We start from the raw sequence: 57,671 nt of genomic DNA, 5'->3' as shown, positions 1-57,671 counted from the left end.
AACTTCCTCGTGAAAACTTCCGTCCAGGCGACCGCGTACGTGGCCTTCTTTACAAAGTCGCGCCTGAAGCACGTGGTTTCCAATTGTTCATCACTCGTTCTAAGCCAGAAATGTTGGCAGAACTGTTCCGTGTTGAAGTGCCTGAAATCGCAGAAGATATTATCGAGTTGAAAGGCGCAGCACGTGATCCTGGTTCTCGCGCTAAGATCGCTGTCAAAACAAATGACAAACGTATCGACCCTGTAGGTGCGTGTGTTGGTATGCGTGGTGCACGTGTACAAGCTGTTTCTGGCGAACTTGGTGGTGAGCGTATCGATATCGTTCTTTGGGATGATAACCCAGCTCAATTCGTTATCAACGCAATGGCGCCAGCTGATGTTGCTTCTATCATCGTTGATGAGGATGCACACTCAATGGACATCGCAGTTGAAGCTGACAACCTAGCGCAAGCTATTGGTCGTAACGGTCAAAACGTGCGTCTAGCATCTCAACTAACAGGTTGGGAACTGAATGTTATGACAGTTGCTGATCTTCAGAAGAAACACGCTGAAGAATCACAAGCATCTATTGAAAACTTCATGAAGTACCTAGATATTGAAGAAGACTTCGCTCAACTTCTTGTTGAAGAAGGTTTCTCAACGCTAGAAGAAATCGCATACGTGCCAGTTAACGAGCTACTAGAAATCGATGGTTTGAATGAAGAACTAATCGAAGAGCTTCGTGGACGTGCAAAAGATGCACTAACGACGATCGCACTAGCACAAGAAGAGTCTTTTGAAGGTCTAGAACCAGCTGAGGACCTACTTGCACTTGAAGGTCTTGAGCGTGAGATGGCATTTAAATTGGCAGCGAAAGGTGTAGCGACACTGGAAGATCTTGCTGACCAAGGTATTGACGACTTAGAAGGTATCGAAGGCCTGACCGAAGAACGTGCAGGTGAGCTAATTATGGCCGCACGTAACATCTGTTGGTTCGGCGAAGAAGCATAATTTTCGGCAAGGAGGAAGCGGCATGACACAATTAACAGTTAAAGCACTGAGTGATGAGATTGGTACGCCAGTCGACCGCTTGATTGAACAACTTGCTGACGCTGGCATTAAAAAGGCGAGCTCTGACAATGTTACTGATGAAGAGAAGCAGAAGCTTCTCTCTCATTTAAAGAAAGAACACGGTGATAAATCAGGTGATTCAGAGCCGACTCGCCTTACGCTTCAGCGTAAAACTCGTAGTACACTTAGTGTGAACGCGGGTGGTGGTAAGAGTAAGAATGTTCAGGTTGAGGTGCGCAAAAAACGTACATACGTGAAGCGCAGCACAATTGAAGATGAAGCGAAACGTGAAGCTGAAGAAGCAGCACAACGTGAAGCAGAAGAAGCAGCAAAACGTGCAGCAGAAGAAGCTGCAAAACGTGAAGCTGAAGAAGCTGCAAAACGTGAAGCTGAAGAAGCTGCAAAACGTGAAGCGGAAGAAAAAGCGAAACGTGAAGCTGAAGAAAAAGCGAAGCGAGACGTAGATACGAATGCACAACGTAATGCTGAAGAAAAAGCAAAGCGTGATGCTGAAGAGAAAATTAAGCAAGAAGCAGCGCGAAAAGAGGCCGACGAGCTTAAACGTCGTCAGGAAGAAGAAGCTAAGCGTAAGGCTGAAGAGGAAAGTCAGCGCAAGCTTGAAGAAGCTCGCGAATTGGCTGAAAAGAATAAAGAGCGTTGGTCTGCTGCAGAAGAGAAAAAGGGTGATATGGAAGATACAGATTACCATGTAACGACTTCACAATACGCACGTGAAGCCGAAGATGAAGCAGATCGCAAAGTAGAAGGCGGTCGTCGTAAGAAGAAAAAAGCAGCTTCGGGTAAAGACGACCAAGCTCGCGGTGGCCGTAACAACCAACGTGGCGGTAGAGGTCGTAAGGGCAAACTTGCTAAGCCGACTTCAATGCAGCACGGGTTTGATAAGTCAGCAACGGTTGCTAAGCAAGACGTTGTAATTGGCGAAACGATCGTTCTATCAGAACTCGCTAACAAGATGTCGGTTAAAGCGACAGAAGTTATCAAAGTAATGATGAAGATGGGCGCTATGGCGACTATCAACCAAGTGATCGACCAAGAAACAGCACAACTTGTTGCTGAAGAAATGGGCCATAAAGTAGTTCTTCGTAAAGAGAACGAACTGGAAGAAGCGGTACTATCTGACCGTGACACTAACGCGGAAGCAGTTCCACGTGCTCCAGTTGTTACTATCATGGGTCACGTTGACCACGGTAAAACGTCAACACTTGACTACATCCGTCGCACACACGTTGCTTCTGGCGAAGCGGGTGGTATTACTCAGCACATTGGTGCGTACCACGTTGAAACAGACAACGGCATGATCACGTTCCTTGATACTCCTGGACACGCAGCGTTTACTGCAATGCGTGCTCGTGGTGCTCAAGCAACAGATATCGTTGTTCTTGTAGTTGCAGCAGACGATGGCGTAATGCCACAAACAGTAGAAGCGATTCAGCACGCGAAAGCGGCAGGCGTTCCTCTAATTGTTGCTGTGAACAAGATCGATAAAGAAGACGCGAACCCAGATAACGTTAAGAACGAGCTTGCTCAATACGACGTTATTCCTGAAGAGTGGGGCGGTGAGAACATGTTCGTTCACATCTCTGCTAAACAGGGTACAAACATCGATGGTCTTCTAGAAGCAATCCTTCTTCAGTCTGAAGTTCTTGAACTTACAGCTGTAGCTGAGGGCATGGCATCTGGTGTTGTTGTTGAATCTCGCCTAGATAAAGGTCGTGGTCCAGTTGCAACAGTACTTGTTCAATCAGGTACACTAAACAAAGGCGACATCGTTCTTTGTGGTCAAGAATACGGCCGTGTTCGTGCAATGCGTGATGAGCTAGGTAAAGAAATTACTTCGGCTGGCCCATCTATCCCTGTAGAGATCCTAGGTCTTTCAGGTGTACCATCTTCAGGTGATGAAGCAACAGTAGTTCGTGACGAGCGTAAAGCGCGTGAAGTAGCTAACTACCGTGCTGGTAAGTTCCGTGAAGTGAAACTTGCTCGTCAGCAGAAATCTAAACTAGAGAACATGTTCTCTAACATGACTGCTGGTGAAGTTGCTGAACTTAACGTTGTACTTAAAGCAGACGTTCAAGGTTCTGTAGAAGCAATCGCTGACTCACTAGTTAAGCTATCTACTGACGAAGTTAAAGTGAACATCGTTGGTTCTGGTGTAGGTGGTATTACGGAAACTGACGTAGTACTAGCGGAAGCTTCAAACGCAATCATCCTTGGCTTTAACGTTCGTGCAGATGCTTCTGCTCGCCGTGCTGTTGAAGCCGCAGCTGTTGACTTACGTTACTACTCAATCATTTACCAATTGATTGATGAAGTGAAACAAGCAATGGGCGGTATGCTTGCTCCAGAATTCAAGCAAGAGATCATTGGTCTTGCTGAAGTTCGTGACGTGTTTAAGTCACCGAAACTGGGCGCTATCGCTGGTTGTATGGTTACAGAAGGTGTGATCAAGCGTAACAACCCAATCCGTGTACTACGTGATAACGTTGTTATTTACGAAGGTGAACTAGAGTCACTACGTCGTTTCAAAGACGACGTTCAAGAAGTTAAGAATGGCTACGAATGTGGTATCGGCGTTAAGAACTACAATGATGTTCGCGTTGGTGACCAAATCGAAGTCTTCGAAATCGTTGAAATTAAACGTACTCTAGACTAATTGACTAAAATTACTAATATTGTCTTTGAAAGATAAGTAGTAATTGGTTGTTGAATACACCATGGGGGGCTGGCTTTGACCAACCCCCCATTCTTTCTATATAAGAGTAAAGATATGTCAAAAGAATTTAGCCGCACGCAGCGCGTTGCACAGCAGCTGCAAAAAGAACTAGCGATGATCCTTCAACGTGAAGTTCGTGACTCTCGCCTTGGCATGGTGACGATCTCAGACGTAGAAGTCTCTCGTGACCTAGCTTACGCAAAAGTATTTGTGACCTTCCTGTGTGTGGGTGAGCAAACACCTGAATCATGTCTAGCAGCGCTACGTGAGCACGAAGTGCACATTCGCATGATGTTAGGTAAGCGTATTCGTCTACGTTTAACGCCAGAAATCCGCTTCCACTATGACAATACGCTTGTTGAAGGTATGCGTATGTCTAACCTAGTGTCTGAAGTCGTTAGTTCAGACAAACAAAAGCAAAAAGATTCTGGTCGTGAGGACGAAGAATAATGGCTCGTCGTCGTAAAGGTCGTCCAATTAATGGCGTTATACTGTTGGACAAACCAACAGGTATCTCTTCCAATGATGCACTGCAAAAAGTAAAGCGAATCTACTTTGCCGAGAAAGCAGGCCACACTGGAGCCTTGGACCCATTAGCGACAGGCATGCTGCCAATTTGCTTGGGTGAAGCGACAAAATTTTCTCAGTTTCTTCTTGATTCTGATAAACGCTACCGCGTGATCGCAAAGCTGGGTGAACGTACTAATACGTCTGACTCGGATGGTGAAGTTGTAGAGACGCGTCCAGTCGATGTTACGTTAGACAAACTAAAAGCGTGCATCGATCAGTTCCGTGGCGAATCTGATCAAGTACCTTCCATGTTTTCAGCGTTGAAATATCAAGGGAAACCCTTGTATGAATACGCTCGTAAAGGCATCGAAGTTCCGCGCGAATCTCGTAAGATCACGGTATATGAGATTGTTCTTCACCGTTTTGAAGGCGATGAAGTAGAGATGGAAGTGCACTGCTCTAAAGGTACCTATATTCGTACTATCGTTGATGATCTGGGCGAAATGTTAGGTTGTGGTGCGCACGTAACTATGCTTCGTCGTACTGGTGTTGCTAAATACCCTTACGAGAATATGGTAACACTTGAGCAACTAAATGAGTTGCTAGAGCAAGCTCACCGCGAGGAACGAGCGCCTCGAGAACTACTGGACCCGCTACTTTTGCCAATGGATACAGCGGTAGAAGACTTACCAGAAGTCAACTTGGTGCCTGAACTGGCGGATATGGTCCAACATGGGCAGCCCGTTCAAGTATTTGGTGCTCCGACAGAGGGCTCACTTCGCCTTACTATGGGTGAAGAACGCTTATTTATTGGCGTTGGCGAAATGAACGAAGATGGCAAAATCGCTCCTAAGCGATTGGTCGTGTTCCGAGATGACGTTGCATCCAAGTAAATGATTGAAAATACCGACCTGAGTGTCGGTATTTTTATATTGCACGAGATAGGAAATTTCCCTATAATCCGCGCTTCGCGTAGCGGCTGAATCAGAGATTGGCTGCTACAACTTTAAACCTACTCTTATTAGGAGAGAATTATGTCTCTGAATGCAGAAACTAAAGCAGCAATCGTTGCAGAATACGCACAAGGCGAAGGCGACACTGGTTCACCAGAAGTTCAAGTAGCTCTACTTACAGCTTCTATCAACCACCTACAAGGTCACTTCAAAGCGCACAAAGGCGATCACCACAGCCGTCGTGGTCTTCTACGCATGGTTTCTCGTCGTCGTAAGCTTCTAGATTACCTAAAAGGTAAAAACCTAGCTCGCTACCAAGACCTAATCAAACGTCTAGGCCTACGTCGCTAATCAGCGACTGCATAGCAGTTTGTCTAAAAAGGGGCTTTATGCCCCTTTTTTGTTGCCTAAATTTAGCCAAATTAGACTTATGCCGTTATAATACTGGCGGCTAAACCTTGTAAGAGGTTTTCTCAAAAGCTCATAGCATTACAGTCAACCACGTCGACCAAAAGGTCGCGACTATTCAAAAGGAACTTCCGAGTTTCTTTTTACTAGTCGCGATTCGTAATGCCTTGAGTGTCAATTAACACATCTAAGATTTCTTTAAGCACTAAAGGAAGATTAGAAACAAGGAATAACAATGTTCGAAAAACCAGTTGTTAAAACGTTCCAGTACGGTAACCACACAGTTACTTTAGAAACTGGCGTTATTGCACGTCAAGCTACAGCAGCAGTTATGGTCACAATGGATGATACGTCTGTATTCGTATCTGTTGTAGGTAAAAAAGAAGCCGTTGCAGGTCAAGACTTCTTCCCACTAACGGTTAACTACCAAGAGCGTACTTACGCTGCGGGTAAAATCCCAGGCGGCTTCTTCAAACGTGAAGGTCGTCCTTCTGAAGGCGAAACGCTAACAGCTCGTCTAATCGACCGTCCAATCCGTCCGCTATTTCCAGACGCGTTTAAAAACGAAGTTCAGGTTATCGCGACAGTAATGTCTGTAAACCCAGATGTTCAGCCAGATATCGTTACAATGATCGGTACTTCTGCTGCTCTTGCTATCTCTGGCATTCCATTCAACGGCCCTATCGGTGCGGCGCGTGTTGGTCATATCGATGGTCAGCTTGTACTTAACCCTAGCCAAACTGAACTAGAAACTTCTAAGCTTGACCTTGTTGTTGCAGGTACAGAGTCAGCAGTACTGATGGTTGAGTCAGAAGCGGACAACCTAACTGAAGAAGAAATGCTAGCGGCGGTTGTTTATGGTCATGACCAACAACAAGTTGCTATTCAAGCTATCAACGAATTCAAAGCAGAAGTTGCAACTCCTGCTTGGGATTGGGTTGCTCCTGAAGAGAACACAGCGCTTAAAAATAAGATTGCTGATCTAGCAGAAGCTAAACTTGTTGAAGCTTACCAAATTACTGAGAAAATGGCTCGTTACGACCGCATCCATGAGATCGCTGCGGAAGTAAATGAAGTTCTTCTTGCTGAAGATCCTGAAGCAGACACAAAAGAAATCCACACTATCTTCCATGATCTAGAGAAGACAGTAGTACGTAGCCGTATTATTGCTGGTAACCCTCGTATCGATGGCCGTGAAAAAGACATGGTTCGTGCACTAGATGTACGTACTGGTGTTCTTCCTCGTACTCACGGTAGCGCGCTATTCACTCGTGGTGAAACTCAGGCGATCGTTACTGCAACGCTAGGTACTCAGCGTGATGCTCAAATCATCGATGAGCTAACTGGTGAGCGTAAAGATCACTTCCTACTGCACTACAACTTCCCTCCATACTGTGTAGGTGAAACTGGTTTTGTAGGTTCTCCTAAGCGTCGTGAAATCGGCCACGGTAAACTGGCGAAGCGTGGTATTGCTGCAGTAATGCCTTCTGTTGATGAGTTCCCATACACAGTACGTGTTGTATCGGAAATCACTGAATCTAACGGTTCATCTTCAATGGCTTCAGTATGTGGTACTTCTCTTGCGCTTATGGACGCAGGTGTACCAATCAAAGCATCTGTTGCTGGTATTGCAATGGGTCTTGTTAAAGAAGGTGACGATTTCGTTGTACTTTCTGACATCCTTGGCGATGAAGACCACCTAGGTGACATGGACTTTAAAGTAGCAGGTACTAACACTGGTATCACTGCACTTCAAATGGACATCAAGATCGAAGGCATCACTAAAGAAATCATGCAAATTGCGCTTAACCAAGCTCAAGGCGCACGTAAGCACATCCTATCTGTAATGGATGAAGCAATCTCTGGTGCTCGTGAAGACATCTCTGAATTTGCTCCGCGTATTCACACGATGAAGATCAGCGCAGAGAAGATCAAAGACGTTATCGGTAAAGGTGGTGCAGTTATCCGTGCTTTAACTGAAGAGACTGGTACAACTATCGAAATCGAAGACGACGGTACTATCAAGATTGCGGCAACTGAAGGCACTGCTGCGAAAGAAGCTATCCGCCGTATCGAAGAGATCACTGCTGAAGTTGAAGTGGGCCGTATCTACACAGGTAAAGTTGCACGTCTAGCGGACTTCGGTGCATTCGTAACGGTTCTTCCAGGCAAAGATGGTCTTGTACACATCTCTCAAATCGCCGAAAAACGTGTTGAGAAAGTGTCTGACTACCTAGCTGAAGGTCAAGAAGTTCAAGTTAAAGTTCTTGAAATCGACCGCCAAGGCCGTGTACGTCTAAGCATGAAAGAAGCGGTAGAAAAGCCAGCTGAAGAAGCTGCTGCTGAAGCACCGGCTGCTAAAGACGAGTAAGACAAAATGAGACTTTCAGCCTTTTATTAGATTAAGGGCCTGAAAGCATGTTATAAAAGGGGAGCATTTTCGCTCCCCTTTTTTGGTTTGTTTCGATGTATTAACCTCAAACGAGGTTATCGCCTATATTGCATTAAGAGAAACAAATCTTGAGCGGTCCAAACAGGAGTATCAATTAGTGAAATGGTTTCAAACCGCAATTTTATGTGTTGCTATCGCGCTGACCGGTTGTGCAAATACTTCTCAACAATCAGCACAAAAGTGGTTATATCCACCGATGGCGGTGCCACTTCAGCCTAGTGTTCAACAAGAAGTACAAATCGCGCGTCTATCGCAGTTGCTACAACGTCCCGACCTTAGTGATGAAGTGCGCGCTAAAATGCATTATGAGCGCGGTAGCTACTACGACAGCGTTGGTTTGCGTGATCTTGCCCGTTTGGACTTTAACCAGTCTTTGCAGTTGAATCCTGCTCAGCCGGACATCTTCAATCTTTTGGGAGTATACTTTACCCAAGTAGGAGAGTTTGATGCGGCATATGAAGCGTTTGACTCGACCATAGAGTTGGCTCCTGATAATACCTATGCTGAGCGCAACCGTGCGATTGCACTGTATTATGGTGGCCGAATCGATCTCGCTTTAGAAGATATGACCAAGCATTATCAAGAAATGCCAACGGATCCTTTTCGTTCATTATGGCTGTACATCATCGAAGCTGAGCAAAATCCAGAGCAAGCAAAAGCCAATCTTCAACAGCGTTATTTACGAGATCGTAGTGAAGAGTGGGGATGGGTTCTTGTTGCCATCATGCTACGAGACGTCTCGGACGAAGACGCGCTTAAAGCAATTATGGATGGAACGAGAGAGAACTATCGCCTAGCTGAACGATTGACGGAAACGTATTTCTACCTTGGAAAGCGTAATCAGCTTGAAGGTGATATCGCAAGTGCCATCTCACTTTATAAGCTCGCGATTTCGTTCAACGTTTACGATTATGTTGAGCATCGCTATTCTTTCTTGGAGCTGGCGCAAATTTACGATCAATTACAGCAAGATAGATTGGCCAAGTTAAAGGCTGCCAAGAAGCTGGAAATTGAATGATTTAGAGCCGCTCGATGAGAGCGGCTTTTTTTATGATTGAACTTGATGAGTGACTCATTTAAAATAGTTAGTCTTGCTAACTAAGTGGTGGTGGCTTTTATGGCATTAGAAGAAAGCTTGATTGATTTAGAGCGTTTTTGCGCCAAAGCTTGGCGTGTCTATGCCAAAGAAGATCCATTATCACATCTAAGCTTTAATGAGTTCGATTATTTACGTGTGATTCAGGTTTACCCTGAGGGTGTGCGAATAACCGATCTTGCAGAAGAGCTGCAAGTGACTAAGCCTTCCGCATCGACAATGGTTGTGCGTTTGGAAAAAAAGGGTTTGGTGAAACGCATCGCATGTAATGAGGATGCTCGTGCTAAGCGTGTGTTGCTTACGGAAGAAGTCGCAGAAAAAATGTCTTTGGAGCAGGTAGTGTACAAAGATATCTCTGACCAAATGATGCAACAATTAAATCAGCAAGAAGCTGAACAGTTACAAGCTTTATTGAATAAAGCATTGAGTAATAAGTCATTTTAAACTGAAGCAAAGGCCTCAGCTGTATGGTTTAGTTTTTGTTGTTTCATCTTTCTTTTATTTAATTTAACCATTTAGTTAGCCTTGCTAATTAAATGGTTAGCTTTGCTAACTACTGGTGACAGTCATGCAAAACTCAATTTATAGACAGTTTTGGAAATATACGATTCCAACCGTCGCAGCAATGCTCGTAAACGGTTTGTATCAAATAGTTGATGGCATTTTTATTGGCCGTTATGTTGGCGCTGACGGATTAGCTGGGATCAATGTTGCGTGGCCTATTATCGGTTCGATCCTCGGTATAGGAATGATGATTGGGGTGGGGACTGGCGCGCTGACTTCGATCAAGCAAGGAGAGAACGATCATGAAGGCGCTAAGCGAATCCTAACGACCGGATTGACGTTGTTAGCGGCATTGATGCCGATCGTTGCTACAATATTGTTCTTGTTTTCGGATGAATTTATTCGCTGGCAAGGTGCGGAAGGGCGAGTGTTTGAACTTGCGCTGCAATATTTGCATATTCTGATTGTCGCGTGCGTATTCACGTTGGGTTCTATCGCAGTTCCGTTTTTATTACGCAATGACGACAGCCCGAACTTAGCAACGATTTTGATGGTCATCGGTGCCGTTATTAACATTGTATTAGACTACGTATTTATTGCTTGGTTGGAGTGGGAGTTAACCGGAGCCGCTATTGCCACTGCACTTGCACAATTAGTGGTCACTGTGCTCGGTATTGGTTACTTCTTTACTTCAAAAGCAACATTACGCCTTCGTATCCGCGACTTCAAAGTTCAGGTTGATGCTGCACCAAAGATTATCATGATAGGTACATCAAGTTTCTTTATGTACGCCTACGGCTCTGTGATGGTGGCACTGCACAACGCGTTATTTGCTCAATACGGAAGTGCAATGTTGATCGGAGCGTACGCCATTTTGGGGTACATCGTGACGGTTTACTATCTGATAGCAGAAGGAATTGCGAATGGTATGCAGCCTTTAGTGAGCTTCAACCACGGTGCACGTAATCAGGAGAACATCAGAAAGTTATTAAAGGTCGCGATGGGGACATCTGTGCTTGGTGGGGTGGCGTTCGTTGTTTTGATGAACCTTTTCCCGTACGAACTGGTTGCGGTGTTTAATAATGCTGACCAACAGTTGATTGATAGCACCGTGATCGGGATTCGTTTACACATGTTTGCGTTGTTCTTAGATGGTTTTTTAGTTGTGGCGGCCGCGTACTATCAATCAGTAAACAAAGGCAGCAAAGCTATGTTTGTAACACTAGGCAACATGCTGGTCCAGTTGCCATTCTTATTCATTATGCCGAAACTTTTCGGCGTGACAGGTATTTGGTTAGCTTTCCCATTGTCTAACATTGCATTGAGTTTGGTCGTGATCAGTATGTTGTGGCGAGATGTGAAAAAGCTGCTTAATGAGAGTTCTGTCGAACCAAGGGTGCAAGCCTGCTAACAAAAGCTAACAGATAAAAGCGAGGCTAGGCCTCGCTTTTATCTTTAAGGATTAAATGGTTTTTACTTCTAAGCCCGCTAGTTGATGCCAATAGCCATTGCATTGGCGGCTTTCGAGCTTTTCAGGATTATCGCCGTATTCGTTTGAGCGAAAACGCTCTAACTCTGAAAAAGTATCGATACCAAGAGGGCTTAATCGGATCACATCAACCAGTCCTTTCATACTTGGTAAGTCATTGATGAGGTTGTAGCAATACCCTGATTGTGTCTGAATGCCGTTAAGGTTAAAGACTTCTTGTCCTTCTTGGCTGCTGACCTGGATACCCGTAGGGTATTTGATACAGCAGGTTTCGCAATCGTCTTTCGCTCGGTTTTCAGCTCGGGCTGTGAAACAGCGAGCGGAATACGCTAAAGGCAAATAACCGTGGCTAAATACCTCAACTTCAAACTTGTTACGAATACCAAGCTCGTCACACTGAACCAAAGTATCGTTTAACCATTCGCGAGAGAGCTCGACAGGCATGCACCAACGCATCATACCTTGCTTCAAAAATAAGTTGAGCGTGTGTGCGTTATAAGTATTGATTGCAGGGCCAACGACGAAAGGCACTTTATGCTCTGATGCCAATTGAACAGCAGATACGTCATTTGCTTCAATCGCGAAGTCACCGTTGTCGATGTACTTCCTCATTATGTTTACTTCACTCGGAGCTTCCAGTAGTGCCATTGTTGATAGCACCACTTGCTTGCCAGATGCGGACAGCTCTTTTGCGATTTCAAGCCAATGCGAAGGCTTCATTTCTCGACGTTTTGAACATACGGTTTCCCCAAGATAGATGATGTCCGCGGAGCTTGATTTCGCTTGTTCATAAAACGCTTCGATGTCTTGTTTTGGCCAGAAGTACAACAGCGGGCCAAGCGCGTATTTCATTGAATTATCCATCTTAACCTCTACTGCCATTTGCGGTGATAAGCACCAAGTGTGGTCTGCGTACCTTCAGACACGTTTGCCAATGCGGCATCCCAAGCCGCTTCGACTTGGTAAGCTTCTGGGTTTGCTTGGTAACGGTCAATCGCGGCTCGCCATGTTCGAGTGACTTGTTCTACGTAAGCAGGGCTACGTTGGCGACCTTCAATTTTTACAGACGCCACATTTGCAGCAAATAGTTCTGGTAGCATAGAGAGGGTGTTCAAACTGGTTGGTTCTTCCAGTGCGTGGTAGCGTTTTTTCTCGCCTTCGATTTCAGCTTCGAAACGACCTTTACACAAGGTAGGGTAGCCCGCATTTTCACCGGCGCTGTAGCGATCGATCAAAATGTCGTTAAGGCGGGATTCCAGACCATTTTCTGTTTCTTGCCAGCGAACGTACTTAGCTGGAGAGCATGCTCCCACAGTGTTTGGAGACTCGCCTGTCATATATGACGATAGGTAGCAGCGACCTTCAGACATGATGCAAAGGCTACCAAAAGCAAAGACTTCTAACTCGACATCGCTAGTGATGTTGCGTGAAAGCTGTTTGACCTGATGAATCGATAAAACGCGAGGTAATACTACCCGTTTTACGTTGAAGTTTTGTTTGTAAAAATCAATGGCTGCGACGTTGGTCGCTGATGCTTGCACTGAAAGGTGTAGTTCTAGATCGGGATATTTGCGAGCCGCGTACTCCAGCACTGCAATGTCTGCAACAATCAGCGCGTCTACACCCAGTGCCGCTGCATTGTCTACTGCGTTCGTCCAGCGCTCGAAGCCATTGGGATGAGCGAAGGTATTCAACGCGACATGAATTTTTTTATTGCGGTCATGAACGTATTGCACCGCTTTTTCTAACTTTTTGCCGTTAAAGTTGAGGCCAGCAAAGTGACGGGCGTTGGTATCATCTTTGAAACCAATGTAGACGGCATCGGCACCGCAATCAATCGCAGTTTTTAACGCAGGCAGGTTACCCGCGGGACACAAGAGTTCCATATGCTCACAATCATTGAGAATAAAAAGGTGTCCGCATTTTATGAAGAATTATGAATAGCGAAATTGACCTAAGTTAGGTTTAGCTCAATAAAGTCGATATTTACCCCTTGCGAGTAAGGGTATCGGGTCGGGGTTAGTTCTTGTGACGACGATTCTGTACAAACAGCTCTTCAATTTCATGTTTTGGCTGCGGGCGATAAAAATGGAATCCTTGAATCGCATTACATTGAAGGTTAGAGAGCAGGGTCGCTTGCTGGTGGGTTTCCACCCCCTCGGCAACGACAGTTAAGTCGAGCGACTTACCCAGATTAATGATGTTTTCAATCACAGTGACTTGTTTCGGTAGTGTGTCGATATCATTAATAAAAGCGCGGTCGATTTTTAGCTCGTCAATAGGAAAACGCGCTAAGTAGGAAAGAGAAGAGTAGCCGGTACCAAAGTCATCGATAGAGAGAGCGAAGCCAAGCTTTTTAATCGCATTCAACATTTGCAGTGTATGTTCGCTATCACTCATCACGGCACTTTCGGTTAGCTCGAAGGTAATGCAGCTTGGATCAAGCTCGGTAGTGCGAAGCAGCTTTTCCATAAAGTCGATCAGCTGTGGGTTGCCAAATTGCTCGGGAGAGAGGTTGATGGCGACACGGCCCGGCAGTATGCCTTGTTGCTTCCAACGTTTTACCGTATTGAAAACATCACGCATCACGACACGTCCAAGGTGTTCTATTAACCCAGCGCGCTCGGCGACAGGAATGAATGAGCCAGGACTAATGTACCCTTCGACTGGATGCTTCCAACGAACGAGCGCTTCTGCGCCGTTGATACTGAAGTCTCGCGCGTTAACCTTAGGTTGATACCACACTTCCAAACCGTTCTGCTGCAATGCTTTTTGCAGTTCAATTTCAAGCCACAAACGCATACGCGCTTCTTTGTTCATTTGATCGTTAAATTTGATCAGACGATTTCTACCACGATCTTTGGCTTCATACATCGCAGTATCGGCATTTTGTAGTAGGATTCGCGCATCTTGTCCGTCTTCAGGGTATCGAACGCTACCAATTGAACACGCAAGGCGTTTACTGAAGTGGTGCAAGTCGAAAGGTTGGTTGATCAACGAGATAATGCGATCGGACAAAATTTCAGCCATGCGGGTGTTTTCTGGCTCCGGCAGAATGACGCCAAACTCATCGCCACCCAAATGACCAATAATCGCTTGGTTTGGCAGTAACCGTTTAAGACGGGCCGATACCTCTTGAATCACTTTATCGCCAATATGGTGACCAAGTGAGTCATTAATGTTTTTGAAGTTATCGATATCCAAATAGAACACCAGAAGCGGTGTTTGCTTTTTGATCAGCTGTTCCAAACGTTTGGTGAAGCCAAAGCGGTTGTAGAGTTTGGTGAGCGAGTCAATGTGTATGTCTTCATTCGATGCAGAAGACAGGTTTTTGGGCGCATCATCAGCATCTTGGATTAGGATAATTTGAGATTCGCTACCTAATATCGCCGTGGAATCCGCGTGTAGCTGAACTTTCCGTTCAAAGCCGCATCTTGCACTGGTTAAGCAGACAAAAGGTTTGTCAGAAATTAATGTACTCAATCGATGACTAAATACCTTTTTACTGTTTTCATCGATGAATAAACGACTTAGCTCTTCGCCCAACAATTCATGAGGAGAGTTAAGTCCGAGAAGGCGCGCTGATGCGGGGTTCGCAGAGATGACAATATCATCTTCGATAAGCAGTAAGCCGTCTGGTAGCAGTTGTGTTAACTTCGCAAACTTACTTTCGGACTCTTCTAAGGAGCGAACGAGTATCTGCTTTTCTGAAGTATCGACAGCGTGAAAAACAACAAAGCGAATGTCGTTACCTTCAAAAACTGGCGAAAGACTAAAGTGAAGACTGGTTTCAAGGTCGGTTTCATCGAGCGTGATTTCGGCTTCGACATGTGTCCCTTTGAACGCGCGCTGATAGTATGGTGCAAGCTTCTTATAAAACTGTTCACCCAGCACTTGGCAATCGTTTAAGCCGACGATTTCCTCATGACTTAAACCTGCGATATCGCAGTAACGGTCACTTACCATTCGATAATTGTGTTTTTTATCAAGAATGGCAAAGAAGAAAGGGCTATTTGAGGTTAGCGTGGCAAACCAATGTTTTAATTGCTGGGAAGGCATTAGGGTATTACCGATCTCCAATGAGCCAGATTATTCGTCCGTGTATAAAAAGCGACACCCTGATAAGCCTGCGGCGATCTACCACCAAGCCAAAGTGTTACTTGCCATTAAAGGGCTCGCGGTTTTAGCTGTGCAGTCGACAATCACATGGATACGCTCAGATAACTATAACTTTGAAAATACGGTTGTAAAAGTGTTTATCCACCTGTTCGCATCAATAATACACGTAAGTTCAAAAAAAGAAGCGTTAGTGAGCAATAAACCACCAATCTAAAATAAGCACTTTATTGATACATAACAGTAATCTCATCGCCACGATTGCTTAATATAAGCAACCTAATGACAAAGTAACGGATAATGAACGTGTTAAACAAGATTCGCAGTCAACTAGTAAAGAACGCAGCTAATATTTTGCGTTCTCCAGTCCAGTTATTACCACAGCCAATTCAGCAAAAAGCGTTGCTAGAAGGGCTAAAAATGGTGTTTAAAGAAGCCTTGGAAGATGGTGACTTTGAGTTCCTTGAAGACAAGTGGTTAAAAGTTGCGATTAAAGACTTGAACTTAGCATGGTACATCAGCTATCAAGACGAAAAATTGGTGGTAGCTGAAAAACCAGTTCAGGAAGATGTGAGTTTTAGTGGTAATCTAAACGACCTAGTACTGATTGCTGGTCGTAAAGAAGACCCTGACACACTGTTCTTCCAACGTCGCCTTTCAATTGAAGGTGATACTGAGCTTGGCTTAGAAGTGAAAAACTTAATGGACAGTGTCGACTTAGAGCAGTTACCGAAAGCAATGCAAGTCGCTTTGAATCAATTGGCTGATTTTGTTCAGAAAGGAGTTCAAGCGCCTGCACAACCAACCGGAGTAGCGAATGCTTATTCGAACTGAAGCCCCAGCGGACATTCTTACCATTGACCGCTTATTGAAACACGCCTTCCCGACGGAAGCTGAAGCTGAGCTTGTGATGCGTTTGCGCGAAAACAGCAAATTCACGCTTTCCTTAGTCGCGTGTACAGATGAGGGAGAGGTGATAGGCCATGCTTTATTTAGCCCTGTGACCTTAAATGGTGAAGATTTGTCATGGCAAGGGCTAGCGCCATTAGCTGTTCATGAAGATTACCGTCGCCAAGGCATCGCTGCAGAGTTGATCAAAGAAGGTTTTGATTCACTGCGTGATTTTGGTTACCCAGTGTGTGTGGTGTTGGGCGATCCTGATTATTACGCGCGCCAGGGTTTTCAATCATGCGACGAGATGGGCTTTGAATGTGCTTGGGATGTCCCTAAAGGTGCATTTCGAGTCGCAGAGTTGGTCGAAGGTCAATGTGCTGGACGCTCCGGACGCATAGACTATGCGCCAGAGTTCTCTGAACTGTAAATGAAAGAAGCCCACGACTAAGTGGGCTTCTTTCTTATTCACTGAAAACTGAGATAGGGAGGTTAGGATGACTGGTTACTTTTCTTTTTGCCCCAGACCTCTATTTTCGCTTTTTTACTTACCCCTAGCAGGCTAAGTTTTGTGCTTCCCCAGCTACTGTAAGTCATTTCAATCCGTTTTAGCTTGGCTTCTTTTGTACCTGGAAGGCTCCAGGCACGAGTCGACAATCCGCTTGTTAGTACGCCCATAGAGGAAAGCTTTTTCTCACTACCATCTGTCATGACGACTTTTAAACCATTCATGTCTACCGTTCCTTGCACACATTTTAGTTTTATTTTACTGAAGCTTCGGTTTCGGAATAGGCTATTTGGTGTCACGGTATCTGTTTCTGTATGAAAGTTAACGGTTTTCGTTGCAATCAGCTCCCACTCATCGCTGTTATTAGCAAAAACACTCACGCTGGTGGCGGCTACCAGTGTGCAAAGTAGTAGCGTATTTAAGAATTTCATAATGTACCTCATATGTCATACCCAATGTGTGGCCGTTGGCAAAACGCTATGTTCAGGAATATCCAAATCATCTCATTGTGTTCAGGTGTTCCTTGAAGTCCTTTAGGTATAATCGCGATAATTTGATAGGATTGCCCTCGTTCAAATAGGTGACGGAAAATGTCAATTAACGAGAAACAGTATTTACGTGAAATGGGGATCAGCACATGGGAGCTGGTACACCCTGAAAGACTGGAAGGCTATCAATCGCCATTATTGGATTTGCAAAGTTCATGTAAACTCCTATTGGTATCGCCAATATGTCCAGAAAACGAGACGGCATTGATGTTTGAGCGCGTATTAAAAAGCATTAAGCTCACGCTTGATGATGCGCTACACCTAGAGCCTGAGCGCTTATCCATGCTGGGTGAACATCAGCTAGAGTGGGTGTGGTTTGCAGGCTGTGAGGCTGATCAAAGCATCAAGGCAAAGCACCTGACCTCGCCACTATTACAAGATATTGATGGTAATAACGAACAGCGCCGCGCATTGTGGCAACAAATCTGTTCGTACTCTTAACGGAGCTAATGCGTGACAATTGAAATTACGCCGATGCGTGCAGAGCACCTCGACCAAGTTTGGCAAATCGAGCAGCAAGCACATTCTCACCCTTGGGCCGAATCTTTGGTTCGTGACTTATCCAGTCGCGGTGCTTGCCACCATGTGATGCTGGAAGGCTCTCAAGTGGTTGGTTACTTCTATGGACAGAATATTGTTGGAGAAGTGACACTATTAAATATTGCAGTAGCGCCTTCTCAACAGGGCAGAGGGCTAGGGCAAAAATTGCTGGACGCGTTTATTGAACACTGTGAACAAGCCAAAGCAGAGAGTGCTTGGTTAGAAGTGCGTGAAAGTAATCACCCAGCTATCCATATTTATGAGCAAGCAGGTTTTAATGAAGTGGACCGTCGTTACAACTATTACCCAGCTAAATCGGGAAATGGTAAGGAAGACGCCATTATCATGAGTTACTTATTTTTGAGTTAGTTTTAGGCCGTTACTAATTACCTCATCAACACTTATGCTTTAAATGCGTATCCGGATTCGAGGCTTTTGAATATGTAATAATAATTTTTTGAATTTTTACATCTCTTTGTGTGGAGCTGGCTTTCCCTTGTTAGTTGCAGGTAAAGGCTGGTGAGCCGAGTAAATTCAGTTCATGTCTTTCCAGTTTGCTAGCACAGCGATAATAAGCGAGAATACCGCACAATATCGAATAGTAGATATGCTTGCCTATTTTGTGAGCATGAAAGTAATTTAGAAGATTAACTAATGTCAAATCCCCTTTTTTTAGGCGAAGTGTCTAAGCGCAGAACGTTCGCTATTATTTCTCACCCGGATGCGGGTAAAACCACCATTACTGAAAAAGTACTGTTATTCGGAAACGCGATCCAAAAAGCAGGTACGGTTAAAGGTCGTGGTAACGCACAGCACGCAAAATCAGACTGGATGGAAATGGAAAAGGAACGTGGTATCTCGGTTACTACTTCTGTAATGCAGTTCCCTTACAACGATTGTCTGGTAAACCTACTTGATACGCCTGGACACGAAGACTTCTCGGAAGATACTTACCGTACTCTAACGGCAGTTGACTCATGTCTGATGGTTATCGATGCAGCGAAAGGTGTTGAGGACCGTACTCGTAAACTAATGGAAGTTACACGTCTACGTGACACGCCAATCGTAACCTTCATGAACAAACTTGACCGTGACGTTCGTGATCCAATGGAAGTATTGGATGAAGTAGAAAACGAATTGGGCATGATGTGTGCGCCAATCACATGGCCAATCGGCTGTGGTAAAGAGTTTAAAGGTGTTTACCACATTCACCGTGATGAAACGATTTTATACGAATCAGGTCACGGTCATGAGATTCAAGAAGTTCGAATCATCAAAGGTCTCGATAACCCAGAGCTTGATGAAAAAGTTGGTGCAGGCCTTGCGGAAAGTGTTCGAGAAGAGCTTGAGCTTGTCATGGGTGCTTGCCCTGAGTTTGATTTGGAAATGTTCTTAACAGGTGACCTGACGCCAGTTTACTTCGGTACTGCATTAGGTAACTTTGGTGTGGATCATATGCTAGACGGTCTAACTGAATGGGCTCCAGCGCCGAAAACTCGTCAAGCGGTTGAACGTGAAGTTGAAGCGACTGAAGAGAAGTTCTCTGGTTTCGTATTTAAGATCCAAGCGAATATGGACCCAAAACACCGCGACCGTATCGCATTCATGCGTATTGTATCGGGTACTTACACGCAAGGTATGAAGATGAACCACGTTCGTCTTGGCAAGCAAGTGAGTATCTCTGATGCAGTAACCTTTATGGCTGGTGACCGTGCACGTGCAGAACACGCTTACGCCGGAGACATCATTGGTCTACACAACCACGGCACTATTCAGATTGGTGATACCTTTACGCAAGGTGAATCACTGAAGTTCTCTGGTATTCCGAACTTCGCTCCGGAACTATTCCGTCGTATTCGCCTGAAAGATCCACTAAAGCAGAAGCAGCTTCTCAAAGGTTTGGTTCAGCTATCAGAAGAAGGTGCGGTACAGGTATTCCGTCCTCTACAGAACAACGATCTGATCGTTGGTGCCGTTGGTGTACTTCAGTTTGATGTTGTTGTGGCTCGTTTGAAGTCTGAGTATAACGTTGAAGCGATTTATGAAGGCATTAACGTTGCAACTGCGCGTTGGGTTGAGTGTGGTGATGCGAAGAAACTGGATGAGTTCCAACGCAAGAATCAAGCGAACTTAGCATTGGATGGTGGTGATAACCTAACGTATATCGCTCCAACAATGGTTAACTTAAACTTAGCGAAAGAGCGTTTCCCTGACGTTGATTTCCGTGCGACGCGCGAGCACTAATTTGCGCGGTTAGGGTAAGCCTTAACGCAAACTAGATTTTAAAACGCCCTTGGCTATAAACTTAGCCAAGGGCGTTTTTATATAAGGATAAGATATGAACTGGTTTAAACGTGGGCTAAAGCGTTACGACAATTGGTGTAAAGAAATGGGGTTAACCCCCGACCAGAAACGCAGTTGCGTCCCATATCGAAAAGACCCTGCCCACCAAACTGAAGAGAAGAGTGAAGCCCAACGATCTCCTGATTTTCTGCCCGCAGATACAGATAAAAAGCGTCAAGATGAAGCTCTTTGATACGCACTGCCACTTTGATTTTGATGTGTTTCAAGATGACTTTGCGCATCAACTTGAGCTTGCTCAAACGCAAGGCGTCGCAAGAATTTTGATTCCTTCCGTCGGTCCGCAAAACTGGGCTCGTATTCAAACTTTGGCAGAGCAACATGCCAATTTGTATTATGCGCTCGGCTTTCATCCGTATTTTCTTGAAGATAACGTTGAGCAGCACCTTACAGAGCTAGAAGGCTATCTAAATCAAAAAGGGCAGCAGTGCGTGGCAATAGGAGAGTGTGGTTTAGATTTTGCCATTGATGTTGATCCACAGTTGCAAGAAAAGATACTTGAAGTTCAATTTGAGCTGGCTAGACGCTTCGAACTCCCAGTTATTTTACATAGCCGAAAAGCGCACAATCGCCTCATTCAAATGGTGAAAGCGGCGAATCTCCCTAGAGGTGGTGTGCTACACGCTTTTTCTGGGAGTTATCAGCAAGCCATGGAGTGGGTCAAATTAGGTTTTTTTATCGGTGTAGGAGGAACGATTACCTACCCAAGAGCCAAGAAAACACGCGACGCAATTCAAAAATTACCACTCGAAAACCTAGTAATCGAAACAGACGCACCAGATATGCCTATACTTGGATATCAAGGGGAGTCAAATCACCCAGCCAAACTCATTCACGTCTTTAATGAGCTCGTAGAGTTGCATAACGGCCGAAAGCAATCGATTGCCTCTCAACTGTGGAAAAATAGCAATTTTGCTTTCTCGATATGTGAATAAAATCTAAAGATGTGGTTTGAAATCGAAAACGTTTTCCTGCTTATTGTGAATTAACTCACAAAGCTGGTTGAATCAATCATGAATCTTATAGGAAAGTGTGAGGCTGGCATTACTTTAATTGATTCTGCATGAGTATAATTGCCCCCGCTTTATAGCTCCATTTTGTAACACGCCAATAAATAACTTATAAGGAAGTCATAAACTATGAGCCTGTTTATGAGCCTAATCGGTATGGTAGTGCTTCTTGCGATTGCAGTGGCATTTTCTAACAACCGAAAAGCTATCAACTTTAGAACTGTGGGTGGCGCATTCGCTATCCAATTCGCATTAGGTGCATTTGTTCTGTATGTACCTTGGGGCCGTGATCTACTAAACGGTTTCTCTTCAGGTGTTTCTAACGTTATCAACTACGGTAACGATGGTTCATCATTCCTGTTCGGTGGTCTTGTTTCTGACAAGATGTTCGAAGTATTCGGCGGCGGCGGTTTCATCTTCGCATTCCGTGTTCTTCCTACACTGATCTTCTTCTCTGCACTGATTTCAGTTCTTTACTACATTGGCGTTATGCAATGGGTTATCAAGATTCTTGGTGGCGCACTACAAAAAGCGCTAGGCACTTCGCGTGCGGAATCAATGTCAGCAGCAGCTAACATTTTCGTAGGTCAAACTGAGGCACCTCTAGTTGTTCGTCCATTCGTTCCAAAAATGACTCAATCAGAGCTATTCGCGGTAATGTGTGGTGGTCTAGCTTCTGTTGCTGGTGGTGTACTAGCTGGTTACGCATCTATGGGTGTTCCACTAGAGTACCTAGTTGCGGCATCATTCATGGCAGCACCAGGTGGTCTACTGTTCGCTAAAATCCTTCACCCAGAGACTGACCAGCCTCACGAAAGTATCGAAGAAGCGATGGACGGCGGTGACGACAAACCAGTTAACGTAATCGACGCAGCTGCGGGCGGTGCGGCTTCTGGTCTACAACTTGCGCTTAACGTAGGTGCAATGCTAATCGCATTCGTTGGTCTAATCGCGCTAATCAACGGTATGCTAGGTGGCATCGGTGGTTGGTTCGGCATGCCAGAACTAACGCTAGAGCTAATCCTAGGTTACGCGTTCTCTCCACTAGCATTCCTAATCGGTGTTCCATGGGCAGAAGCTGTAACAGCTGGTTCATTCATCGGTCAGAAAATCGTAGTGAACGAATTCGTTGCTTACTTGAACTTCACACCATATCTAGGTGAAAACGCTCAAGTAATCGCGGCAACTGGTGAAGTAATGTCTGAGAAGACAACAGCTATCATCTCATTCGCACTATGTGGTTTCGCGAACCTTTCTTCTATCGCGATTCTACTTGGTGGTCTAGGTAGCCTTGCACCAAACCGTCGTAGTGACATCGCTCGCATGGGTGTTAAAGCAGTTCTTGCAGGTACGTTGTCTAACCTTATGGCAGCGACAATTGCAGGCTTCTGCTTAAGCCTTGCAGCACTATAATTAGAATCGGTTCTTAATATATAGACGCCGTTTTACATCATGCCCTGTAGCAAGAGATTGCTGCGGGGCATTTTTCGTTTTTCGGGCTCCAAAATTTCATCGGGTGTTTGCCTTAGTCGAGGTATTACGCAGTCAATGGAATAGGGGCTAGGAAATTTTGAGATACAAACCGTTTGCGCTCTATTTGGTGCTACAGTTTTGCGGTGAAACTCTATAATGTATTAATCACAGGATAGTGGTTAAGCTTGATTCTTAATCACGTAATGAATATTACATAATCGATGGGCAAATGAATTGCCCTGCAATATCAGATCTAATAGGCGTTTTGCTTTGTGATGTGATATTAAAGACACCGCAATCATAGATTGTTGTGCCATAGGCCAAACTGGTACTGTGCGGTGACAAGGATAGCAATTGGCATATGATAAATTTTCGCTGTATATGCCGAGTCTTCAGGGAACCAAGTCCGTTCATTAATAGACTGTTTAGCCATTTACTCACATTGTCTCGACTTGTTGATTATAGTTAAAGACGTGATGTAAGGCTGAGTAGTGAATTTTTTGAATATTGATCGGAGATAGAAATGAGCGATTTAAAAGCAGCAGCGCTACGTGCACTTAAACTTATGGACCTAACTACGTTGAATGACGATGACACTGATGCAAAAGTGATCTCACTATGTCATGACGCGAAAACAGCAGTAGGCAACACAGCTGCAATTTGTATTTACCCTCGCTTTATTCCTATTGCTAAGAAGACACTTCGTGAGCAAGGTACGCCAGAGGTTCGTATTGCAACAGTAACGAACTTCCCACATGGTAACGACGACATTGAAATCGCAGTTGCTGAAACAAAAGCGGCGGTTGCTTACGGTGCAGACGAAGTTGACGTAGTTTTTCCTTACCGCGCGCTAATGGCGGGTGATGAGAAAGTAGGCTTCGAACTAGTTAAGCAATGTAAAGAAGCTTGTGGTGACATTCTTCTTAAAGTGATCATCGAAACAGGTGAACTAAAAGAAGAAGCACTAATCAAGAAAGCATCTCAAATCTGTATTGAAGCAGGTGCTGACTTCATTAAAACTTCAACTGGTAAAGTGCCAGTAAACGCAACACCAGAATACGCTCGCATGATGCTTGAAGTTATTCGCGACATGGGTGTTGCAGAAACTGTTGGTTTCAAACCAGCAGGTGGTGTGCGCACTGCTGAAGACGCAGCAGCATACCTAGCAATGGCTGACGAAATCCTAGGTGACAACTGGGTTGATGCTCGTCACTACCGTTTTGGTGCGTCTAGCCTGCTAACCAACCTACTAAATACATTAGAAGTATCGGACGACGTCGCTGATCCAACAGCGTACTAATTCCAATAATACGTCTGAACGGTAGCACCTAAACGGGTGCTACCAAACCTCTTCTATCCTACTACAACCATGGCTCAAAAGAGCTTGGGAGGCACTAATGTATTTACCACAAGAAATCATTCGTAAAAAACGTGACGGTGAAGTACTTACCGCAGACGAAATCAACTTCTTTATTCAAGGCGTAGCGAACAACACGGTATCTGAAGGTCAGATTGCGGCGTTTGCTATGACGATTTTCTTTAATGAAATGACCATGGATGAGCGCATCGCCTTAACGTGTGCAATGCGTGATTCGGGCATGGTTATCGACTGGAGCCACATGAACTTCGGTGGTCCAATTGTCGACAAACACTCAACCGGTGGTGTGGGTGACGTAACTTCTTTAATGCTTGGCCCAATGGTGGCAGCGTGTGGCGGTTTCGTACCTATGATCTCTGGCCGCGGTCTTGGTCATACAGGCGGTACGCTGGATAAACTTGAATCTATCCCTGGTTACAACATTACGCCGAGCAACGATGTTTTTGGTCAAGTAACCAAAGACGCTGGTGTGGCGATCATCGGTCAAACTGGTGACCTTGCTCCTGCGGATAAGCGTGTTTACGCTACTCGTGATATTACCGCAACGGTAGACAATATCTCCCTGATTACGGCGTCGATCCTTTCTAAGAAACTGGCGGCGGGTCTGGAATCGCTAGTGATGGACGTAAAAGTGGGTTCAGGTGCATTTATGCCAACTTACGAAGCGTCTGAAGAGCTAGCAAAATCAATCGTTGCGGTAGCAAACGGTGCTGGCACTAAGACTACGGCAATTCTTACGGACATGAACCAAGTATTGGCGTCTTCAGCGGGTAACGCAGTAGAAGTTCGTGAAGCGGTTCGTTTCTTAACAGGTGAATACCGTAACCCTCGTCTACTTGAAGTGACCATGGCTTCATGTGCTGAAATGTTAGTACTTGGCAAGCTTGCTGAGAACACAGAAGACGCACGCGCAAAACTGATGGAAGTGCTGGATAACGGCAAAGCGGCTGAGTGCTTCGGCAAGATGGTTGCCGGCTTAGGCGGCCCTGCGGACTTCGTAGAAAACTACGACAACTACTTAGAAAAAGCAGAAATCATCAAGCCAGTTTACGCAACAGAAACGGGCATTGTCTCTGCAATGGATACACGTGCTATCGGCATGGCTGTGGTTGCTATGGGTGGTGGTCGTCGTGTTGCTACTGATGAAATCGACTACGCAGTTGGTTTCGACGAGTTCATCCGCCTAGGTGAGGTCGCAGACAGTGATAAACCTCTTGCGGTCATCCACGCTCGCACTGAAGAGCAATGGGAAGAAGCGGCAAAAGCACTGCGCAGTGCAATCAAAGTAGGTGGTGAATACACACCAACTCCAGAGGTTTACCGCCAAATTCGTGCAGAAGATATCTAATAGAACAAGTAATTACACAAGGCCTACTCAACCATAATAAAAAGCCGAGTGGGCCTAAGGAACGAGCAATGAAAAGAGCATTTATTTTAGTACTAGACTCATTCGGTATCGGTGCAACTGCCGACGCTAAAGAATTTGGTGATGTAGGTTCAGACACACTAGGTCACATCGCTGACCAATGTGAAAAAGGCTTAGCAGATAACGACAATCGCCAAGGTGCACTTCGCCTTCCAAATCTATCGAAACTTGGTTTGGCAATGGCGCATAAAGAATCGACAGGTCGCTTCGCACCTGGACTAGACACAGACGCTGAAATCATTGGTGCATACGGTCATGCAGCAGAGCTTTCTTCAGGTAAAGACACGCCGTCTGGTCACTGGGAAATCGCAGGTGTTCCTGTTCTGTTTGACTGGGGTTACTTCACTGACAAAGCAAACAGCTTCCCGAAAGAATTGACTGACCGCATTCTTGAGCGTGCGGGGCTTGACGGTTTCCTAGGTAACTGTCACGCGTCTGGTACTCAAGTTCTTGACGATCTTGGTGAAGAGCACATGAAGACTGGCAAACCAATCTTCTACACGTCTGCTGACTCTGTATTCCAAATCGCATGTCACGAAGAGACTTTCGGTCTAGACCGTCTACTAGAGCTTTGCCAAATCGCACGTGAAGAGCTAGAAGATTACAACATTGGTCGTGTTATCGCGCGCCCATTCGTTGGTGCTGGTAAAGGTCAATTTGAGCGTACAGGTAATCGTCGTGATCTTTCTGTAGAGCCACCATCAGCAACGGTTCTTCAGAAGCTCGTTGATGAGAAGCAAGGCAACGTGGTTTCTATTGGTAAGATTGCTGATATCTACGCAAACTGCGGCATCACTAAGAAAGTGAAAGCGACAGGTATCCCTGCATTGTTCGAAGCAACGCTAGAGCAAATCAAAGAAGCGGGCGACAACACGATCGTATTCACTAACTTTGTAGACTTCGACTCAGCTTACGGTCACCGTCGTGACGTAGCGGGTTACGCAGCGGCACTTGAGTACTTCGATGATCGTATCAACGAAGTGCTAGAGATTATGGAAGAAGACGATGTGCTTATCCTAACGGCAGACCACGGCTGTGACCCAACATGGCCAGGTACTGACCATACTCGTGAGCACATCCCAGTATTGGTTTATGGTCAAAAAGTACCAGCTGGTTCTCTTGGCCGCCGCGAAACATTCGCAGATATCGGTCAAACATTGGCAAGTTACTTCGGTACTTCTCCAATGGATTACGGTAAGAACTTCCTATAATTAGTTAGGTTTTTGAAAACTAGGAGCTTGATAGCTCCTAGTTTTATGTTTGCAGTATGTAAATGCTGCTTGTCGGAAATGAGAATACTCTGGCTTATATCGCCTTAAGCGCGGAGCGCTAGAGAAAGGTTAAGGAAAAGAAAATGGCAACTCCACATATCAATGCTGAAATGGGTGCATTTGCAGACGTCGTACTGATGCCTGGTGATCCACTACGTGCAAAATACATCGCAGAGACTTTCCTTGAAGATGTCGTTCAAGTGTGTGACGTTCGTAATATGTTTGGTTACACAGGTACATACAAAGGCCGTAAGATATCGGTAATGGGCCACGGTATGGGTATCCCATCATGCTCGATTTACGCGACTGAACTAATCAAAGACTTCGGCGTGAAGAAAATCATCCGTGTTGGCAGCTGTGGCGCAGTGAATGAAGACATCAAAGTGCGTGATGTTGTGATCGGCATGGGTGCATGTACTGACTCTAAAGTGAACCGTATCCGCTTTAAAGGTCATGACTTCGCGGCAATCGCAGACTACAACATGGTTCGTGCGGCAGAAGACGCTGCAAAAGCTCGCGGTATTGACGTTAAAGTTGGTAACCTATTCTCAGCAGAGCTTTTCTACACGCCAGATCCAGAAATGTTCGATGTAATGGACAAGTACGGCATTGTTGGTGTTGAAATGGAAGCGGCTGGTATTTACGGTGTTGCGGCAGAATACGGTGCAAAAGCTCTGACAATCTGTACGGTTTCTGATCATATCAAGACTGGCGAACAGACTACATCTGACGAGCGTCAAACGACATTCAACGACATGATGCTAATCGCACTAGATTCAGTATTGCTTGGTGACGAAGAGTAAGCGACGAAGAGTCATTCTATTTTTCGCTCTCAAGAGCTAAAAAAACAGCCCACACATTGCGGGCTGTTTTTATATGAGTTGTTAGCGCTACCTAGTTACTTGGTTAGCAGCAGGTTTGGCGCTTTTTTACGACGTATCGGTTGTCGACGTAAAATCAAGATGAACAACATACCACAGACAAAGCTCATTAAGACCATCATGTACATATAACGATCGCTCTTGCGATAGTGGTGGTCAGAAATAGCCGTCACCCGGCCCGTCTCAAAGGTCACGCGAACAAAACCGATAAGCGCACCATCTGCAAAAACTGGTTCAACCAACTGCTGGCGACCAATGGAAGCTGTTGCCAAAGGCGTATCCAGGCCAAGAACTTCGCGTACCGATAATGCCTCTTCACTAGACGCTAAACGTACACCCTGTGCATCGTAGATTGTTGCATCAAACACTAAACGGTCTTGTGCTAGCTGGTTTGTTAGCTGAAGTAATCGTTCTTGATCTTTAGTTAAAATCATCTCACTGGCAGAAAGAGACGCCTGTGAAATCAAAACTTTGGTGAGCGTTTCAAGCTGTTGTGCTTGAATTTTCTCATTACCCTTACTGATCACAACACTGTTTTTTATTGTGATAAACAACATCACACACAGTAGGATTAGTGCCAGAATTCTTAGGGCATTCCTTACTGAGAACAAAGATTCACTCATGCTCTTTACTCATCCATTTAAAATAAAACAAAGACTTGCCTTTTTAGTTTGTTGAGGTAACGTTTTAGCAAAGTCATAAGGGATTATATACATGGACGCGTCAAAAAGCTTGCCTATCAGAAAACATACGACACTTTTAAAACGATTACCCGAGACTCGATTTGCCTCCCAATTAGATAAAGCAAAAGCAAACTGGATCGTATTTGCTGAGTACCTTTCGCCAAGTCACTTCGAAGACATTGATTTCTTCACCGGCTTTTACAACCCAATACTAGAAACGTGGAAAGTTGGCCAATATGAAGTAGCCCTGATGGCCGGAGAGTTGACTCCTCAACATGAAACGATCTTACAAAGTCTCAACCTAGATTACGCCTCGCTTAATGAAGTGCCCGATCTATCAACCCAAGGGTTGATTGTATTTGATATGGATTCAACGGCGATCCAGATAGAGTGTATTGATGAAATCGCGAAACTGGCAGGAGTAGGGGATGAGGTCGCTGAAGTCACTGAACGTGCCATGCAAGGTGAGCTGGATTTTGAGCAAAGTTTACGTCAGCGAGTTGGTAAGCTCAAAGGTGCCGATGAATCAATTCTTGAACAAGTTCGTGCCCAGTTACCATTCATGCCGGACTTTGAAGCGCTAATTGCGACGTTGAAAGCCTTGGGCTGGAAAACAGCGATTGCCTCCGGTGGTTTTACTTACTTCTCTGATTACATCAAAGATAAAGTCGACTTAGACTTTGCTCGCTCCAATCAATTAGAAATTATTGACGGCAAACTCACGGGTAAAGTACTTGGCGATGTGGTAACGGCGCAGATGAAGTCTGACATTCTAGTGGAACTGGCGGATGAATATGAAATTGAGCAGCACAACACGGTTGCTGTCGGTGATGGCGCTAATGATCTTGTGATGATGTCGGTGGCAGGATTAGGGATTGCGTATCACGCAAAACCAAAAGTGGAAGCTCAAGCGCAATCAGCGATTCGCTTTGCAGGGTTGGGCGGTGTGCTCTGTATTTTATCTGGCGCATTGGTGAAGCAGCAAAAGGTCAGCTGGAAAGCTAAACCTTAACCATCCATTCGAAAACACCGCCAGAAAGGCGGTGTTTTTTTTCAATTTGGTATGACTTTGAATTTACTCGGTTAACTCCAATCTAATTACAACCTCTTCAGTAATGTCTTCAAATTCACTGTAACCAACGAGCGCTGTTAACTCTTTTTCTAACTTGCTCGCTTGATGTACGCCAAATTGGGTTAAGTCACTTAAATCTTGTTGCAGTAATGATGTCATCGGATCGAAAATTGGCGCAGTAGAAAGGCGAATCACGTAAAAGTCACCCATCATTCGCGCTTTCTTTATAAATTGAATCCGCTCTTTTACGCTGTTGAACTCTTGATGAAGCTTTGACTCAATGCCTGTAATTTTATTGCCTACTTTTGCGGCGCTTATGTAGATATCCTGATGTCTGGCTTGAGCACCTTCTACACGTTTTATTGGCTCTGCGATTAATGTGCTTGTCCGGCCTTTAAAGATAGGTTCAAGTGACAACAGTTGGTCATGCCCAAGACGGGCAAAAAGCTCAATGTGTTTAGGTAGCGGCAAGTTCACCCCGATAACGGGGGTTTTGATTGAAGATGACGTACTCTTACTGATAAAAATGGGCGTGCTCAGCGTACGCGAGAGCAACATGCAGTGCAGCCTTTCAAGTAGAGCATTACTTGGTAGCGTCTCTTTTTGCGGGATTAGCTTGTCTTGATTGTGCTCGATAATGCTGTTGAAAAAAGCGATTACCTTCATGGTTTGGCTGCTTTCATCAATAACTAGCTGCACGCTACAACCGTCTGGGCTTACACGAATTACTCGGTATGGCACCGACATTAACGGCAATTTTTTATCGTAGAGTTGTAATTCTCGAAAGTTGATTCTTACCTCTTGCCCAGAACGTAACATCGTAGGCTCACTTAGCCTAATTCCGAGTCCTCGTTTGGAAAGGTCAACAGTACAGCCGCCTGTTTTAGTTTGTCCTGAGTACAACTCTAAAGGTGTTTTAAAACGATAACGAGGCTCTTTTCGACGAGACTTTGCATCAAAATAAATGCCCTTTGGATTGCCGATAACTCTTCTCGGATGGCGAAACGCGTTTAATGTATTAGCGGGTAAGCGCGGCTTTTCAGTTAGCAGGTAATCCTGCCCTGACTTTTCGTCAGCAATTTCTTGCAAAATACCAATATGAGTCAGTGATTGAGACGTTTCTGCCAACTCTGGAGAGAATGCTGCTAGGTCTTCCTGTTCTTGCTCTGATAGTTCAAAGATTGAAATTCTAAAGGCGCGCCAACTCTCTCGTTTGCCACCTAAATGCCAAAATAGCTGGCGCTGTTCGCGAGTTGCTTCTGGGCGAAACATCGAATAGAAATAGGTTCGATTCTCGTGCTCGTGAGTAAATGAATAAAGGACATTGGTTGTTCCTTTAACACCAGGCTTAATGAGTGACGCGATGCGTTGCTCGTTGAATAAGGAACCAAACATTTGCTGGTTTCTCTCATCGTGCCAGTATTGCCAAAGCTTTTGATTGTTTGGCGTTAACATTGCTAATTTTAGGTCACTACCATCAAAGAATAGAGGCAAGCTGCTGGTGTGCTTTAGTGCGATGTGCTCATAACCGCGAGTTCGAGCTCGAATAATCTTGTCTTGATTGTCGTGACGAGCCCTTTTAACAGCACTGTTGAGCGCTTCATCTATCACTCTGTTGACGACATTGGTATCAGTTAAGCGTATGGTTCTGAGGTATCGAACTGAGTCATTTTCGTAACAGTCATCAACCGCGAGTATGCGGTATGCAAGCGGTTTCTCTATACCTGCAACGTTAGATTTGCTGGCAAATTCAGTAAACGTGACCTGAATAATTTCCCCAAGGTTATATTTAAATGCGCTAGGGACTTTAAACTTTGCGCCAGAGCTAGATAAATCAATGCTTAATCCATGAAGAAGCTGTCCTTTAGAACGGCAAATTTCAACTTGAGATTGGACTTTCAAGCGTTTTTCTTGGCGCTTTAAATCGTAGCCTAGGTGAACGGGTTCTGCTAAGAACGGGCTTTTAGGATCCGTTAACGATTGCGTTTTTTGCTGAGTAAGGCGCTTGCTCATTACGCGAAAGTTATTTCGCGTGTTGACCAATGCTTCCCACATTCCTTCCGTGTAGCAGCCAAACTTTTTGATGTTTTTATGGTAAGCGTTGAAAGCAACATCATCCAACCAATGTGGAATGCCATCCAAAATATACTCGCGACATTCGCCTTGAACGCGACCTCGCAAATCAATGCTTTTTTTGCATGGAGCCATTAAGCGGTTAAGTTCCATTTTAACCAAAATTTTGGCCGAAGGCGGCTCTTCCTCGGTCAGTTGGCCAAGGACAAAGTCAAAGTCATTCGTACCGTAAACGGGAATGAGTCGTTCTGCGAGCGAGAGAATTTCAGATTGCTGCATTATTTCTGTTAGAGTATGTCGTTACTTTAAATTGTATCGGCTAAGCGAAGTAATACTTAAGTATATCAATAGTTCATTTCAGTTCAGGTCTGACTTGGCTGTGCTTAGTCACATTTGTAGAAAAAATTGAGGCATCATGGCGAAAGCAAAACGAGCGTATGTTTGTAATGATTGTGGCGCGGACTTTCCCCGTTGGCAGGGGCAGTGTAACGCATGTGGTGCATGGAATACGATAACAGAAGTACGTATCGCTGCATCGCCAACCGTTGCTCGCAATGAACGCTTAAGCGGCTACGCTGGTTCCGCAACAGAAGCAACGGTTCAAACGCTATCCGAAATTGATCTGCAAGAAGTACCTCGCTTCACCAGTGGGTTTAAAGAGCTTGACCGCGTCTTGGGTGGTGGTGTTGTGCCAGGTGCCGCAATTTTGATTGGTGGTAACCCTGGTGCAGGTAAATCAACCCTTCTGTTGCAAACCATGTGTAGTTTATCTGCGCAAATGCCAACGCTTTACGTAACCGGTGAAGAGTCGTTACAGCAGGTGGCAATGCGTGCTTCCCGATTGGGCTTGCCGAAAGATCATTTAAAAATGCTATCGGAAACGAACGTCGACAAAATTTGCCAAATCGCCGAAAAAGAGCAGCCTCGTATAATGGTAATAGACTCGATTCAGGTGATGCACGTTTCTGATGTTCAATCGTCGCCTGGCAGTGTTGCTCAGGTACGTGAATCTGCGACGGCTCTGACACGATACGCAAAACAGAATAATGTTGCGGTATTTATTGTTGGTCACGTAACAAAAGATGGTACCCTTGCGGGCCCCAAAGTTCTTGAACACATTATCGACTGTTCGGTACTACTCGATGGTGGAACGGATAGCCGATTCCGCACTTTGCGTAGTCATAAAAACCGTTTTGGCGCTGTGAATGAGCTTGGTGTCTTTGCAATGACAGGCCAAGGATTGAAAGAAGTGAGTAACCCATCAGCGATCTTCCTTTCTCGTGGTGAAGAAGAAACATCAGGCTCTTCCGTCATGGTGGTTTGGGAAGGCACGCGCCCTCTGCTAGTAGAGATTCAAGCGCTGGTGGATTACTCGCAGTTAGCCAACCCTCGTCGTGTTGCGGTCGGCTTGGAGCAGAACCGCCTATCACTTTTGCTCGCGGTGTTGCATAAGCATGGTGGCTTACAAATGGCAGACCAAGATGTCTTTGTTAATGTGGTTGGCGGTGTTAAGGTGACGGAGACGAGCGCTGATCTTGCTTTAGTTATGGCGCTTTTATCGAGTTTTCGTGACCGTCCACTCCCTAAAGATGTGGTGATTTTTGGTGAGGTAGGGCTTGCGGGCGAAATCCGTCCAGTGCCAAGTGGGCAAGAGCGTTTGAATGAAGCGTTCAAACATGGTTTCAAGAAAGCCATCGTGCCAGCAGCCAACATGCCGAAAGGTGGCATCCCTGGCATGCAAATTCACGGCGTTAAGAAATTGTCGGAAGCTATAGAGGCTTTTGACGAGCTGTAATGCTCATAAGAATGGTATTTGTGCAATCACAAACTGTTCTATCCGTCCTCAATAAAATGCGAATAAAGTACATAAATTGCTGTGTTTGACTATGCTTTGGGGACGGAAATTTCACGTTAAAATTTTTTTTCTTCCATCCGCACGCAAGGGTATCAGTATTGACAGAATGTGATATACTCTGCGCGCACTTTATACCTTATTAACAGAGTAAGACAATGACTGATTTATCAAAATACAGAAACATTGGTATTTTTGCTCACGTAGACGCGGGTAAAACTACCTCTACAGAGCGTATCCTAAAGCTAACTGGTAAGATCCATAAGATCGGTGACACTCACGACGGTTCAACTACTACTGACTTCATGGAGCAGGAAGCTGAGCGTGGTATCACAATCCAGTCTGCAGCAACAACTTGTTTCTGGAACGATCACCGTCTAAACATCATCGATACTCCTGGACACGTTGACTTCACTATCGAAGTTTACCGTTCTCTAAAAGTACTTGACGGTGGTATCGGTGTATTCTGTGGTTCTGGTGGTGTTGAGCCTCAGTCAGAAACTAACTGGCGTTACGCTGACGAATCACACGTATCACGTCTGATCTTCGTTAACAAACTAGACCGTATGGGCGCAGATTTCTACAAAGTTGTAGATCAAGTACAGAACGTACTAGGTGCTACACCTCTAGTTATGACTCTACCTATCGGTATCGAAGAAGATTTCGTAGGTGTTGTAGACGTACTAAGCCAACAAGCTTACGTATGGGATGAGTCTGGCCAACCAGAGAACTACGAAGTTCAAGATATTCCAGCAGACATGGTAGAGAAAGCTGCTGAATACCGTGAAATGCTAATCGAAACTGCTCTAGAGCAAGACGAAGATCTAATGATGGCTTACCTAGAAGAAGGCGAAGAGCCATCTCTAGAAGACATCAAACGTTGTATCCGTAAAGGTACTCGTGATCTAGCATTCTTCCCAACTTACTGTGGTTCAGCGTACAAGAACAAAGGTATCCAACTTATTCTTGACGCGGTAATTGATTACCTACCATCTCCAACAGAAGTTGATCCACAGCCTCTAACTGATTCAGAGACTGGTGAGCCAACTGGTGAAGTTGCGACTGTATCTGCAGACGAGCCACTACGTGCTCTTGCATTTAAGATTATGGATGACCGCTTCGGTGCTCTAACCTTTATCCGCATCTACTCTGGTAAGATGAAGAAAGGTGACACAATCCTTAACTCTGCAACTGGTAAAACAGAGCGTATCGGCCGTATGGTTGAGATGCACGCGGACGAGCGTAACGAAATCGATTCAGCACAAGCTGGTGACATCATCGCTGTAGTTGGTATGAAGAACGTTCAAACTGGTCACACTCTATGTGATCCTAAGCACGAATGTACTCTTGAGCCAATGATCTTCCCAGATCCAGTAATCTCTATCGCAGTTAAGCCTAAAGATAAAGGCGGTTCTGAGAAGATGGGTATCGCGATCGGTAAAATGGTTGCAGAAGATCCATCATTCCAAGTTGAGACTGATGAAGATTCAGGCGAAACTATCCTGAAAGGTATGGGTGAACTTCACCTAGACATCAAGGTAGATATCCTTAAGCGTACTTACGGCGTTGAGCTAGAAGTTGGTGCTCCACAGGTTGCTTACCGTGAAACTATCACTCAAGCAATCGAAGATAGCTACACGCACAAGAAACAGTCTGGTGGTTCTGGTCAGTTCGGTAAGATCGATTACCGCATCAAACCAGGTGAGCCAAACTCTGGCTTCACGTTCAAATCAACAGTTGTTGGTGGTAACGTACCTAAAGAATTCTGGCCTGCAGTTGAGAAAGGCTTTGCGTCAATGATGGAGCACGGTGTTCTAGCTGGCTTCCCTACTCTAGACGTTGAAGTTGAACTATTCGACGGTGGTTTCCACGCAGTTGACTCTTCAGCTATCGCTTACGAAATCGCAGCGAAAGGTGCATTCCGTCAGTCTATGCCTAAAGCTGGCGCGCAACTTCTTGAGCCAATCATGAAAGTTGACGTGTTCACTCCAGAAGATCACGTTGGTGACGTAATCGGTGACCTTAACCGTCGTCGTGGTATGATCAAAGACCAACAAGCAGCGTCTACTGGCGTACGTATCAAGGGTGATGTACCTCTATCAGAAATGTTTGGTTACATCGGTACTCTACGTACTATGACTTCTGGTCGTGGTCAGTTCTCTATGGAGTTCTCACACTACGCACCATGTCCAACAAACGTTGCAGAGCAAGTAATTGCTGACGTTAAAGAGCGTAACGCTAAGAAGTAATTCTTAAGTTAACTCTATAACTTGAAAGCCCCGCTTAGTGCGGGGCTTTTTGTATTTAGCAGTCTTATACGCAGAGCGTGTTTGTTTTATTCCTATTTAGCGTTTGTTTTGATGATTGTTATGATGCCGTTCTAGTGCTGTTGCCTTTTAGGTCAATGGTCTTAAAGTCTGGTACCACTGACTTTTCAAATATTTCTATTTCTTCCTTCAACCATTGCGCAAACAATTGAGCTTTAGGTCTTTTTAAGTAGCCTTTTGGCGCACACAAGTAATACGCAAAGTTGGGCTTGATAGCGATATCTCCAATTCGGACCAATTTGCCAGAACGAAAATATTGATGAGCTAAACTGTGTTTTACTAATGCCACGCCTTGAAGTGATAGTGCAGCCTCAAGCACGAGATGTGATCCACTGTATTTTAAGGTAGGCTTTGCTGCGCAGTGACCCAAGGTTGCTAACCACATATTCCAATCAAGATCAGGCCAAACATCTTCAATCAGCTCAGCTTTGCTTAAATCCTCGATGTTATAGATCCCGTGCTCTTTCTGGTACACCGGATGACAAGCTGGATAAAAAGCTTCGTCCATTAGCCATTGTGATTCTAAATTGGGGTACTTTCCTAAACCGTAACGAACACATAAATCTATCTGGCTATCTTGAAAAGACACCAAATCATTGGTTGGTTCTAATAGCAAGGCGATATCAGGGTGACGCTGACGAAAAGCCGTAATTTTCGGGACTAACCAATGATGAGCGAAAGAGGGGAGTGTTGAGATCGAAAGGTGGTTCGGGTTTGGATCTTGATTGACTAATCTTACCCCTTGCTGCAAATGAGCAAACCCTCTTTCTGCCTGACTAAACAGTAGCTCTCCCTCAGGTGTGAGCACGATTTTTCTGTGCTGACGAACAAATAGGTCCGTGCCTAAGAACTCTTCTAAATGACGAATTTGCTGACTAATGGCCGCTGGCGTAACAAACAGTTCTTTTGCTGCCGTTTTAAAGCTTCCTTCCTTTGCTGCAACGAAAAAGTAATACAAGCCCTGTAAGGGAGGCATTCGATCTTTCACATTAGTTTTCCTTAACTCTATGGCAGATTCTATCGTTTGAGGATATCAGCGTAGTCGCTGATTATTAAGTGGTCAACATTGTATAGGGATCTTTGAAATGGAAAACATGACACACACTTGTGAGCGTACTATACCTACTGCCCATCAGAGCGGGTTACAGTTAATTTATTCTAAACTGGCGGCTTGGAGAAGGAACTATAAGACACGTCGTCACTTGAGAGAGTTACCAAAGCACCTTTGGGACGATATTGGGTTAGGTGAAAGGGAGATTAGTTGTGAAGTGAGTAAGCCATTCTGGAGAGAGTAGTTTATGAGTTTGATTCAAGCTCAAAGTTAAGTTGCACTCCCCAATGGTGTTGAGGAGTGCAAGCAAAATTACAAGTCTTCTTCCCACACGACCAATTCATCTTTTGGCCAATTGTGGCCTATCTCATGATACTTTTGTTCGAGCACATGACGTTTAATTTTAAGCGTTGGCGTCAGTACGCCATTTTCTATACTCCAAGGTTCTTTAATCATTAACACACCTTTGATTTGCTCATGAGAGGCGAGTTCTTGATTCATCCTGGCAATAACTTTACGTGTGGTACGTGCGTATCGCTCTCGATCAAAGTTAGGGAAGTCATGTGGCACAACCAAAAGAATCGGAGCGGGTAGCCCTAAACCGATGAGACACATCATCTCTACGCGACTGTACTCGAAAAGCTTTTTCTCGATAGGAACCGGAGAGACAAATTTACCTTTGGCGGTTTTGAAGTTATCTTTTTTACGGCCTTGAATCGTTAGATAACCATCTGAGTCGATAGCGCCGATATCGCCTGTGTGTAGCCAGCCCTCTGAATCAAAAGACTCTTGGGTGGCAATGTCATTTTTGTAGTAGCCAGAAAATAGCCCTTTGCCACGCACCATGATTTCATCATCAGCTGCGATTTTTAACTCAATGCCTGGTCCTGCATTACCGACACTACCGATTTTGTCAGCTCTAAATGGGTAGTTGAGCGTGCTGTAGGCAAATGATTCCGTCATCCCCCAAGCCTCTGTGATATCAAGGCCCACTGAGTGGTACCATTCCAACAGCGCTGGCGAGACAGGTGCAGAGCCACAGCCTAATACTCGAGCCTGATCTAAACCTAGACCATCTGCTAGCTTTTTCTTGATCAAAGAATTGACGAATGGGATTTTCAACAGAATATTGAGCTTCTTCTGTGGAAGTTTGTCTTGAATACGTTGCTGGAATAGCGTCCATAATCGTGGGACGGAGATAAACAGAGTTGGTCGGTGCATCTTCACATCTTCGATAAAAGTGTCCAGTGACTCTGGAAATGCTGTTGGCACGCCACCCATAATCGATGAACCGAAGATATAAACACGCTCTGTAATATGAGCGAGCGGTAAATAAGAGAACAATCGGTCGTTTTCTTGGATACCAATATGATTGATCAGTTGCTGAACAGACCAACTGAATGCGCCGTAAGTTAGCATCGCGCCTTTCGGTAACCCTGATGTGCCTGAGGTATACACCAACGACATTAGCTTGTCATCGTAATGCTGCGGACGCTCTTTACTTGGCACTGCATCAGCAATGAGCGCTTGGTATTCGTGCTTACACTTTGGTGCCGTGTCATAAGGTAGAGCGATGCTAATGAGTTCAGGCATAGCATCAATGACTTGCTGAGTTGCTTTGGGATCATCGAGTTTTCCGCCAATGATCGCTTTACTTTCACTATGAGTCACACAGTATTCGATGGTGTCTGCACCGGCGGTAGGAAAGATTGGCACACTGACATAGTCACCAAGCATCATAGCAAGATCGCAAATAAACCATTCTGCACAGTTTTTAGATACTAATGCGACTTTGTCGCCAGGCTTTACACCAAGTGAGCGTAGTGCGCTGACAAGTTTTAAGGCTTGATCTGCAACATCAGAGAATGTGTACTCAACAAATTGTCGGTTAATAATTTGTTTTAGGTAGACCTCATTTGGACGCTCTTGAGCCCATTTGAGGATCATTTCATTTGGTGGTGGGAGAGCGCAACCAGCAGCGCTATTTAGATTCGGCTGATTCATTTTAAGTGACTCCATGTCTTCTCATTGTATTTATAATTGTTAACGCATTGTTAACTTTAGCATGTTAAATCGCGACACGGGAATGCATTTTGATGAAATATGTGGGGAAGATAGCGTTAGTTATGGTTGAAGTCGGAGCGACTCGATCTAAAAAAGCAATGTGATTGATGCTACGCAAAAGAGAACAGGCTTTCAGCTGTTATGTCATATCGACTTCATACTAAGAGCACAGGTAAGCAATTTATTTTATTAATAATATTGCGAAAACATAGAATCTATCCTAATTATTTATTAACTAGTGGCTTAGTGTTGAAGATAAGTATAAATGTCTCCTAATTTCTTCAAAGCGCCAAACTTAAAGGTATGTCGTGGTTTTGAAGTAGCTATACTAATCTTACTTTGGAAAGTTAGGAGCTTCACCTCAAGCTATTGCCTGAGATTACTTGGGTACGATCATCAGCAAAAGGAAAGATGTGATGTTACGGAAGACTTTACTGGGTACCTATCTTTGTAGTTTATTCATTGCGGGGAATGCATATGGTGCTGAAGGAGATGATATTCCTCAGCGCGCCCAAACGGTTGGTGATGTTATTGAGCGCCCAGGCGTTCTCACACCTAAAGGTAAATGGTCATTTGATTCGTCTTTAAGCTATACACAAAACTCTTCAAACAAAGTATCTGTTGTTGGGTATACAGTCTTACCAACTCTGATTGTTGGGCGAATTGAAGTGAGTGATTCGGATAGGACTACAGTAACCGTTGGATTAACTGCTCGGTACGGTTTAACAAACGCCACAGAGTTAGAAGTTAGAGTGCCGTATGTGTATCGTAATGACCAAGTTTCTACGCGCCCCATACAAGATGGTTCAAACAGTGAAGTAGTAAACACAACGGTGGATGGCGGAGGGCTTGGTGATGTAGAGTTCGCATTGAGGCACCAGTTTAACTTTGAGTCTGCGCCATACTGGGTAGGTGGCCTTAGAGTAAAGTCGGATACAGGACGATCGCCTTATGATGTTTCTATTGAAGATGGAAGCAACTCATTTAGTGATGTCCCTACAGGTTCGGGTTTTTGGAGTTTTGAGCCTAATTTATCTCTTATTCACCCTGTTGATCCTGCGGTCTTGTTCGCTAGTCTAAGTTATATTTATAACTTAGAGGATACTGTTACAGTTGGCGACACAAAAGCTGATGTTGAACTTGGAGACACTATTTCTCTTTCAGGAGGAATGGGGTTTGCGGTGAATCCTGATCTTTCATTCTCTTTAGGACTTAGCCATAAAACTATTTTAAAAAGCAAAGTAAATGGCAGATCGGCAGATGATGCTAAGTTGCTTCAATTAGATGCATTAACTTTTGGTATAAACTATGCCTTTAGTGAACGCTCATCTATCAATGTTAGTGCTCAAGCTGGTCTTACAGAAGATACTCCCGACTTTCAATTAACAGTACGAGTACCTTTTAATTTGTAAAATGGATATTAGGCCCTTGAGTCTTGGGCCTAATTTATCGTTAGCGCCTAGTGTTCGCATTATAAATTGATTGGATTATATTGGATAAAGTAGGTATATATTCTTAAAATGATGGTGGCCGATTGATATATCGAACTTTCTTTTGGTATGTAATCATAGATATCAGTCGTTTCTAATATCAAAGAAGCTTAACGTGACAATTTTTCAGATAAAAATGGAAATGCTCATTGAAGGTGGTTCAATAAGGCGTCTTCTAATTGTTGGTTTGCTTTGATTTCCCGTATTACCCCATTTACTTGAGCATCAATGTCTACGAGCGTGCTAAGTCCAATAATACTGTTATCTTTCGTGTTTTGAATAATATTGATAATACTTGAATTTATAAAGTCTGAACTTATTATATTAGGATTTTGAGACGAAGGCATTTTGGGTGAATCTATAGAATCATCTCCAATAATATTGCCTTCACCAAATTGTATGATGTTAACAATACCCTGGTTGAAAACATCTCCACTTTGATTTTCACTATTTGCGCTAATGTTTTTTAAATTACCATTTTCAATTACTAAGTTGGCAATATTTGTGTTCAAAATATCATCGCCATTTATAGTCGTAGTAATGCTTAATCCAATATTAATAATATACTCGTCCGTAATTTGGAAACCACCTCGATATTCTTCTAAAGATAAATTTGAAAGAGGAGTAAGTTCTTGCAGGCCAACATCTTTAGCATTCACATTAAAATGAGGTATTAGCATACAAAGCACTAACAAAAATTTATTGTAGTTCATAATGTAGGCCTTTCAGGTTGTTAAGTTCTTAAAGTTATTTAAAACAATGTTATATTAATTTTCACCGGAAACTGGGAGAGTAATGCTAAATACCCCTAAGGAATCTCTAGACACTCCTGTTTTTAATGGTGATCTTTGATATACGGTGAAATTATCATTGGTTATAAAGCTAGACCGTCCCATTTCCGCTTCGTTACGGACCAGTAACACAATTCCTTGGTAATATTTTTCAAACTCATCCAGTTTCATTATCATGGTTCCTCTAGAAGGGTCTCCTAGAATAACTGAGTGATTGTTTATACCTCTGATGACAACAAAATGCATATACCCGTCGAAATTAACGAGAGTAATCCCAGGGACGCCGACTTCTTTAATTTTCTCCAGTCCTACTTGAAAGCCGTCAGAACGTAACCCTATGGAATCCAAGTAAAACTTCATATCCAACAAAGAAAAACCTTTCTCTTTGATTTTTTCTTTATCACCTTTTTCAAACATGCTTTTGAAGATATCTTGTTCAGATGACTCTGTTGCATAATGAAAAGTGAGAAGAGAAGCCAGGGCGGCAGAGCCACAGCTGAAGTCATACTGTTGGCGAAAAACATCACCGAACACTATTTCTTTGTAGCTTTTAACAGGAACAGAGTAATGTGCTCGGTAAGGTAGCAGTTCTAATGAAATGGCTGATGCTGAATAAACGAGCATCAGCCAAATTAAGTTATTTAATACTTTCATATTGTTTACTTGAGTGTCAGGTTAACGACGGTAGAGTTCTGGATTAAAACGTTGTTTCCGCTGTTCTGAATTACGTTGGATATACCCGAACTGTCTGCGAACGCTCCACTTGATAGTATATTGTTACCACTCACGGTGTTTGACGCGACATTATCTGACGAAATACCATTGATATCTGATTCTGCATAAACCAAGTCGAGTTCAACATTTTGTCCACCTCTTGATTCATTCATGATATCCAAGCTAACTTCTCCGCCAGATAATGCAATGTCATCAGCGAGTGCAGTGCAGGCAACTATCATACTCAAAGTACAGATTGCCAAACGCATCGCTTTCTCCTACTAGTCGGTTACTCACCCCCAGTAAACACACTTGCATTAGTTGTAACAGATTGTTGTACAAGTGAATTTGAACCAGCATTTTGACCAACGGTAGTAATACCAGCTGCACCACCAAGACCACCAAGGGTGTTCATGTTTTCAACTCGAACTCGAGTATCATCCGCGTTAGTTGCATAAATAACTGATGCACCTGTAACACCACCCATTAGGCTTGAGCTCGCAACAACCATATCTGTATCCATATGGACTTGATTGAAGCTATCAACATTTGTTGAGCTCGAGTCACTTTGATAGTTACTATTGTCGTTAAAGCTGTTCGAGTTTGTTGTGCTTGAATCAGCGTAGCTACGGTTATCACTCTGGTTACGGTTGTCGCTTTGATTACGATTATCGCTGTTATCGTTAAAGCTACTGTTGATACTAGAGTCACTGTTGTCGTTGTTGCTACGTCTTACAGTAGTACTAGAGTCGCTGTTGTCGTTGTGGCTTCTATTTGTGTTAGTACTTGAGTCACTACTATCACTATTTAGGCTCACATCAAGATCAGCACTGGTACTGTTGTCGTTAGCGTTAGACGTACTATTGTCGTTGTGGCTTTGAGCTGTGTTAGTGCTCGAGTTTGAGTTGTCGCTGTTGTTATTAAAGCTGTCATCAACACCAAGAGTTGCACTGTTGTCAGTGTCGCTGTTGTCGTTGAAGCTATGACCAATACCTAGTGACGCACTATTATCGCTGTTGTCGTTGAAGCTATCACCAACACCGAGAGATGCGCTATTGTCACTGTTATCATTGAAGCTGCCAGATAAACCGATATCGGTATTAGCGCTGTCAGTCCATTGCATGTTGTCGTCTCCATCATCGATCTCATTCGCGATTAGAGAGCCACTAAATAAAATTGCTGACATTGCTAAAGCAAGCCCTGTTTTGTTTAGAGTCATAACGATTACTCCATTTCCTGTTATTCCTGATTAAAAATGACTGCACTTAACTTCTTGCTGCTTCCTTCAAATGTTGTGGGAAGCGATGAAATTATAAGAAAGGATCAGTGAAAGCTGTTCTCATTATTGAGAATGATTCAGGCTGGAAGGGAGTATTTAGGTACGTCTATTTAAAGTATTAAAGAAAAAAATAACATAATCATAATGTTATTTTTTGTATTTACTTTAAGTACTCATCAAGTATGAAATGAAGCCAATATAAAGAAGTAATTTGTTCTATTGCACTGAGCGGAGCAGTCATCCATTTTTTATAAATGGCATTTTATCCAATTATTATCTTTATTATTTAATATTATAAATCATATCCTTATGCTAACACAGGTTGAAAAGTATGGATAAAAACACAACATGTTCATACTTTTTAAGTCTTTTTCGGTGCTGAAAAGCAATGCGATATCATTCTGAAGTGCTATATTTTCTACTTAAAATGAAGATAAATTCTCTTTGCTGCCTCCAATTAATTTTCTAACGGGGGTTGGTGAAACAGGTAAGTTAATGTGGTGGGACTATGGAAAAGAAGCACTTGATACTGCTAGCTGAGAGTAATTTACAAAGTAACTTAATAAAAAAACAGCTGTCTTCCATTCATGATGTCGATGTAAAGATAATGCAACCAGATGAAGTGGTGTTCAGAAGTCACTCACTCAGTATCGATTTGATGTTTATTGATTACGATTTTATGCGTCAGCTTGAAGTACAAGGAAAGTTACCAGATTTTGATCTATTTGGGTGGTCCTTTATGCTTCACAACGTCCCTTGTGAAAAAGTACAAACGGACTTACTGCATTGGAAGTTGTTAAAAGGAATTTTGCTCCGAAGTGCATCAGTGACACATATATGTGATGGCGCGGAATACGTACTGAAAGGTGGGTTGTGGCTACCAAGAATGTACCTAGAGAAGTTAGTCCTCAATTATCGGCATGCAAATTTGTCCGAAGAACAGCAGCATGATGAGTTAACATGCAGAGAAAAACAGATTCTAGAGCTACTTGTGTACGGCATTTCAAATCAACAAATTGCTTCAAGACTTTTTTTATCTGAAAGTACAGTGAAAAGCCATATATACAAGTTGTACAAAAAACTCGATGTCCATTCTCGTCATGATGCAGTTAAGTTGGTAAGAATGAACAATGGCTTAACCGAGAGAAGTTAAGTCATAATTTGTGATGCTCTTTTTATCGGGGTCTGTTCCGTTTTCACTATCTAATCTAAGCAAGGGCACTCGTATTTGAGTGCCCGTGGTTTATCTAGATTCAATAGTTGGCGTATCAGCAGGCTACATCATGCCCGTGACAAGGCCTGCTGCCACAAAAAACACGATCATCCATAGTACCGAAAGGTTGAGCTTTTTGTGTAGATAGAAACCCGCAATCACTAACGCCATGTCGATGGGAGCAACAACTGCGCTGCTAAATACTGGCTGGTAAAGTGCCGCGAGTAGTAACCCTACTACCGAGGCATTTACACCGTTGATGGCGCCGGAGACCAGTGGTTTGCCTGCCAGTGCTTGCCAGTTCTTAAGAACGCCAAGTAGTAAAAGAAACCCAGGGAGGAATACGCCAAGCGTTGCGATCAGAGCGCCTAAAATTGGCGTATCCGAAAGCTCATAACCGATAAAAGTAGCAAAGGTGAACATTGGCCCCGGTACAGCTTGTGCAGCGGCGTAGCCTGTTAAAAATGCATCTTGGCTGAGCTGGTCGCCAACAATGTTTTGCAGAAGCGGCAGAACCACATGACCGCCACCAAACACTAAGCTACCAGCTTGGAAAAAATCACTAAACAGCCCAAGCAAAGGTAACGTATGAGCCACTAACGGTAAGCCGAGTAAAAGCATCGCAAATAGAGCTAATGGCGCGATAGACGGTTTAAACGACTCGGCTGATGGCGCGGAGTCTTTCTTCAGATATCGCATTCCGACAAAACCTGCTGCGATCAACACGAACATTTGCGTCATGATGCTTGGTGCCACCAGCAACGCAATCGCAGTCGCGACGCACAAACCCGCGGTCAGTTTACTTTGGCAGAAGTTTTTGTACATGCCCCAAGTCGCATCCGCCACGACGACGACTGCGAGCAGTTTTAGGCCGTGAACGATGTTTTGGAACACTGCGGTGTCGGTGATTTGGCTGCTCACCATCGCCAGCGCCAACATGATGATCACCGAAGGAAGCGTGAATCCGACAAATGCTGCGCATGCGCCACCTAAACCGCCGCGTTTATAACCTAAAGCAAAGCCAACTTGGCTTGAGCCCGGTCCCGGCAAAAATTGACTGAGTGCGACAATTTGCGCGTACTCGCTGTCATCAAGCCATTTCAGTTTCTCAACAAAGGTTTGGCGAAAATAACCAATATGAGCCGCCGGGCCGCCGAAGCTGAACCAACCCAGCCAGAAAAAAGTTTTGAATATGGTGAACATGTCGAGCCTGTTTATCTAAAAAGCATTGTTGCTAATTTATCGAATGCTCTAAAATGACTCAAATTGATGATTTTAATTTCATCTATGAATGAAATGGGATGAGGATGTTGGAGTGAAAGAGGACATTCAGTGGCGCAACATTGACTTGAACTTATTGGTGACGTTTTCCTACTTGTATCGCTATCGAAGCGTTAGCGTCGCGGCAGAGAAAAGTTACGTTAGCCAGTCGGCGATGAGTCATAGTTTGTCTCGTTTAAGGTTGTTGTTTGACGACCCGCTTTTTGAGCGAAAAGGGCACAATATGGAGCCCACCGAGCACGCTCACCACATCGCGCCAACGGTGCATCACTTGTTGGATTCTATCGCCAAAGACTTGCTCACTAAGTCTGCCTTCCAACCTGAAAATTACGCGGGTGTATGTCGCATCGGGTTAACGGATTATGCCGAGTTTATCTTTGCTCCTCGGCTTTATGACGAAATACGCCAGCGCGCCCCAGAGGCGCAGATCAGTTTTATTAACGTCAATCGTAGCAACTACGTGGCATTAACTGAGCACGAAAAGCTCGATGTCATTATTGGCAGCATGCCGGTGTTGGATGACAACTTTGAGAGCTTGTACTTGTACACCGAAAAACACGTGTGCATGTGTGATAAACAGGTGTTGAAAGGGGAAACACAGCTGTCTCTGGAAGCGTTCGCGAACATCGAGCAAGCTCTGGTAAGTCCCGATGGGAGCTTAAAGACACAAGTAGACCAAAAGCTCGCAGAACATGGCTTGAGCCGCAAAGTCACCGTGGCGTCGCGCAACTTTCTCACTATTCGGCATCTATTGAAAAAGCGCGATCTCATTGCCATCGTGCCAGAAAAAATGGCGTTGGCGGAGGGCTTTTCGGACGATCTCATTACTGTTAAGCCGCCGATCGCCGTTGCGGATTTTGATATTGCCATGCTGTGGCATTCCAGCCGAAACAATGAAGACAAAGGCATTTGGCTACGCGAGTTGGTTTCTTCGACCATCACCTCTAAATGATAAACATTTGGGGCACTCATGGTGCTTAGAGTGATTTGTTGTTGAACTTCTTACTACCCGCTGAGTTATCGGCGTTACGCCGAAACAGTACTGATTGTGCAAAATGAATATCTTGGGTTAGGGGGGGATGTTCCAGATTTAATTCATAAAAGAGATTAATGGAAAAGGTATCATTGAGTTGTACCACGTAGTTTAAGCTCTGTTTGAACGTATACATGAAGAGGGAGTAAGCGTCCATCTCGGTATTTTTCCACTAGTAAGTTCACTCCCTGAGTTCCCATCAACTCAGAGTGAATACGAATTGTAGACAACGGCGGAAAGGTAAAGCGAGCAGTAGGAATATCATTCATACTAATCAGCGTAATATCCTCTGGTATCTTTAAGCCAAATTCATGGATTGCACGTACTATGCCAATCGCGATGGAGTCTGAATCAATGAATACTGCTTTCGGGAAGTCACCTTTGGCTAGCATCTCTTTCGCTAAGTTATAACCGGACAAACTAGAGCAGGCACAATAGTGTATATCATGTTCTGCGACCACGCCTTTTAGATAGCCATAGTCCAAAAACACATTTTCACGAGTGTCAGCTGCGTCGTGCTTGTCTTGACCGCCAATATAACCGATGCGGCGGTGGCCTCGTTGTACAAAGAAATCAACTACTTGCCTACTGACTCGAATAAGGTCGACATCAACGCAATCATAAGGGCAGGTTGGATCTGAAAAGTTTATGTAGCAAATGCTATCGGCTAGACGTTTAGGTAATTTATCTACTACCTTTTGGTCGACATTTCCGACTAAAAGGACACCTGTTATCTTTTTCGTTTCAACATCAATTTCACTGTTATAGCAATTGGTTAGCGTAATACCTAATTTGTCGCATTGCGTTTCAATCCCATGACGAATTGATAAGTAGTAAGGGTCATTCACCTCTGTTTCTTGTTTGTAGTTATATAAGGCTAAAAAGTGATGTTTTTGCTTAGCTTCTTTGATGCCTTTCTTCGAGCTACTGGTGCGGTACTCCAGTTTTTCTGCAATTTCCAAAATGCGGTATTTGGTTTCTTCTTTAACGCTCAACGTTGGGTCGTTGTTCAAAACCCGCGATACGGTTGCAAGTGAGACGCCTGCTTCAATGGCGATATCTTTTAGCTTTGCCATGTAAATTTCCCGTTGGCACTGCCCAAGTGTGAGCTCAATAATCTGACTATTTTAAACAGCTACTTAGATATGCACAAACCTTTAGTAAGACAGTCCTAAACACTTTAAATCATCATATCAAGCCAAATTGTTTTCATGAAATAGACTCTATTGAGTAATAAATAAAGCCGTAAACGTAAGGATTATATTGCTGTAAAAATACTGAAAAACGCGACTGGTTTGGAAACTTGCTACTTGTGGTAACTCTAGTACTTAATAGGACTCGAGCTGTTTAGAGTTTAATCAAGCAAACGTTTTATTGTTCATGTTTATGTTTTGTGTCTCATTTTATAAACAAATCAATAGGAAAGTATTCAACTCTATTTATAATCTCCGCGCTTTTAAAAGCTGTCTAACAGTATGAAAAATTAGGAAATTATAATGAAAAAAGTATTGCCATTATTGGCTTTAGGTGCAGTGGTTGCTTCAGCATCAGTTCAAGCAAAAGGTAACTGGTATGTTGGTGCTGATTTGGTAAATTCAGATCTTAAAGTTAAAAGCTTGTCAAAAGATCTTTCTGCGACAGGTCTTAGCCTTGCTGTAGGTAAAGAGCTTCAATATTCAGAAAACTTCAAACTAGCTTTTGAAGGTGAGTACATATACTTTGGCGACTTTGAAGAAACATTTTCTTACATGGGGTGGCCGGTTAAATTTAGTGTTGATGCTTCTGCGTTCAATTTCAATGCGAAGCCTAAATACCAATTTGCAGGTACAGGCTTCTATGTTGGTGCGATTGCTGGCCTTGGTGTAATGAGTGTTTCTTATGAAGTGAAATCATCTAGCACTGTTACCGATGATGGTCGTGATGTAGGCTTTAACTACGGTGTTGAGGCTGGTTATGAGTTCGCTTCAGGTTTGGTTGTATCTGGTGGCTACCGTGCTTCTTCGGTAAGTATTGATGCCGAAAACGGTGGCAGCGAAGATTTTGATTTTGACAGCCTGTACGTTGGTGTTGATTACAAGTTTTAAGCTCGCGTAAGCAAAACATAGATACTAAAAAGGAGCCGTTAGGCTCCTTTTTTTATTAGATTATCAATCAACTCATAATGGTGATCTTGTACGCCTGCAAGGTTGCCATATTTGGGTTGGTGGCGGTCATTTTCTTTCGCGTGTTGCCAGCCAATGGTGTGACGCACAAAATGCTCTGCAAACGCGTGGGAAACTTCCAAGCAACCTGCCAGTACGGTATCAACATAACTTTGCATGATTGGGCTCTTTTCGCATGGTGGTAGTGGCTCGTCTTTTACGTAAACCCAAATGTCATGTTCTTGGTTAAAACTCGCATCTGTTTCGATTTGATCTGGCTGAAGTTGAATACGATGATAACCTCGCTCACGGCGGTCGAATTCTGCGAGCGCTTCTTCATTTACTTCGAGTAAAACGCCATTAACCTGTCCATCGCCTTGGTTCACCACTAATGGAGAGAGGCTGTAGCTGTCGTCAATCTTCCCCCAGTAGCGAACCAACCCATGTGCTATGACGGGAATGGCTTCTCCCGTTTGTCCGGTTAACTTACGCGACGCAGAATTAATCAAACTGCCATAGCCAAATATGTACATTGTCGTTGCATCCCTTAACTGATAGTTGTGCCTCTCATGTTTATACCTAACCCGCCTCTGAAGCACAACTTTACCTCTTAAGTATAATCTTAATTATAAACATGTATTTTTTATACATGTTTATGGTAGCATCAATATGTAGTTGAGTTAACCAGCATCGAGAGACGCTTGAGGGCAAGATAATGCTGAATATCACCGATAAAAAAGTAGAAGAAAAAATCCCCGCATGGCTGCGATTAGGCTTTCGGCCGTTTTTTCTGTTTGGGTCGATTTACGCCATTGTTGCGATTGCGTTGTGGGTGTGGATGTTCCAAGGCGGACAGCCAAACGCATTAGCCGTGCCTGCATTGTGGTGGCACGTACATGAAATGTTGTTCGGTTTTTCGATGGCCATTGTAGTTGGCTTTGTACTGACCGCGGTACAAAACTGGACTGGCATTAATGGTACCAAGCATTACATGCTTCTGGCTTTATTTGGCTTGTGGTTAGTGCCCCGCATATTGCTTTGGACACCAGCACCGTTATGGTTAACCAGCAGTATCGAAGCGGTATTTTTACTGTTTGTCGCCTATGAGGTGGGCATTCGTGTGTATCGAGCCAAAGGTTGGCGTAATTTGTTTTTCGTTCCACTGTTTCTTTTAGCCATCTTTGCGAACTTTGCAAGCTACGCAACGATAAAAGGTATGCCGCCCTTTAGCTCTTCAGCGGTGTGGCAAGCAATGCTGTGGTGGTTTACCTTGCTGTTGTCAGTGATGGGCGGACGTGTAATTCCATTTTTTACTGCGCGTCGATTTAATTTCGAAAAAGCGCAACCATTGGCTTGGTTAGAGTGGTTCGCGAACTTGCCATTGGTAATGCTATTTGTGCTGAGCTTTTTCCCTGTGACGTTTGCAGAACTAGGTAGTCGTTTGATGCTATTTGCAGGTGTTGCTCAGTTGGTGCGTTTTGTTCGCTGGAAACCTTGGTTAACCCTGAACGAGCCTTTAGTATGGTCGCTGCATGCTGCGTATTTGTGTTTACCACTAAGCTTAATTTTGCGAGGCGTCTGGGGAGATGCATTTGCCAGCCATAACCTCATTCACCTGTTTGCGATAGGTGCGTTAGGCGGTTTGATTTTAGCGATGATTACACGGGTGACGATGGGACATACTGGTCGCATGATCTACAAAGGGCCAAACATGAGCCTTGCGTTTGCAGCGATTACCGCGGCAGCTTTGGTTCGCAGTTTCGCCGTGATCTTTGATCCAGCGAACATGATACTGTGGATTGATATCAGCGGTGGATTATGGATTGTTGCGTTTGGGCTATTTGTGTGGCGCTTTGGTGTGATGCTTGTGACCCCTCGTGTGGATGGTCACCCCGGATAAGATTCTAATGTGAGTAGAGAAAAGAGGAGCCGCGTGCTCCTCTTTTGGTTTTTGTTCTTTATAGGTTTAGTGTTTATTCGTCTTCGTCGTCCGCTTTATTCGTGAGCCCCAAGCGTTTAAATAGCCACCACTCTAGACCAAAAATGACAATTAAGGCGATGCAGAACCAGGTGAATGCCATGGTGGAATCCACGCCTGGCATTCCACCAACATTGATACCGAGTAAACCTGTTAAGAAGCTGGTTGGTAGAAAAATCGTTGCTACCAAAGTAAACAGGTAACTGTTTTTATTGGTTTTCTCATCACGATGATGTTTGATCTCTTCTTGGAAAAGCGCCACTTCTCCAAGATAAAACTCAAGTGTTTCATTTATGCGCGTAATATTATTGTGTGCGAAGCGATATTGATGAGGTCTCAAAGCAATCAATTCTGATTCTGACTCCACAAGATCACGGATAGCGTACTGCTGAGGGCGAATAAAACGCTTGATAGAAATCAGTGCTTTTTGAGTCGCCATATGTTTGTACGTCGACTCATCATTCACGTCGAACTGGTTTAGTGTTTCTTCAATCGTATCAAGGTAAATGTCTATTTTACTGTTTAATCCTTCAATGATCTGATGAAGTAAACTGGCAAGACTTTTTGGGCCTTTGTGTTCCGCTAATGCTTGGCGAATCTCCATGATCGCGCGTGATGGAATTTTACGAGTTGAAATGAGTGCGCCTTGAAAGTAGAGAATTCGAATACTAAGCATATCTTCTGGTGATGCATTGCCGTTCATATTGACGCCTCGTAAAATCAACATGAAGTTCTCGTCATCCAAAGGATGGAAAGATGGTCGGCTTTCGTCGGCTAATAGATGATCAACCGTAGCTCGAGGTACTTGGTTTTGCTCCAGCCAACCACGAATATCAGGATGCAGCCGTTCGCAATGGTACCAATGCTTAGCTTGAATTTGCTCTGCCGTGGTGGATTGTTGAGTTGCTTCTGGGGTTGAGAAGTCCCAATGTTCAATCATAAAACCCATTTTCTTTTCCTTGTTTGAGCCGATACCAAAATAACCTCAAGATACTTCTTTCGCGAGAATTGCATTGCCATACAGAGGCAATGCTCTGAGTACGGTACTCTGAAGTCATTGATGCATTATTTTTCAAATGAGTATGATTGTATTTAATGCCAAATGTCTATGAATAGTTGTTCTTATTTGCAATCGAGTGGAGCGCACCAAGGTGTTGTGCTTAAACAACAAAACAAAAAGCCTGCAACTAAGCAGGCTTTATTGTGGGGGGAGGGAGGGGAGCTGTTAGCCAACTTGAGAAAGATTAACCACTTTCTGTTGTAGCTTTTTCTTTAAATAGTCCGTTAAGGCCTGTTTTTCTTCCTCGTTCATGTAAAGACCAAGCTTAGTACGGCGCCATAAAATGTCTTCATCGGTCATTGCCATTTCATGGTTCATTAAGTAATCGATCTCACGTTGGTAAACACCACCGGCTTGTGTCGAGAACGTTTGTCCTAAGTCAGCTTCACTTGTTGTACCTTCCATTAAGTTCCACGTTTGGGTACCAAACTGAGTGACATAACGAAGAATCAATGCTTCTGGCGCCCAAGTGTATTTAGCATGAATTTGTTTCGCTAATTGTTCACGACTACAGCTGAAGTTACCACCAGGAAGGGTTTGGTTGGCCGTCCAGTCTTTACCCATTTCAGGTAGGAACGGAGCAAGTTTCTTCATTGCTGCTTCACCTAACTTACGGTAGGTCGTTAACTTACCACCAAAAACAGAAAGCAGAGGTGCATGGTCGTATTCCGCATCGAGCTCTAGCGTGTAGTCTCGTGTGATTGCTTGCGGAGAGTCAGATTCATCGTCACATAAAGGACGAACACCGCTGTATGTCCAAACTACATCTTCGCGAGTCAACTGGTGGACAAAGTGTTGGTTTACGATATCAATGAGGTAATCGACTTCGTCATCTGAGATCGACACTTCACGTGGGTCACCTTTGTATTCCACATCTGTTGTACCAATGATTGAGAACTTATCTAAGTAAGGAATCATAAATACGATGCGATTGTCTTTGTTTTGAAGAATGTAGGCTTGCGGTTCGTTGTGGATACGAGGAACAACGATGTGCGAGCCTTTGATTAAGCGAATGTTACGAGGAGAGGCTTGCTCTAATCCATCATCAAAGAACTGTTTTACCCAAGGCCCCGCAGCATTGACTAACGCTTTCGCTTTACGTTCGAAACGTTGGTCTGTCATCACATCGTGAATAGTAACATGCCAGATACCACCTTCACGGTGTGCTTTTTCCACGCGGCAGTAGTTACGCACTTCAGCATGGTTTTCGCGAGCCGCAAGAACGTTCAGTAATACTAAACGTGCATCATCAACCCAACAGTCAGAGTATTCGAAACCCGTTTTCATCTCTGGTTTTAGCAAGCCAGATTTCGCAAGGTTGACGGTTTTACTGCCTTGCAGCGTCGTACGTTTACCCAAGTTATCGTAAAGGAAAAGGCCACAACGAATCATCCAAGCTGGGCGTAGGAATGGGCGATGCGGTAAACGGAAACGCATTGGTAATGCGACGTGTGGTGCTTTACGAAGAATAACCTCACGCTCTGCGAGCGCTTCCGAAACTAAACGAAACTCGTAGTGTTCAAGGTAGCGTAAACCGCCGTGTATCAGTTTAGAACTTGCTGAAGAAGTCGCAGATGCGAAGTCATGTGCTTCATATAAGCCAACACTCAAACCTCGGCCAGCTGCGTCTGCTGCAATACCAGCTCCGTTAATGCCGCCACCGATTACGATCAAGTCTAAGGTAGTGGATGAGCTAGTAGTGGAAGCATTATTTTGTATACTCATAAATTTGACCTCTTGGTGAGCGAACGAGCATTTTAGAACATAATGTAATCCTAGCTCAGGTTTCGTTTGTGATCATCTATTATTTTCGTTTGTGAGCGTTTTGTGTGATTTAGACACAAAAAAACCTCTGTCTAATTAAGACAGAGGTCATTTGAGGGGGAGTTATACGATTGACGTTACTCGTTTTCGGAGTTTGATTCGTTAGCTTCAACCACTTCAAGTGGGATAGAAGCTTCCTTCAAAATTGACAAGATTTCTTCTGGTGGCTGCTTATTGGTAAAGATCATGTTGAGCTGTGCAATATTGCCTAGTTTCACCATAGCATTGCGCCCGAACTTGGTGTGGTCTACGGCAAGAAATACACTACGGCTATTGTCAATGATCGCTTGTTTGACCCGGACTTCGTGGTAATCAAAGTCTAATAGCGAGCCATCGAAGTCGATACCGCTAATGCCGAGAATACCAAAGTCGAGACGGAACTGTTTAACGAAATCGAGGGTAGCCTCGCCAACAATACCGCCGTCTCTGCTGCGGACTTCTCCACCCGCTAAGATGACTTTGATTTCAGGGTTAGGGAAAAGAATGGTCGCAACATTGATGTTGTTGGTGACAACACGCAACTGTTTATGGTTTTTATTGAGCGCTCGCGCAACTGCTTCTGGTGTGGTGCCGATATCGATGAATAGTGTGGCACCATCTGGAATGTGTTTGACTACCTCGTCTGCAATGACATCTTTTTCATTGAAGTTGAGCGCTTTACGCGTGTTGTAAGATGTGTTTTCAGAACTGAGAGGAATAGTGGCTCCACCGTGATAACGACGAATTTTGTTGTCATCGGCGAGTTCATTGAGATCGCGTCGGATGGTTTGTGGGCTGACATTGAATCTTTCTACTAACTCATCCGTGCTGACATAGCCTTGTTTTTTCACCAGCTCAACAATCTGCTGGTGTCGAGGTATTTGCTTCACTTACCACTCCCTTGTGCATTGGTAACGGCCAATGCTTCAAATTCGAACCTCTATTGTGCTCGAATTTGCTCGTTGTGAGAAGTAAGCGAGTTCAGGAATCGGGGATAAAGCGCAAAAAGAGCGCACAAATGGCGCTCTTTTTTTCTTATGGAGATGAGATTAATCTTCTTCGTCGTGAAGTTCAGACCAGGTTTGTGCACATTTCACTGCACGTTTCCAGCCCTTGTAACGACGATTGCGTTTTTCTTCATCATCGTGTGGCTCAAAGGTGCGATCAAGTACCGCTTTATTCTGCAACTCATCAATGCTATCCCAGTAACCAACTGCAAGGCCGGCAAGGTAGGCTGCACCAAGAGCGGTAACCTCAGTTACTTGAGGGCGGTGTACTTCTGTGTTCAATACATCGGATTGGAATTGCATTAGGAAGTTGTTCGCTACTGCACCACCATCGACGCGAAGGTTCGCAAGCTTAATGCCTGAGTCAGCTTGCATCGCATCCAGTACGTCACGAGTTTGATAAGCGATGCCTTCCAATGTTGCACGGATGATATGGTTTGAATTCACACCGCGAGTAAGGCCGACAATCGTGCCACGTGCGTAGGCATCCCAGTATGGAGCGCCTAAACCAGTAAATGCAGGCACGACATAAACGCCGTTTGATGTATCCACTTTTGTCGCGAAGTATTCAGAGTCTTCTGCACCGTTTAGGATTTTCAATTCATCGCGTAGCCATTGGATAGAAGCTCCACCCATGAATACGGCGCCTTCAAGTGCATAAGCTGGTTCGCCTGCAGGACCACAAGCCAAAGTAGTTAGAAGGCCATGTGTCGAAGTGACTTTTTCTTGGCCAGTATTCATTAGCAAGAAACAACCCGTACCGTAAGTGTTTTTCGCTTGACCCGCTTCAACACACATTTGGCCGTAAAGCGCCGCTTGTTGGTCACCTGCGATTCCAGAAATAGGAATACGAGTACCGCCTTTACCACCGATGTTGGTTTTACCGTAAATTTCCGATGAGCGCTTCACTTCTGGCATCATAGATGCTGGGATGCCAAGCTCATCTAACATTTTTTGATCCCAACATAGATCGTTGATGTTAAACAGCATGGTACGCGATGCGTTAGTGTAGTCGGTTACGTGAACGCGACCTTGAGTCATCTTCCAAACTAACCAAGTATCGACAGTACCAAACAACAGCTTACCTGCTTCTGCGTCTTCTCGTGCGCCTTCAACATTGTCCAGAATCCATTTAACTTTGGTACCGGAGAAGTAAGGGTCAAGCACCAAACCAGTGTTGTCACGTACATAGTTTTCGAGACCGCGTGCTTTTAAATCTTCACAGATATCAGCAGTACGGCGACATTGCCATACAATCGCATTGTAAACGGGTTTACCTGTTTCTTTGTTCCAGACGATAGTCGTTTCACGCTGGTTAGTAATACCGATAGCCGCTAATTGGTCGCTACGGATGCCAGACTTAGCTAGAGCTTCTACTAAGGTAGAGCTTTGTGTTGCCCAGATCTCCATTGGATCATGTTCAACCCAACCAGCTTCTGGATAAATCTGAGTAAATTCGCGTTGCGCGACGCTTACGATGTTCGCATCATGATCAAGAATCACTGCGCGAGAGCTTGTTGTACCTTGGTCTAGGGCAACAATGTATTTTTGCTCAGTCATGGTAAGAATCCTTTTGTTTCGTTATTTATATTTTAGTAAATGTTCGAGTTACGTCAGTTTTAAGCTCTAGCTTCTTCTGTTTCTTCTTCCGTCTCACATTGGTTTGGAATCGTGCAACCGTGACCTTGTTGTGGAAGGTAAGCGGCAATCGCTTTTGGATACAACCAACCACCAAAACACGCACCTGCAATCGGAGCAAGTAAAGGCACGATAAAGTAAGGAATGTCTTTAGCACCTGTCAGAGCGTAATCCCAACCAGCGAAGTAAGCGAACAGCTTTGGTCCAAAGTCACGAGCAGGGTTCATCGCAAAGCCTGTTAGTGGGCCAAGTGAACCACCGATGACGGCAATCAAAATACCGATCAATAGAGGGTTCATTGCGCCACGTGCCGCGCCGTTATTTTCATCGCCCAGAGCCAGAATCGCAAACATCAGCACAGCAGTGATAACGAATTCCACAGCAAAAGCACCAAAGAAAGAGAGGGAGGCATGCGGATAGGTTGAGAAGATACCAGCAGTTGCTAGTGCATCTTGGCTGCTGCGAACGAAGTTATGAGCGATTTCGTAGTCGGTGAAAAGGTTGCTGTATAAGCTGTAAACCAACGCAGCAGAACAGAATGCCCCAAGCATTTGAGCGATAATGTATGGCACCACTTTCGCCTTATCAAAACCATGGAACATAGCAAGTGCGATGGTAACGGCAGGGTTGATGTGTGCACCAGAGACGCCAGCCGTACAGTAAATAGCGATGGCGACACCGAAGCCCCATACAATACTGATTTCCCATTGTCCAAATGATGCGCCTGTTAGAACTAAGGCTGCAACACAGCCTACGCCGAAGAAAATAAGTAGTCCTGTACCGATAAACTCGGCCAAACATTCTCCGAGCAGAGAGGGGTGTTTGTTCGTTGTCATGTTAAAAGTCCTTTGATCATTTTTGCCTGTCTAGCACGATACTATTGTGCATATATAAACGTTTACGAAAATAAACGAGCGTTAAAAGTGAGCGTTTGAGCATGAATTTGTTAATCAAAGTCTTCGTTTTTGTTAAATGGCGCATCTTTTAACCGGAAAAGAACACAACGAAAATAATTTATTTGTCACGAGGCCAGTGTTGAGAGCGCTCAAATTACCGATGTGAAAAAGAATGCACAACTGGTAAGAGGAGTTTTGTGAAGCTGCTACGTGCTTGGAGACTTATTGCACAGAACTTGTGTAGCAATTAACCCTAAAGGAGTAGCGGAATGTCAAATGTATCAAGGGATAGCAGTGATATAAAAAATACGCTGTCATGTTTGGACTTTTAGAAAAAATCGTCATCCCATTGGTACCAATAGGATGAGTTGAGAAGAGAATAAACGCTGTTAATGTCTTGTGTTTGTGAATCATTGCTTCGGCTTGTATTCAAATAAAAATTGTTTTTTTTATTTCGTTTGATGCTAAACGTGATCGTTTTTCAGCTTTTTAGTTATTAGTTGGTTCGGAGCGAGTAGGGCAGGCGTAAATCGCCCTTTTTACGGTTAGTTTATGTTCTAATTCGAGCCTTTGTTTCAAAGGTTTCGAATTGGAATGCTCAAGTGAGAGGTTTGAATATCAGTTTCA

Annotated in this window: 51 protein-coding genes (1 of these 51 cut by a window edge); 30 read left to right on the top strand and 21 right to left on the bottom strand. The window is 44.2% G+C overall.

The features are described from left to right. The 9 genes from nusA to MTF70_RS02530 form a co-directional block, all read left to right on the top strand. Positions 1–989 carry the 3' portion of a transcription termination factor NusA gene (gene nusA, locus MTF70_RS02570; protein ID WP_005380084.1) on the top strand. The gene continues 499 nt to the left of window position 1, outside the view, so 989 of the gene's 1,488 nt are visible here — the last part of the coding sequence; the start codon falls outside the window, past its left edge; the stop codon is at positions 987–989. 22 nt (positions 990–1,011) lie between these two features. Continuing rightward, on the top strand, positions 1,012–3,723 hold the full coding sequence (infB, locus tag MTF70_RS02565; RefSeq protein ID WP_005380086.1) for a translation initiation factor IF-2: 2,712 nt from the start codon (positions 1,012–1,014) through the stop codon (positions 3,721–3,723). 114 nt (positions 3,724–3,837) lie between these two features. Continuing rightward, positions 3,838–4,233 (top strand): 30S ribosome-binding factor RbfA, encoded by a 396-nt coding sequence (rbfA, locus tag MTF70_RS02560; protein ID WP_005380087.1) that lies wholly within the window; start codon positions 3,838–3,840, stop codon positions 4,231–4,233. After that, on the top strand, positions 4,233–5,186 hold the full coding sequence (gene truB / locus MTF70_RS02555) for a tRNA pseudouridine(55) synthase TruB (protein ID WP_025768208.1): 954 nt from the start codon (positions 4,233–4,235) through the stop codon (positions 5,184–5,186). Before rbfA ends, truB begins: the two co-directional genes overlap by 1 nt. Before the next feature lie 141 nt (positions 5,187–5,327). Next, a complete protein-coding gene (rpsO, locus tag MTF70_RS02550; RefSeq protein ID WP_005380094.1) occupies positions 5,328–5,597 on the top strand; it encodes a 30S ribosomal protein S15 in 270 nt (89 codons plus the stop codon). Positions 5,598–5,889: 292 nt separating this feature from the next. Continuing rightward, the gene (pnp, locus tag MTF70_RS02545; RefSeq protein ID WP_005380098.1) at positions 5,890–8,025 is read left to right on the top strand and encodes a polyribonucleotide nucleotidyltransferase; all 2,136 of its coding nucleotides are present in this window, start codon (positions 5,890–5,892) and stop codon (positions 8,023–8,025) included. A gap of 178 nt (positions 8,026–8,203) precedes the next feature. Next, complete coding sequence (nlpI, locus tag MTF70_RS02540) at positions 8,204–9,124, top strand: lipoprotein NlpI (RefSeq protein ID WP_005380101.1); 921 nt, start codon at positions 8,204–8,206, stop codon at positions 9,122–9,124. 99 nt (positions 9,125–9,223) lie between these two features. After that, complete coding sequence (locus tag MTF70_RS02535; protein WP_005380103.1) at positions 9,224–9,646, top strand: MarR family transcriptional regulator; 423 nt, start codon at positions 9,224–9,226, stop codon at positions 9,644–9,646. A 124-nt stretch (positions 9,647–9,770) separates the two neighbouring features. Further along, positions 9,771–11,117, top strand: a complete 1,347-nt coding sequence (locus MTF70_RS02530) for an MATE family efflux transporter (RefSeq protein ID WP_017635889.1) — start codon at positions 9,771–9,773, stop codon at positions 11,115–11,117. A 51-nt stretch (positions 11,118–11,168) separates the two neighbouring features. Here MTF70_RS02530 and MTF70_RS02525 read toward each other — a convergent pair whose 3' ends face one another. The 3 genes from MTF70_RS02525 to MTF70_RS02515 form a co-directional block, all read right to left on the bottom strand. After that, the gene (locus MTF70_RS02525) at positions 11,169–12,047 is read right to left on the bottom strand and encodes a U32 family peptidase (protein WP_205461191.1); all 879 of its coding nucleotides are present in this window, start codon (positions 12,045–12,047) and stop codon (positions 11,169–11,171) included. A 20-nt stretch (positions 12,048–12,067) separates the two neighbouring features. After that, positions 12,068–13,081: a peptidase U32 family protein gene (locus tag MTF70_RS02520; RefSeq protein ID WP_005386427.1), complete on the bottom strand. Its 1,014-nt coding sequence runs from the start codon at positions 13,079–13,081 to the stop codon at positions 12,068–12,070. A gap of 133 nt (positions 13,082–13,214) precedes the next feature. After that, on the bottom strand, positions 13,215–15,254 hold the full coding sequence (locus MTF70_RS02515) for a bifunctional diguanylate cyclase/phosphodiesterase (protein WP_248393840.1): 2,040 nt from the start codon (positions 15,252–15,254) through the stop codon (positions 13,215–13,217). A 363-nt stretch (positions 15,255–15,617) separates the two neighbouring features. On the opposite strand from MTF70_RS02515, the gene MTF70_RS02510 reads away from it, so the two are divergent. Continuing rightward, entirely contained in the window at positions 15,618–16,145 is a 528-nt protein-coding gene (locus MTF70_RS02510) for an SCP2 domain-containing protein (RefSeq protein ID WP_005394645.1), read from the top strand. After that, on the top strand, positions 16,129–16,632 hold the full coding sequence (locus MTF70_RS02505) for an N-acetyltransferase (RefSeq protein WP_005380119.1): 504 nt from the start codon (positions 16,129–16,131) through the stop codon (positions 16,630–16,632). Before MTF70_RS02510 ends, MTF70_RS02505 begins: the two co-directional genes overlap by 17 nt. Positions 16,633–16,694: 62 nt before the next feature. Here the strand turns inward: MTF70_RS02505 and MTF70_RS02500 are convergent, their stop codons facing one another. Next, positions 16,695–17,141, bottom strand: a complete 447-nt coding sequence (locus MTF70_RS02500) for a hypothetical protein (RefSeq protein WP_005380120.1) — start codon at positions 17,139–17,141, stop codon at positions 16,695–16,697. Positions 17,142–17,300: 159 nt separating this feature from the next. Between MTF70_RS02500 and MTF70_RS02495 the strand changes: the two genes are divergently transcribed. The 6 genes from MTF70_RS02495 to MTF70_RS02470 all read left to right on the top strand — a co-directional run bounded on the left by MTF70_RS02495 (position 17,301) and on the right by MTF70_RS02470 (position 22,582). Continuing rightward, on the top strand, positions 17,301–17,699 hold the full coding sequence (locus MTF70_RS02495) for a DNA polymerase III subunit psi (RefSeq protein WP_005386429.1): 399 nt from the start codon (positions 17,301–17,303) through the stop codon (positions 17,697–17,699). Between the two features lie 12 nt (positions 17,700–17,711). After that, on the top strand, positions 17,712–18,167 hold the full coding sequence (rimI, locus tag MTF70_RS02490) for a ribosomal protein S18-alanine N-acetyltransferase (RefSeq protein ID WP_005386430.1): 456 nt from the start codon (positions 17,712–17,714) through the stop codon (positions 18,165–18,167). Between the two features lie 285 nt (positions 18,168–18,452). Beyond that, on the top strand, positions 18,453–20,042 hold the full coding sequence (gene prfC / locus MTF70_RS02485) for a peptide chain release factor 3 (protein ID WP_005380123.1): 1,590 nt from the start codon (positions 18,453–18,455) through the stop codon (positions 20,040–20,042). A gap of 94 nt (positions 20,043–20,136) precedes the next feature. Further along, complete coding sequence (locus MTF70_RS02480; protein ID WP_017635884.1) at positions 20,137–20,334, top strand: DUF5363 family protein; 198 nt, start codon at positions 20,137–20,139, stop codon at positions 20,332–20,334. Continuing rightward, positions 20,321–21,094 (top strand): TatD family hydrolase, encoded by a 774-nt coding sequence (locus tag MTF70_RS02475; RefSeq protein ID WP_005380129.1) that lies wholly within the window; start codon positions 20,321–20,323, stop codon positions 21,092–21,094. The genes MTF70_RS02480 and MTF70_RS02475 overlap by 14 nt, the downstream gene beginning before the upstream one ends. A 204-nt stretch (positions 21,095–21,298) precedes the next feature. Next, positions 21,299–22,582: a NupC/NupG family nucleoside CNT transporter gene (locus MTF70_RS02470; RefSeq protein WP_005380131.1), complete on the top strand. Its 1,284-nt coding sequence runs from the start codon at positions 21,299–21,301 to the stop codon at positions 22,580–22,582. Between the two features lie 358 nt (positions 22,583–22,940). On the opposite strand, the gene MTF70_RS24335 is transcribed toward MTF70_RS02470, so the two are convergent. Continuing rightward, positions 22,941–23,075, bottom strand: coding sequence for a hypothetical protein (locus tag MTF70_RS24335; protein WP_005391675.1), 135 nt, complete (start codon positions 23,073–23,075; stop codon positions 22,941–22,943). A 90-nt stretch (positions 23,076–23,165) separates the two neighbouring features. On the opposite strand from MTF70_RS24335, the gene deoC reads away from it, so the two are divergent. The 4 genes from deoC to deoD all read left to right on the top strand — a co-directional run bounded on the left by deoC (position 23,166) and on the right by deoD (position 27,520). Further along, positions 23,166–23,942 (top strand): deoxyribose-phosphate aldolase, encoded by a 777-nt coding sequence (gene deoC / locus MTF70_RS02465; protein ID WP_005380133.1) that lies wholly within the window; start codon positions 23,166–23,168, stop codon positions 23,940–23,942. A 97-nt stretch (positions 23,943–24,039) separates the two neighbouring features. Then, positions 24,040–25,368 (top strand): thymidine phosphorylase, encoded by a 1,329-nt coding sequence (gene deoA, locus MTF70_RS02460; RefSeq protein WP_005380134.1) that lies wholly within the window; start codon positions 24,040–24,042, stop codon positions 25,366–25,368. 68 nt (positions 25,369–25,436) lie between these two features. After that, entirely contained in the window at positions 25,437–26,657 is a 1,221-nt protein-coding gene (locus MTF70_RS02455; protein ID WP_205461138.1) for a phosphopentomutase, read from the top strand. 143 nt (positions 26,658–26,800) lie between these two features. Further along, a complete protein-coding gene (deoD, locus tag MTF70_RS02450) occupies positions 26,801–27,520 on the top strand; it encodes a purine-nucleoside phosphorylase (RefSeq protein ID WP_005380140.1) in 720 nt (239 codons plus the stop codon). Positions 27,521–27,615: 95 nt separating this feature from the next. Here deoD and MTF70_RS02445 read toward each other — a convergent pair whose 3' ends face one another. Continuing rightward, a complete protein-coding gene (locus MTF70_RS02445; RefSeq protein WP_005391677.1) occupies positions 27,616–28,221 on the bottom strand; it encodes a YtjB family periplasmic protein in 606 nt (201 codons plus the stop codon). 91 nt (positions 28,222–28,312) lie between these two features. Between MTF70_RS02445 and serB the strand changes: the two genes are divergently transcribed. Next, a complete protein-coding gene (gene serB, locus MTF70_RS02440) occupies positions 28,313–29,293 on the top strand; it encodes a phosphoserine phosphatase (RefSeq protein ID WP_005391681.1) in 981 nt (326 codons plus the stop codon). Positions 29,294–29,356: 63 nt separating this feature from the next. Here serB and MTF70_RS02435 read toward each other — a convergent pair whose 3' ends face one another. Further along, the gene (locus MTF70_RS02435) at positions 29,357–31,705 is read right to left on the bottom strand and encodes a PilZ domain-containing protein (protein WP_025768210.1); all 2,349 of its coding nucleotides are present in this window, start codon (positions 31,703–31,705) and stop codon (positions 29,357–29,359) included. 136 nt (positions 31,706–31,841) lie between these two features. Between MTF70_RS02435 and radA the strand changes: the two genes are divergently transcribed. Next, entirely contained in the window at positions 31,842–33,221 is a 1,380-nt protein-coding gene (radA, locus tag MTF70_RS02430; RefSeq protein ID WP_005386443.1) for a DNA repair protein RadA, read from the top strand. Between the two features lie 215 nt (positions 33,222–33,436). After that, on the top strand, positions 33,437–35,527 hold the full coding sequence (fusA, locus tag MTF70_RS02425) for an elongation factor G (RefSeq protein WP_005386444.1): 2,091 nt from the start codon (positions 33,437–33,439) through the stop codon (positions 35,525–35,527). Between the two features lie 118 nt (positions 35,528–35,645). Here fusA and MTF70_RS02420 read toward each other — a convergent pair whose 3' ends face one another. Continuing rightward, positions 35,646–36,593, bottom strand: a complete 948-nt coding sequence (locus MTF70_RS02420; protein WP_017820432.1) for a LysR substrate-binding domain-containing protein — start codon at positions 36,591–36,593, stop codon at positions 35,646–35,648. 97 nt (positions 36,594–36,690) lie between these two features. On the opposite strand from MTF70_RS02420, the gene MTF70_RS02415 reads away from it, so the two are divergent. After that, complete coding sequence (locus MTF70_RS02415; RefSeq protein WP_005380156.1) at positions 36,691–36,900, top strand: DUF1127 domain-containing protein; 210 nt, start codon at positions 36,691–36,693, stop codon at positions 36,898–36,900. Positions 36,901–36,968: 68 nt separating this feature from the next. Here MTF70_RS02415 and MTF70_RS02410 read toward each other — a convergent pair whose 3' ends face one another. Beyond that, positions 36,969–38,660, bottom strand: coding sequence for an AMP-binding protein (locus MTF70_RS02410; RefSeq protein WP_025768211.1), 1,692 nt, complete (start codon positions 38,658–38,660; stop codon positions 36,969–36,971). 476 nt (positions 38,661–39,136) lie between these two features. Here MTF70_RS02410 and MTF70_RS02405 point away from each other — a divergent pair, with 476 nt between their 5' ends. After that, on the top strand, positions 39,137–40,132 hold the full coding sequence (locus tag MTF70_RS02405; protein WP_005380160.1) for a transporter: 996 nt from the start codon (positions 39,137–39,139) through the stop codon (positions 40,130–40,132). Between the two features lie 224 nt (positions 40,133–40,356). Here MTF70_RS02405 and MTF70_RS02400 read toward each other — a convergent pair whose 3' ends face one another. The 4 genes from MTF70_RS02400 to MTF70_RS02385 are packed head-to-tail and all read right to left on the bottom strand — an operon-like array spanning position 40,357 to position 42,934. Next, positions 40,357–40,923 carry a hypothetical protein gene (locus MTF70_RS02400; protein ID WP_025768212.1) on the bottom strand — a complete coding sequence of 189 codons (567 nt, stop codon included), beginning with the start codon at positions 40,921–40,923 and terminating at the stop codon, positions 40,357–40,359. Between the two features lie 54 nt (positions 40,924–40,977). Then, positions 40,978–41,655: a C39 family peptidase gene (locus tag MTF70_RS02395; protein ID WP_005380165.1), complete on the bottom strand. Its 678-nt coding sequence runs from the start codon at positions 41,653–41,655 to the stop codon at positions 40,978–40,980. A gap of 5 nt (positions 41,656–41,660) precedes the next feature. Next, positions 41,661–41,984 (bottom strand): hypothetical protein, encoded by a 324-nt coding sequence (locus tag MTF70_RS02390; protein WP_005380167.1) that lies wholly within the window; start codon positions 41,982–41,984, stop codon positions 41,661–41,663. Positions 41,985–42,004: 20 nt separating this feature from the next. Then, positions 42,005–42,934 (bottom strand): hypothetical protein, encoded by a 930-nt coding sequence (locus MTF70_RS02385; protein ID WP_005391691.1) that lies wholly within the window; start codon positions 42,932–42,934, stop codon positions 42,005–42,007. Positions 42,935–43,502: 568 nt separating this feature from the next. On the opposite strand from MTF70_RS02385, the gene MTF70_RS02380 reads away from it, so the two are divergent. Continuing rightward, entirely contained in the window at positions 43,503–44,147 is a 645-nt protein-coding gene (locus MTF70_RS02380) for a response regulator transcription factor (protein ID WP_005380169.1), read from the top strand. 123 nt (positions 44,148–44,270) lie between these two features. Here the strand turns inward: MTF70_RS02380 and chrA are convergent, their stop codons facing one another. Then, complete coding sequence (gene chrA, locus MTF70_RS02375) at positions 44,271–45,410, bottom strand: chromate efflux transporter (protein ID WP_017635998.1); 1,140 nt, start codon at positions 45,408–45,410, stop codon at positions 44,271–44,273. Between the two features lie 88 nt (positions 45,411–45,498). Between chrA and MTF70_RS02370 the strand changes: the two genes are divergently transcribed. Next, positions 45,499–46,440 carry a LysR family transcriptional regulator gene (locus MTF70_RS02370; RefSeq protein ID WP_017635999.1) on the top strand — a complete coding sequence of 314 codons (942 nt, stop codon included), beginning with the start codon at positions 45,499–45,501 and terminating at the stop codon, positions 46,438–46,440. 170 nt (positions 46,441–46,610) lie between these two features. Here the strand turns inward: MTF70_RS02370 and ebgR are convergent, their stop codons facing one another. Continuing rightward, positions 46,611–47,597, bottom strand: coding sequence for a transcriptional regulator EbgR (ebgR, locus tag MTF70_RS02365; protein ID WP_205461139.1), 987 nt, complete (start codon positions 47,595–47,597; stop codon positions 46,611–46,613). Positions 47,598–48,017: 420 nt separating this feature from the next. Between ebgR and MTF70_RS02360 the strand changes: the two genes are divergently transcribed. After that, positions 48,018–48,605: an outer membrane beta-barrel protein gene (locus MTF70_RS02360; protein ID WP_017820436.1), complete on the top strand. Its 588-nt coding sequence runs from the start codon at positions 48,018–48,020 to the stop codon at positions 48,603–48,605. 38 nt (positions 48,606–48,643) lie between these two features. Here MTF70_RS02360 and MTF70_RS02355 read toward each other — a convergent pair whose 3' ends face one another. Continuing rightward, a complete protein-coding gene (locus tag MTF70_RS02355) occupies positions 48,644–49,195 on the bottom strand; it encodes a gamma-glutamylcyclotransferase family protein (protein WP_025768214.1) in 552 nt (183 codons plus the stop codon). 182 nt (positions 49,196–49,377) lie between these two features. On the opposite strand from MTF70_RS02355, the gene MTF70_RS02350 reads away from it, so the two are divergent. Continuing rightward, positions 49,378–50,562: an NnrS family protein gene (locus MTF70_RS02350; RefSeq protein WP_025768215.1), complete on the top strand. Its 1,185-nt coding sequence runs from the start codon at positions 49,378–49,380 to the stop codon at positions 50,560–50,562. A 73-nt stretch (positions 50,563–50,635) separates the two neighbouring features. Here the strand turns inward: MTF70_RS02350 and MTF70_RS02345 are convergent, their stop codons facing one another. The 5 genes from MTF70_RS02345 to MTF70_RS02325 form a co-directional block, all read right to left on the bottom strand. Next, the gene (locus MTF70_RS02345) at positions 50,636–51,589 is read right to left on the bottom strand and encodes a CorA family divalent cation transporter (RefSeq protein WP_005380188.1); all 954 of its coding nucleotides are present in this window, start codon (positions 51,587–51,589) and stop codon (positions 50,636–50,638) included. 276 nt (positions 51,590–51,865) lie between these two features. After that, complete coding sequence (gene glpD / locus MTF70_RS02340; RefSeq protein ID WP_005391703.1) at positions 51,866–53,425, bottom strand: glycerol-3-phosphate dehydrogenase; 1,560 nt, start codon at positions 53,423–53,425, stop codon at positions 51,866–51,868. A gap of 176 nt (positions 53,426–53,601) precedes the next feature. Further along, positions 53,602–54,393, bottom strand: coding sequence for a DeoR/GlpR family transcriptional regulator (locus MTF70_RS02335; protein ID WP_005380192.1), 792 nt, complete (start codon positions 54,391–54,393; stop codon positions 53,602–53,604). 159 nt (positions 54,394–54,552) lie between these two features. After that, positions 54,553–56,070, bottom strand: a complete 1,518-nt coding sequence (gene glpK, locus MTF70_RS02330; RefSeq protein ID WP_005380193.1) for a glycerol kinase GlpK — start codon at positions 56,068–56,070, stop codon at positions 54,553–54,555. Positions 56,071–56,129: 59 nt separating this feature from the next. Further along, positions 56,130–56,984 carry an MIP/aquaporin family protein gene (locus MTF70_RS02325; protein WP_005380195.1) on the bottom strand — a complete coding sequence of 285 codons (855 nt, stop codon included), beginning with the start codon at positions 56,982–56,984 and terminating at the stop codon, positions 56,130–56,132. Positions 56,985–57,671: the final 687 nt, after the last annotated feature.

Source organism: Vibrio sp. 2CM40D, assembly GCF_023161825.1.
In the GTDB taxonomy this organism is placed as follows: domain Bacteria; phylum Pseudomonadota; class Gammaproteobacteria; order Enterobacterales; family Vibrionaceae; genus Vibrio; species Vibrio alginolyticus.
Note: the sequence above shows the minus strand (reverse complement) of the source record. Positions and strands in the feature narration are given on the sequence as shown.

What these genes read in the sequence shown, in the direction of transcription:
- infB (WP_005380086.1), top strand. Translation starts at nt 1,012, where the DNA reads ATGACACAATTAACAGTTAAAGCACTGAGTGATGAGATTGGTACGCCA.
- rbfA (WP_005380087.1), top strand. Translation starts at nt 3,838, where the DNA reads ATGTCAAAAGAATTTAGCCGCACGCAGCGCGTTGCACAGCAGCTGCAA.
- truB (WP_025768208.1), top strand. Translation starts at nt 4,233, where the DNA reads ATGGCTCGTCGTCGTAAAGGTCGTCCAATTAATGGCGTTATACTGTTG.
- rpsO (WP_005380094.1), top strand. Translation starts at nt 5,328, where the DNA reads ATGTCTCTGAATGCAGAAACTAAAGCAGCAATCGTTGCAGAATACGCA.
- pnp (WP_005380098.1), top strand. Translation starts at nt 5,890, where the DNA reads ATGTTCGAAAAACCAGTTGTTAAAACGTTCCAGTACGGTAACCACACA.
- MTF70_RS02535 (WP_005380103.1), top strand. Translation starts at nt 9,224, where the DNA reads ATGGCATTAGAAGAAAGCTTGATTGATTTAGAGCGTTTTTGCGCCAAA.
- MTF70_RS02530 (WP_017635889.1), top strand. Translation starts at nt 9,771, where the DNA reads ATGCAAAACTCAATTTATAGACAGTTTTGGAAATATACGATTCCAACC.
- MTF70_RS02525 (WP_205461191.1), bottom strand. Translation starts at nt 12,047, where the DNA reads ATGAAATACGCGCTTGGCCCGCTGTTGTACTTCTGGCCAAAACAAGAC.
- MTF70_RS02520 (WP_005386427.1), bottom strand. Translation starts at nt 13,081, where the DNA reads ATGGAACTCTTGTGTCCCGCGGGTAACCTGCCTGCGTTAAAAACTGCG.
- MTF70_RS02515 (WP_248393840.1), bottom strand. Translation starts at nt 15,254, where the DNA reads ATGCCTTCCCAGCAATTAAAACATTGGTTTGCCACGCTAACCTCAAAT.
- MTF70_RS02505 (WP_005380119.1), top strand. Translation starts at nt 16,129, where the DNA reads ATGCTTATTCGAACTGAAGCCCCAGCGGACATTCTTACCATTGACCGC.
- MTF70_RS02500 (WP_005380120.1), bottom strand. Translation starts at nt 17,141, where the DNA reads ATGAAATTCTTAAATACGCTACTACTTTGCACACTGGTAGCCGCCACC.
- MTF70_RS02495 (WP_005386429.1), top strand. Translation starts at nt 17,301, where the DNA reads ATGTCAATTAACGAGAAACAGTATTTACGTGAAATGGGGATCAGCACA.
- prfC (WP_005380123.1), top strand. Translation starts at nt 18,453, where the DNA reads ATGTCAAATCCCCTTTTTTTAGGCGAAGTGTCTAAGCGCAGAACGTTC.
- MTF70_RS02480 (WP_017635884.1), top strand. Translation starts at nt 20,137, where the DNA reads ATGAACTGGTTTAAACGTGGGCTAAAGCGTTACGACAATTGGTGTAAA.
- MTF70_RS02475 (WP_005380129.1), top strand. Translation starts at nt 20,321, where the DNA reads ATGAAGCTCTTTGATACGCACTGCCACTTTGATTTTGATGTGTTTCAA.
- MTF70_RS02470 (WP_005380131.1), top strand. Translation starts at nt 21,299, where the DNA reads ATGAGCCTGTTTATGAGCCTAATCGGTATGGTAGTGCTTCTTGCGATT.
- MTF70_RS24335 (WP_005391675.1), bottom strand. Translation starts at nt 23,075, where the DNA reads ATGGCTAAACAGTCTATTAATGAACGGACTTGGTTCCCTGAAGACTCG.
- deoC (WP_005380133.1), top strand. Translation starts at nt 23,166, where the DNA reads ATGAGCGATTTAAAAGCAGCAGCGCTACGTGCACTTAAACTTATGGAC.
- deoA (WP_005380134.1), top strand. Translation starts at nt 24,040, where the DNA reads ATGTATTTACCACAAGAAATCATTCGTAAAAAACGTGACGGTGAAGTA.
- MTF70_RS02455 (WP_205461138.1), top strand. Translation starts at nt 25,437, where the DNA reads ATGAAAAGAGCATTTATTTTAGTACTAGACTCATTCGGTATCGGTGCA.
- deoD (WP_005380140.1), top strand. Translation starts at nt 26,801, where the DNA reads ATGGCAACTCCACATATCAATGCTGAAATGGGTGCATTTGCAGACGTC.
- MTF70_RS02445 (WP_005391677.1), bottom strand. Translation starts at nt 28,221, where the DNA reads ATGAGTGAATCTTTGTTCTCAGTAAGGAATGCCCTAAGAATTCTGGCA.
- serB (WP_005391681.1), top strand. Translation starts at nt 28,313, where the DNA reads ATGGACGCGTCAAAAAGCTTGCCTATCAGAAAACATACGACACTTTTA.
- MTF70_RS02435 (WP_025768210.1), bottom strand. Translation starts at nt 31,705, where the DNA reads ATGCAGCAATCTGAAATTCTCTCGCTCGCAGAACGACTCATTCCCGTT.
- radA (WP_005386443.1), top strand. Translation starts at nt 31,842, where the DNA reads ATGGCGAAAGCAAAACGAGCGTATGTTTGTAATGATTGTGGCGCGGAC.
- fusA (WP_005386444.1), top strand. Translation starts at nt 33,437, where the DNA reads ATGACTGATTTATCAAAATACAGAAACATTGGTATTTTTGCTCACGTA.
- MTF70_RS02415 (WP_005380156.1), top strand. Translation starts at nt 36,691, where the DNA reads ATGGAAAACATGACACACACTTGTGAGCGTACTATACCTACTGCCCAT.
- MTF70_RS02410 (WP_025768211.1), bottom strand. Translation starts at nt 38,660, where the DNA reads ATGAATCAGCCGAATCTAAATAGCGCTGCTGGTTGCGCTCTCCCACCA.
- MTF70_RS02405 (WP_005380160.1), top strand. Translation starts at nt 39,137, where the DNA reads ATGTTACGGAAGACTTTACTGGGTACCTATCTTTGTAGTTTATTCATT.
- MTF70_RS02400 (WP_025768212.1), bottom strand. Translation starts at nt 40,923, where the DNA reads ATGAACTACAATAAATTTTTGTTAGTGCTTTGTATGCTAATACCTCAT.
- MTF70_RS02395 (WP_005380165.1), bottom strand. Translation starts at nt 41,655, where the DNA reads ATGAAAGTATTAAATAACTTAATTTGGCTGATGCTCGTTTATTCAGCA.
- MTF70_RS02390 (WP_005380167.1), bottom strand. Translation starts at nt 41,984, where the DNA reads ATGCGTTTGGCAATCTGTACTTTGAGTATGATAGTTGCCTGCACTGCA.
- MTF70_RS02385 (WP_005391691.1), bottom strand. Translation starts at nt 42,934, where the DNA reads ATGACTCTAAACAAAACAGGGCTTGCTTTAGCAATGTCAGCAATTTTA.
- MTF70_RS02380 (WP_005380169.1), top strand. Translation starts at nt 43,503, where the DNA reads ATGGAAAAGAAGCACTTGATACTGCTAGCTGAGAGTAATTTACAAAGT.
- chrA (WP_017635998.1), bottom strand. Translation starts at nt 45,410, where the DNA reads ATGTTCACCATATTCAAAACTTTTTTCTGGCTGGGTTGGTTCAGCTTC.
- MTF70_RS02370 (WP_017635999.1), top strand. Translation starts at nt 45,499, where the DNA reads ATGAAATGGGATGAGGATGTTGGAGTGAAAGAGGACATTCAGTGGCGC.
- ebgR (WP_205461139.1), bottom strand. Translation starts at nt 47,597, where the DNA reads ATGGCAAAGCTAAAAGATATCGCCATTGAAGCAGGCGTCTCACTTGCA.
- MTF70_RS02360 (WP_017820436.1), top strand. Translation starts at nt 48,018, where the DNA reads ATGAAAAAAGTATTGCCATTATTGGCTTTAGGTGCAGTGGTTGCTTCA.
- MTF70_RS02355 (WP_025768214.1), bottom strand. Translation starts at nt 49,195, where the DNA reads ATGTACATATTTGGCTATGGCAGTTTGATTAATTCTGCGTCGCGTAAG.
- MTF70_RS02350 (WP_025768215.1), top strand. Translation starts at nt 49,378, where the DNA reads ATGCTGAATATCACCGATAAAAAAGTAGAAGAAAAAATCCCCGCATGG.
- MTF70_RS02345 (WP_005380188.1), bottom strand. Translation starts at nt 51,589, where the DNA reads ATGGGTTTTATGATTGAACATTGGGACTTCTCAACCCCAGAAGCAACT.
- glpD (WP_005391703.1), bottom strand. Translation starts at nt 53,425, where the DNA reads ATGAGTATACAAAATAATGCTTCCACTACTAGCTCATCCACTACCTTA.
- glpK (WP_005380193.1), bottom strand. Translation starts at nt 56,070, where the DNA reads ATGACTGAGCAAAAATACATTGTTGCCCTAGACCAAGGTACAACAAGC.
- MTF70_RS02325 (WP_005380195.1), bottom strand. Translation starts at nt 56,984, where the DNA reads ATGACAACGAACAAACACCCCTCTCTGCTCGGAGAATGTTTGGCCGAG.